A 57,671-nucleotide genomic window follows, 5' to 3' on the forward strand; every position below is an offset into this window, starting at 1 on the left:
TTTAATCACCGCTGACATAGGACCACATAATCCCGATGCCAAGGCAATATCTATAAATTAAAATATAAAAACATTCTAATATTAACACTAAAACAATAACAAGGTAAAAACATGACAAATATGTGGCACGATGGTTATGTCGCTGATATTGAATATACAACAGGTACATATGTCGAACAAACCCCCAGTCATATGGATATGGTATGCCAATTAAACGGTATTGAATTGCCAGTTCCTGCAGATGCAGATTATAATTATTGTGAGCTTGGCTGCGGGCGCGGAGAAACATCGCTTCTAATTGCCGCAGCGAATAAGAATGCTAATGTTTGGGCATTTGATTTTAACCCTGCCCATATTTTTGAAGCAAGGCGCATGGCTGAAAAAGCCAATTTAAATAATGTACATTTTGAAGAATGCTCTTTCCAGCAAATAGCCGAAGAGCCTTGTCCTGAAGGTATGCCTTTATTTGATTATATTACACTGCATGGCGTGTGGAGCTGGGTAAGCGCGCAAAACCGCCAATATATCGTACAATTTATAAAAAAATATCTAAAGCCAGGCGGCATTGTTTATGTGTCCTATAATACCCTTCCTGCTTGGTCCGAAGTGATCCCTTTTCAAAAATTACTGTTCCAACTGGCACTTGAAGAAACTGGACGCAGCGACCAGCGCGTATTAAAGGCAGCCCACAGAATAAAGGACCTCTTACCCGAAAATCTTCGCTTTATTCCTGAGCAATTTGTCCGCGAATTGCCGGATAACGGCACATATCTTTCACACGAATATTTAAATCAAGATTGGGCCCCCGCATTCCATGTCGATGTTGCCAAAGATCTTAGTGAAGCCAAACTAAAATATGTCGGCATTTGTACCTATATCGAGAATTTTGATGAATTTGCATTTTCATATAAACAAAGTAAGATTTTGACGGCGACTGCCCCACAAACAGTTGAAACGCTTAAAGATTATTTTATCAATCGTAAATTTCGTAAAGACCTATTTACTCGGGGCTCCGTTGCCTTACAGCCTAAAAAAGCGCTTGAACAATTAAAGAAATGTGTTTTACAACTTGCTGTCCCAAAAGAAAAAATTCTTTACTCTATCGCCTCTCATGTCGGTGATTTAAGTCTTAACAAAGACTTGTTCGGCCCAATTTTTGATGCTTTGGAAAAGAAACCAATGAGCCTTGGCGAATTGGTAACACTTCCCGGTATTCCAGAACTTAATCCCAATGCTAGACAAATTATCGGCCTTTTACTCGCGGCAAATTATGTTCATATCATCAAACCGATAGAGATGCAGAAATCACGTGAAGAGGTAAGAAACTTCAATAAACTTTATGTCAAAACCTGCCTTGAGCAGGAACGTAAATTGGGCATCCTTGCTTGCGCTGCAAGTGGCAATGGCTTAATGATGAACTTCCTTGACCTGATTGCTTTTGATGCCCTTGCTGATGGCAGCAAGCCAACCGTCAATGATCTTGCCAAGAAAATTTGGAAAAGAGCAATTGAGCGCAATGATTCCCTATCTTTTGAAGGGAATATCATTCCAACTGAAGCCGATGCTGTTCGTTTGTTAAAACCCGAACTTACCAAGGTCGTTGAACAATCACTACCTATCTGGCAAAATCTTGGAGTTTTATAATTAAACGCTGATTACAGTATTATGAACATAAAAGGCATGGTTGTTTAACCATGCCTTTTAATTTTTATGCACGTAATTTAGCCTAGATGAAAGTAAAAATAGTTTAATTATTTGTCACTTTTGCGGCTTTAGCAAGTGGCAAGTTCATAGTTTTTCTAAAATACCCTAGCACTATTTAGCATTTCCATGTAAACATGGCCACTCACACATTCATACATGTTTTAAAGCACTCACTTTAGAACTATCAACTTACTGGATAGAAAATGCCACGTGATAAAAAATTTGAAGGTGATATGACAGCCGTTGGAACCATGCGCGAGCCACCAGTTTGCCGTGTTGCCAATATTGATCGCCTTTTTGAAGATAGGGCTTTGCGCTTTGAGCGTCTTGCTCCAACTAACCCCGTTTCAAGCTATATCCAATTCTTAACCAATTTAACCAAAGCCCAGCACGAAACAGCACAAAAATTCAAAGACGGTTTTACGTCTTTGACTGATGAAAAAAGCCAAATAAGCTTTGGCATGCCAATTATTGACCGCACAGCATTATATAGAAATCCGCTTGCCAATAAAATTACCAAAGATCTTTTTGCCCGTATCGAAAAAATAACTATGCCAGAGGCTTCAATGAAAGCTCTTGCAGCGGTTAAAAAATCAAAAATGATGCAAAAAGAAATTGCTGAAAATCTTAATGACCGCAAATTGCAAGAAGATCAATTGCCAGAACATATTTTTATGTTGGCGAGCTTGCAAGTGCTTTATAGTTTGGCTGCATCACAAATTGACGCAAGCAATATCAAACCGCTTGAACAAAACCTATGCCCTGCTTGCGGCGGCACTCATTCAGCATCGCAAATTGTCAATTGGCCAAATGCTGAAGGCACACGCTTTTGTTCTTGCCTTTATTGCGGTACAATGTGGAATTACGTTCGCATAAAATGCACATTTTGCGGTGAAACCGGTGCTGTTGAATATGGTGAAGTTGCTGATGGGCCTGGTAGTATTTTAGTAGAAAGCTGTAGAGATTGCGGCAAATATTGCAAAATGACCGATGCGCAAAAAGATGTTAATCTAGATGTTTTTGCAGATGATATTGGGTCGCTAGCTCTTGATCTCTTGGTTAAACAAGAAGGACGCTTTGTTCGCGGAGCTTTTAATCCATTTTTATATGGATTTTGATAAAGGATAGTGGTCGTGTTTTCAAAGCTGCCTTCGGTTGATTTGTTACTTTCACACAATCTTTTGGCTAATGCATTAAAAAGCTTTGGCCATAAGGCGACAGTTGAAGCGATTAGATCAGTTATCGACAATGAACGCTCAGTGATAAAAGCTGGACGACCAGCGCGCGATACGGCACTTCTTGCGGGACTGGTTCTTGCAAGACTTGAAAGCGAATCCATATCGAAATTACGGCCAGTTTATAATCTTACGGGCACCATTTTGCATACCAATCTTGGCCGTGCAATTCTATCCGATGCGGCCATTGCAGCCGCAAGTGATGCTATGCGCCATCCAGTTGCGCTTGAATATAATTTAAAAAGTGGCAGCAGAGGGGAGCGAGATGACCATCTGCGCCAATTAATTTGCGAACTCACTGGCGCTGAAGATGCAACCCTAGTTAATAATAATGCTGCCGCTGTTTTTATTACCCTTAATATGCTAGGTGAATTAAAATCAGGACGCCGGCAAGTGATTTTATCACGCGGTGAATTGGTTGAAATTGGCGGCGCTTTCCGCATGCCAGACATCATGGAAAAGGCAGGTGTTACTTTACGTGAAATAGGCACGACCAACCGCACCCATCGCGCGGATTATATTAATGCAATTAGTGAAGAAACTGCAGCAATAGCCAAAGTCCATACCTCAAATTTTGTCATTCAAGGTTTTAGCAAAAGCGTTTCAACTCAAGAAGTCGCCAATATTGCTCATGATGCTGGACTGCCGCTTTATGAAGATCTTGGCTCGGGCAATATTATTGATCTTCGACAATTTGGCTTACAGGCAGAACCATGTATCCGCAAAGTGGTCGAAGCAGGTGCTGATCTTGTTAGTTTTTCAGGCGACAAATTATTGGGTGGCCCCCAAGCTGGATTTATTGTTGGCAAGGCTGAGCTTATTGCGCGCATTAATCGCAATCCATTAAAACGTATTTTACGCATGGATAAAATACGCCTTGCGGCCCTTGAAGCTACCTTGCATTGCTACAAGAATGAAAGCCTGATGCTAAAAAATATTCCAACCTTACGCTTTTTGGCAAGAAAGCGTCAGGACATTGCTGAAATGGCCGGATTGTTATTGCCAGACATACAAAATAGCCTTGGTGATTTTTTCAATGCCGAGATACTGCCATGCGAAAGCGAAGTCGGCTCTGGTGCAAGCCCAGCACAAACCTTGCCAAGCATTGCCATTGCAATCAAGAGCACTGGAAATGAAACCTTAAGCCTTAATCAATTGGCGCAAAAATTGCGCGAACTACCTGTGCCGGTCATTGGTCGTATGAAAGCCAATCGCCTTATGCTCGATTTACGCACATTGGAAGAACCACAGGCTTTTGCCGCCAATTTTGGATTGCTTGATTTATGATTATTGGAACCGCAGGCCATATTGATCACGGAAAAACTAGCCTTGTCAAAAAGCTTACTGGCATTGACACCGATCGCCTCTTGGAAGAAAAAAAACGCGGCATCACGATTGAGCTAGGCTTTGCCTATAAAACAGCTGAAAATGGCGAGCGTCTTGGCTTTGTAGATGTTCCAGGCCACGAAAAGCTAATTGCAACCATGGCAACTGGCGCGGCGAGCATCGATTTTGCTTTGCTGGTAATTGCTGCAAAAGATGGCATTATGCCACAAACCCGCGAGCATCTTGATATATTATCACTGATGGGGATTACCAAAGGCGCGGTTGCATTAACCCAAATTGATCTTGTTGATAGAGATCGACTCATCGCAGTTGAGCAAGACATACAAAACTTTACTCAAAATAGTTTTTTGCAAAATGCGCCAATATTCCCCGTCTCATCATTAACAGGACAAGGCATTAATGAGCTTTGGCAATTTTTAAGTGATGAGGCACAAGAATTTAAACATCGCCCAATTGCCGGGCGTTTTCGTCAAACCATTGATCGCGCCTTTAGCGTTAAAGGCGCAGGAACAGTTATTACTGGCAGCGTCTTATCGGGGAAAATCCATAAAAATGACGACATCATTGTAGCCCCACATCATTATAAAGGACGCATTCGCACGCTTCATGTGCAAAATGAAGAAAAGTCACAGGCGATTAGCGGCGACCGCGCAGCATTAAATCTTGTTGGCGATATGCTCACATTAGACCATATCAAACGCGGCGATATGGTGATTGATCCTTTTTTAGATCAACCAACCAACCGCTTTGATGTAAGGCTTCAAGTCTTAAACAATGAAAAAAAAAATTTGCAACAATGGTTTCCAGTGCGCTTTCACCATGGAGCGCGCGATATGGCTGCCCGACTTGTTTTTTTGGAAAGTGACGAAGGCAGGCCAAATAGCAAGCCATTAGTGCAAATAGTCAGTGAAGAACCAATTATTGCCGCCAGTTTTGACCATTTTATTATTCGTGATACATCGGCAAGCAGAACCATTGGCGGCGGTTTTATTATTGATCCCTTTGCCCCAGCACGCAAAAGACGCAGCCCTCAGCGCATGGCAATTCTTGACGCTTTAGAAAATCGCAATCATGCTGAGGCTTTAACCGCCCTCCTTGCAATTGAGCCATTTTTTGTCAATTGGCAAGAATTTTGCCGCGCCCGTAATTTAACCGATAAAGAAGCCGAAGATCTTTTAACCATTGTCAAAGTTAAAAAAATTGCCACCAATGATGGTACTGTCATTTTAAGTGATACTTATTTTGCAGCAATAAATGAAAAAGTCAGTGCTATTTTAACTGACTTTCATGCAATGGAGCCTGATTTGCAAGGCATCGGGCTAGAGCAATTGCGCCGTCAAACTGCGCCCGAGTTAAAAGCACCTTTTTTCCGTCTTTTGCTGCAAGAAGGCATTAAACAAAAACAATATCGAATTTTTGGCGCATGGGTTGGGCTTTTTGGTCATGAAGCACATTTATCCGCAGAAGATGAGGCAATTTTTCAAAAAATTTCCCCGATTTTAAACGGCGATTTGCGATTTAAACCACCGCGCACCCGTGATTTTGCCAATGATCTCACCATTGATGAAAGCCATATGCGCGCTATTTTGAAAGCATCTAGCCGCATGGGGCGCGTTTACGAAGTCGCGCAAGACTATTTTTTTCCAAAGCCAGTGCTAGCCCAAATTATCGACATCATGCGTGATATTGCCAGCCAAAAGGAAAAAGGCATTTTCGTTGCTGCGGATTTACGCGATCGCTTAGATAATGGCCGAAAAATAGCTATTTTGTTGCTTGAATTTTTTGACCGACATGGCGTTACCATTCGCCGTGGTGACGAGCGTCGCCTTAATCCTTATCGATTAGATCTATTTAGTGACACCATACTGTAAAGACTAATTATTCAGCTTTTTTTGCAAAGGCTACGCGTTTCCATCGGGTTTTAGTCAATAAATTAATACCCAATCCCCAAAGCCCCGTCTTGCTGCGCTTTACCAACCGGCATAATTCGCGTTTAATGGTTTGTGCTTTAGTGCGTTTAACTTTCTTGGCTGTGGTGATTTGACTTCTCTCACCTTGCAACGTGCTTGGTAATTGTGCTTGTATAGCAATGGCAGGATCAAGCTGATAGGCTTTCAATTTATCAATAATACCATAATCAAAATTAAATAACCAATGATCAAAAGGCGCACTTACATGCTGCATTTGCACTAATAATTTTTGCGCAGCCTGTTTTGAAATAATATAGGCAGCCGCCATGATATGAGTGGATTTTAATTCCGCAAGATAAAATTCTTGACCCTTAAAACAACCAATTTTTTGCCCCTCACCCAGCCAAACTTTTTTGCCAGATGTTTCAATTTTGATTATATCGCAGGGCGCATTACTTAGAGCGCATTTCGATCTGACTGGATCAGATCGGCGCTCTAATCCTTTGTTTACATCGCGTTTTTTGTCCGAAAACCGCTTCACACTTTTCGGAAAACGCTCTAAATTATTTTTGCTAAAATGATCAATAATCCATTGGTCATCTTGCAAAATATCTCGCGCACCCTCCCCTAGCTCGACATCATCCTCAAATATGGCGCCATATTCATCATCACCGTCAGCGATGAGCTGCAACGCGCGGGCATGACTTAAAAAACAAGCAATTTCACCCTTGGTTAAAGGCTCTAGCCATATATTATTTTTTTGTATTTCGTTTAGGTCATCATCATTTAAATTTTGCGCGTCAATTGCAGCAACCCGCGTCAACTCAAGCTGCAAGTCACCAAAAATTTCCTGCAAACGCTGTAAGCGCTCTGGTGTGCGATCAAGATTGATGACATAAAGCTTCATAAGATTTCCTAATTTTTTTTAATCTAGTCTATTTTTTATCTTTAGCAAACCGGCATTCAACAATTCCATTGTCAAAATGCATCACATTTCTTACTTTATAAATAATTACAACAATGGATGGCTTATTTGACAGAAATTAATATTCCTGCCCCTATAGATAAAATTGATCTTTTACCAGAAAAATTTAAAGATTGGTTTTTACAAAAAAACTGGCAGCCACGCCCCCACCAACTCGCCCCCATTGAAAAGGCTGAAAAAGGCCTATCAACTCTACTCATTGCGCCAACCGGTGCGGGTAAAACTTTGGCCGGCTTTTTACCTTCGCTCATTTCATTATTCAACCTATCGCGTACAAAAACAAAAAAGACTACGGGTATTCATACGCTTTATATTTCGCCCCTAAAAGCACTTGCCGTTGATATTCACCGCAATCTTACAATACCAATAGCAGAAATGGCGCTTGATATATCGATAGAGACGCGCACCGGTGATACACCGCAGCATAAACGCCAACGTCAAAAAATTACCCCGCCTGATATTTTATTGACCACGCCTGAGCAGCTCGCTTTATTGCTCACAGCAAATGATGCAAAACGCTTTTTTGAAGATTTGAAATTCGTCATATTTGATGAACTCCATGCCCTACACACATCAAAGCGCGGCCATCTTTTATCCTTAGGCTTGGCGCGATTGTTTAAACTCCAACCCAATTTACAAACCATCGGTCTTTCAGCAACGGTCAGTGATCCAGATGATTTACGTGGCTGGCTTGTGCCGCAAAATTGCGCATCGTTAAAAAATAACCTTGCCGAATTGGTCACTGTAAAAGGTGGCGTTCCCCCGCAAATCACCATTTTGAAATCTCATGCAAGATTGCCTTGGGCAGGTCATTCAGCCCGTTATGCGCTGCCAGATATTTATGATATCATCAAAACTGCAAAAACAACGCTTATATTTGTGAATACCCGATCACAGGCTGAAATGGTATTTCAAGAATTATGGCGCTTAAATGAAGACAATTTACCCATTGCCCTTCATCATGGCTCGCTAGATGTTGCCCGTCGGCGCAAGGTGGAAGAAGCAATGAGCCGCAATAGCCTTAAAGCAATTGTTGCAACCTCAACCCTTGATCTTGGTATTGACTGGGGCGATGTCGATCTTGTTGTCCATATTGGCGCACCCAAAGGGGCAAGCCGCCTTGCCCAGCGCATTGGTCGTTCTAACCACCGCCTTGATGAGGCAAGTAAAGCAATCCTTGTGCCAGCAAATTGCTTTGAAGTGCTAGAGTGTCAAGCAGCCCTTGATGCCAATTATATCGGCGCGCAAGATAGCCCCAACATTAGCAAGGGTGCTTTAGATGTTTTAGCCCAACATGCGCTTGGCATGGCCATTGCCGCGCCTTTTGATGCAGATGATTTTTATGATGAAGTTACCTCAAGCATTCATTACAAAAATCTATCCCGCATTGACTTTGACCGTATTTTGGATTTTGTCGCAACCGGTGGCTATGCTTTAAAAGCCTATGAGAACTTTGCCAAAATTCGCAAAAATAAGGATGGCCTTTGGCAGGTTAGCAATGCAAAAATCGCCCAGCAATATCGCTTGAACATCGGCACAATCATTGAAGCGGCTGAATTGCAAGTGCGCCTTATCAAAAAGGGCAGCCTGAAGCGCACGTCTTATGGTGGCAAGCAGCTTGGCAAAATCGAAGAAGGCTTTGTTGAATCCTTAGAAAATGGTGATACATTTCTTTTTGCAGGCTATGTTTTGCGCTTTGAAGGTATAAGGGATAATCAATGTTTTGTTTCGCTTTCACCAAAGCATGAGGCGCGCATTCCATCCTATGCTGGCGGTAAGTTTCCACTATCAACCTTTCTTGCGGCCCAAGTACGGGCCATGCTTGCCAAGCCGCAAAGCTGGCATAAATTGCCGGACGCTGTGCGGCATTGGCTAGAAATGCAACAACAAAAATCAATTTTGCCAGCACAAAACGAATTATTAATTGAAACATTTCAAGAAAAAAAGCAGCATTTCCTCGTCGCCTATCCCTTTGAAGGCCGTCTTGCTCATCAAACCCTTGGCATGTTGCTTACAAAGCGTCTAGACCGCATGGGGCTTAATCCACTTGGCTTTGTCGCAACCGATTATTCCATTGCTCTTTGGGGGCTTAATGATTTAAATCAAGCTATTGCATCAAGGCAGTTAGATTTAAGCGAATTATTGAGTGAAGACATGTTGGGCGATGACCTTGAGGCATGGCTTGAAGACAGCCATTTATTGAAACGGTCTTTTCGCAATTGCGCGATTATTTCAGGGCTTATTAATCGCCGTCATTTTGGTACGATGAAAACTGGTCGGCAAGTCACCATTTCAACTGATCTTGTTTATGACGTTTTACGCAATCATCAAAAAGACCACATTTTATTAAAAGCAACCCGTCAAGATGCCGCCCATGGCCTTTTAGATATAGCACGCCTTGGTGATATGCTGGCGCGGATTAAAAATCATATTCACCATCACCACTGCACCCATATATCACCGCTTGCGCTACCAGTTATTATGGAGATCGGCCGCGAAATGATTCCGGGTAGCGGTCGAAACCTTATCTTGGAAGAACTCGCGCAAGAATATGCTAATTTTGATTTTGGTTGATATACAAGTGCCAATCATTTTATTATTCATATTTACACGGTTTAAATGGTATAATACGCGCAATAAAACTGCATTTTATGCGTAAACATGAAAATGAGCATGGCGTTTTAAATACCTCACGACCCAAAAGGCTAAAGAAATTAAGCGGATAATACAATGTTACGTGAAAACATCCATGATCTTTTGTTGTTTTTTGTTGTTGCAAGAGAAAAAAGCTTTACACGGGCGGCAAGCCAACTTGGCCTTACTCAATCCGCGCTTAGCCACGCCATACGTGGGCTTGAAGCGCGATTGAATTTAAGGCTTTTAACTCGTACAACCCGAAGCGTTGAAGTAACGCCAGCTGGTGAGCAACTTATTCAAGATGTTTTTCCCTTGTTGCAAGAAGTTGAAGAAAAACTTGAAACCATCACCCAATTAAGCGGCCAACCATCTGGAACTATTCGCCTAACAACGGTTGATCTTGCGGCACAATATGTTCTCTGGCCTAAATTAAAAATATTTTTAGAAAAATATCCCAATATAAATATCGAAATCAGCAGTGATTACGGTCTTGTTGATATTGTAAGCAGCCGCTTTGATGCGGGTATCCGTCTAGGTGAGCATCTTGCCAAGGATATGATTGGCGTTTGTATAGGGCCCAATATGCATATGGCGGTCGTTGCAACGCCTTCTTATTTTAAACATTTTCCAAAACCAAAAAATCTTGAAGATTTAGATCAGCAAAATTGTATCAATTTGCGGTTGCCCACATCAGGCGGACTTTATCCTTGGGAATTTGATGTGGACGAAAAAACCGTTAAAATACGAGTCAAAGGGCAACTTACCTTCAATACCTACCCGCAAATATTAACTGCAGCACTTGACGGCTTCGGTCTTGCTTACATTCCGCATGACATAGTTAAAAACTATATCACATCGGGCCACTTAATCAGCGTTCTTGAAGAATTTTGTCAGCCATTTCCAGGTTATTATTTATATTATCCAAGCCGCCGACATCATACAGCCGCCTTTAACCTTCTCGTACAGGCTTTGCGCTATCACCATTAATGAATGGCATTCATAAGTTCAATGATTGTAATACGACTAGTTATTTTTCAAAATCAAGATATTTAATCATTCATCACGCACATCCCGCAGGAATGATAAAAATGCAAGACACATCTTTAATAGTTGAAAATAAACCAGCCTATTTTGTCGCCGAGTTTTGGTTAAATGATTTAGAACCTATGCAAACTTATTCATCGCAAGTTCTGGCAACTTTAATACCTTTTAACGGCAAACTGATTGTACGCAATAATCAAACAATTCCATTGGAAGGAGAGTCAATAGCAAATGCAGCTATTGTAATCTTAGAATTTCCGTCAATGCAGCATGCAAAAAATTGGTATTACTCTAAGGCCTATCAAAAAATTATACCGTTACGCCATAAAGCAGGAAAAACCAACGCCTATCTGGTTGAAGGGCTTACACTACCATCTTCTTAAACCAATTTCTGTGTTCGCCAATTTTTTTCAATCTAAACAATATAATTTAAGGAATATCACATCATGAAGATTGCAATCGTTTATCATAGTGGCTTTGGCCATACAGAAAAACTTGCCCAATATGTAGCAAAAGGTGCGAAAGAAGTGCAAGGCGCCGAAGTCTTTGAAATTAAACTTAGTGATGAGGCAACACCTTGGCCGTTATTGGAAGAAGCCGATGCAATTATTTTCGGCTCCCCTACATATAACGGAACAATTAGCGCACGTTTTAAGCAATTTATGGAAGAGTCAACCCGCCCTGCTTTTATCAAACAAGCTTGGCAAAACAAACTTGCAGCAGGCTTTACAACATCTGGTGCTTTACATGGCGATAAACTTAATAGCCTTATGACAATGAGTCTTTTTGCTGCTCAACAAGGGATGATATGGGTAAATCTAGGTCTGATGGCAGGAACTGCTGATACTGATTTAAACCCAATTGGCAGCTGGTTAGGTGCGATGGCACAATCAAGTGATGCATCACCAGAAATCACCCCTAAAATGAATGATTTACTCACCGCTCAATATCTTGGCAAACATGTTAGCGAAATAGCAGCAAAATTATCTCGATAATTATCCTAAATGTCTCATAAAACACTTTGTAAGTAATTTTATTTAGCATTTTATAAAAAGTAAAAAAGCGGGTTAAGGCTATAATACTAGTCTTAACTCGTAATTTTTCGCCTAAAATGTTTGATAATAATAACTAAGCTTTCAATCAAAGTTATGCCCAATGCGCCACACATAAGACCAGCAAGGCCAGTTATACTTTCAGGTGATAATATTGCTCCTTGTTCAATTAAATCAAACTTATTTAAAAGATGTAGTGAAATATGGGTGACCGTTGGCGTCATATAAACGGCACAGATAGCCCCACCAATCCATTCACTTAATCGTTTCAACCAACTTTGTTTTGGGCCAGTTATTTGCCGTAAAACAGCACCAAGACTGCCGGCAAGCCCCGTCCAAAAAAGCCCAAATAGCGTTAGATACCAATCAGGCGGAATATTTCTCTCAGGCATTTTATATCTTTCTACAGTTTAAAAAAACAGGTTTTACTTCCTGTCAGAACGCTGACGGCTCATGTGAGATTGGCGTCAGGGGAATCATGCTAAATAAGTTTTCATCAAACAAAATCTTAAACCAACTCAATTATGGAGATGAAAAATGTCAGTTAAAACGTTACGAGCCCTTGTTGTTACCTCTGCAATAGCTGCAATTGGTGTTGCTGGTTTAGCGTCCGCTTCTTATGCACAAAATGCGCCCTATCCTGCACAAACAAGTGCCCGCATCAGTACTTCACAGCTTGCCAGTAAAATTGAACAAGCAGGCTATCAAATTCGTGATATTGACCAAAAATATTACGGCTGGGAAGTTGAGGTGACAGACAGAAACAACCAGCGCCTTGAGCTTCGCGTTGACAATCAAGGCAATATTACCGGCCAAGAATATGATGATTAATCACATCATGTAGGAATATTTAAAAAGATGCTTTTTAGATCGCCGATCTGATTGGATCAGATCGGCGATCTAATCCATTGTTTACACCGCGTTTTTTGTCCGAAAACCGCTTCACACTTTTCAGAAAAACACTCTAACAAGGGCATCTTTTTTCCTTTACTTCCAACAGCCTTGCTTTTGGCCAAAGCGATTGGTTACCACAAGCCATTTGCTAAGTTGCGGCTCTTTCAAAACCAATTGGGCTGGCTCATTTATTTTCGGCGGTGCTGTCCACCCTGCGCAAGAGAGCCTCGCATGGATCATTTTTTGGGAAGGGCTTTGACACCCCATTAAGGGCAAGGCACAAAGCATAATCGCTATATAGATCAACTTCATTTTGAATTTTACTCGCTAATTGGTAAGCTTTAACCGCTGATTTAAGCGCAGCCTCGCGCTCAAAACTGCGCCCATAAAAAAAGCCGCTTGATGCGGCGGCAAATAGACAAACAGCAATGATGCCAATTTTATAGGGCCAAATCATTTAAGTATTTTCCTTTTTGATACGGCGGATAAAATAAGCTGCACCAATAAAGGCAGCCACCACCATAACAATAGCTAAAGCCCATTGAAAAGGTCCCCCGCCACTAGCAAAGCCGGTTAATCCTGATGCAGCTCCCAATATGGGGGCAATCACTTCTGGCTTGGTCAAAGGATTATCCTTAATTGGCTGCGGTTTGATATAATTAGACGAAACAAATTCACCCTTTGCCCATAAACCACCCTCGGCAGATCTTCGATTAACTAGCCCTTGCAAGCGTTTACCGCCCGCATTAACCCATTTCATCAATTCCACCGGCACCCCATCATAATCGCCCTTGTTCAATTTTTTAAGCAAAGAGGATTTTTTAAAAGCTCCAACCCCAACATTATAGGCAAATGAAACAAGAGCTGCAAATTGGCTGTCGTTCAATTTAACTTTGACTGCATGCTCAACCGCTTGTTCAAATTGCCTTAAATCACGCATTAAAATATGAGTGGCCTCAATATCGGTAATTACCATACCCGGCCTTACATAAGGATCACCTGCCATACTGGTATGACCGTAGCCAATTGTCCAAACATTCGCACTATCTTGATAAGCGTTAAGGCGTAAACCTTCCCAACGTTTGATGTGATCCAACCCTTGTTGATTGATTTTTCTAGTCACGAAATCACCTTTCTAGGATAAAAATCTATCCCCAATTATATGTTGGAAAATTCCTGCCAAGCTTCATTAAAACTATCCCAGTCAAGCGCCAAACCACTCACAATATGCTGAACTAAGAAATGCTCATGGTCAAAACTCAAACCATAATCCCACTCTATTTGCGCATCTTCTTTTTTAGGCGATGGCAGAGTGTTGATCACGCCTTGCACAAGGGGCAATTTATCAAGCTTGCGTAATAACAAACGGATTTGCCGCGCAGTTAAAACAGGATAGACTTTTTCTTGCCCAACTTTCTGTTGATCTATTTTTGGCGGTTGGCGCAAAAGTCCAATTTCGGCAGGGTTACCCAAGGTAGTAATTTCCACCTTGGTGCCATTGCTATCAAACCAAACGTCACCGCGATAATCTGCAATAATTTGCCATTTATCTTGTTCAGGCAAAAAAACAACATTTTGATTTTTTTTAAATTTTGGCGGTGACTGCAAGGTTGAAAAGGCGGGAAACAACCAAACACCCTCCTCCATTGGCGAGCGATCTGCAAAAGTTGTCCCTAAATATTCAAAACTATTTGGATGATAATTATAAATTTTTGGTGCGTTCATAATTTTTAACCTTAATAACGAATACAAGCTAATAAAGCGATATTGCGTGGGCGATTTTCATCTGCGGTGGGTACAACGCTTGACGCATCAAATGTAAGTATACTGCCCGGTGTTGGAACGGATGGATTAATAAAACGAAAGCCTGACGGATTATTAAGCGAAAAGGCGCCGCTCGCAGCTTGCCATGGCACAGCGCTAGAAGACCCCAATCTTGCAGTAATATTACGTATCGCGTCCCCCTGCGCAGTGCCAATTCCACGCCCGGTGTCGATGCCGCGCCCGTCATCAAAACTACGCAAAAACTCACCACGCAAATCGGGAATTCGAAACATCGACACTTCGCCCGTGCCGTAAGAAAAGCACCCTTGGGCACCTGCCTGCCAGTCACTCTCACTAACAACAGCACCTGTTTCCGTGGCAAAAGCCCAAAGGTCAGGGTATGATATTCTTGATATCAATGCGCCATTGGCCTTCAACCAACCAGATGGTGGGTTATTAGCAGGAAAAAAGGCAATCTGGCCAATTAAACTGCGCTGTGCAGCTAAAATAGCAACAATTGCACGCCGTTCAGTTGTACGTAAAAATAGATTGCGGCTCCCTTCATTAAGGTTATCAGCGTCATAAATATCTGCTGCCACATTATTGGGATCATAGACCGATTTGGTCATATCTCCACCACCTGATCCACCACCCGATCCACTTGCAGTAATTGTAGCCCAACTCCCATCACCGCGTAAAAAGCTCGCGCTATTGGCAGTTCCACTTGCAGTAATGTCGGCAACAACAATCTTGCTTTTACTGGCTAATGCGCCAAGATCGGCAGGCTGGACAGATGTTTGCGCCTTAGCTATCGCGGCAATACTTGTCGCATTAAGTGACAATTCAATCTTGCTCGCACTCAAAGTACCGCCACCGGTTAGACCAGTGCCAGAGGAAATTTGAACCGTTTTAGCTGCCGCATTATCCAATAATGCCTTATCACTTGTAGTAAAAATTTTATTGGTTGTGCCAGCAACCATATTATCCATATTAAATGCATCAGCATTTTTACCGGCAGGATCATAGACCGATTTGGTCATATCGCCACCACCTGATCCACCACCCGATCCACTTGCGGTAATTGTGGCCCAACTCCCATCACCGCGTAAAAAGCTCGCATTATTGGCAGTCCCACTTGCAGTAATATCAGCAACAACGATTTTACTTTTGCTGGCCAATGCGCCAAGATCAGCAGGCTGGACAGATGTTTGTGCCTTAGCTATCGCAGCGAGACTGGAAGAATTTAATGAAAATTCAATACTGCGATCACTTAAGGTACCACCGCCTGTCAAACCGCGTCCAGGGGATAGAATTAAAAATCTAGAAGCGGCATCATTTGCTTTATCCAAAGCATTTAAAGTTGCTTCTGATAGATTAAGGGTTCTATCCTCACTAAAATCACCACCACCTTGCAAACCATTGCCAGCAATAATTTTACGATCTGGATTAACCGCCCGATCAGCTTTTAAGCCCTGTTCAGATGTTGCAAAAGCCGAAACATCTTCTACTGCAGCACTGCCAAGGCTAGCTGGCACTACAACTTTATCAACTGCAATTCCTGCCACCACCTCTTGTTTGGTTGCGGCTGGCAATTCAAAATTATGGGTGTGATAGGGAACAGCCATAGGTTAACTCCATAAAAAAAACCGCTTAAAGCGGCAAATAAATTATAATGACGATTTTAAAACCAACGGCCCATGGCCATTCTTTGCGGCGGCTTCATATTACTGGTTAACTCATTGGCATTACGACTAAACAGTACTTTTGCTCTGTCAATCTCACTAATAAGCACAGAACTATTATTTTGCACTGCCAATGGCGTAATTGTCACAACTGGTGTTGACACGAAAGCAGCTGGAAAAATCCATTCAGCAAAGGATTGATTATCGCTACGCCTTACTGACGATACAGAATTTGCCCAGCAAAGCTGCGTACCATCAGCAAATCGCACAAAGTCCCCATTTTCATTGCTGCCACTTGTTATACCAGCTTTTAAAACCGCATTAAGTGGCGCATGCACCATTTCATTATTGGCATAGATAATAACGCGAATTTTTTCCGGCTCTTTAATGCCCGAAATTGCAAAAGGTGTTTGACTTGCACTCATTTTACACCTTTATCGCATATAAAATACCAAGATTAATTGGGCGTGCTTCATTACCACCATCAGAATTAATGGTATGATTATGATCGCCATTAGTTGTTGTGGTGCGTGTTTCTTCACGCACACCAGGAACAAACGCGTTATACCCAAAGTTGCCAGCAGCAATAACGTCTATATATCTATAGGTAAAATTATGATTATGGTTACCATTAGTACTTGTCACCCCACCATGATTATGGGCACGATTTTGGCTATCTTGAAACGTTGCAAAAGCACGACCACTATCAATACCACGCCCATGGTCCCAACCGCGTAAAAACACCCCACGAAAATCAGGTAGATTGAAACTGGTTTGCCCATCACCCCACCCCCAAGTGCCACCAATGGCATTAAACAAAGCAGGATAAACAGCACGTGAAACTGCAGCGCCGTTACATTCAAGCCAGCCAGTTGGCGCAAACGCCATAGCAAAAGGTGCAATCATACCAGTAGGAATGGCTTGGCTCGGTGTTGGCGCTGCTAAAAACCAGCCCCCACCACCATTATTCAAACTTTGTTGGTAAACCGCCTCATAAATACCACCAATTTTAATTTCACCACCTACTAAAGCAGTTACACCATTAAAATTAGATTGAAATATTGGACGTGCACCAAGACCATTCAAATTTAAGGTCGCATTACCATTATTATTGCCAACGGCTCGAAACCGCACCAAAATACCATCAAAAAGGCTGGTTATCGTTGCATTGCTGCGTAATTCCACACTATTTGCACTTCCGCCAGCGATAAGTGTGCCGCCAATATCGGCAATATATTCGCGAATACGCTGCATCATTGCCCGCGCCGAATTATTTACCGAACTTGGTGGCTGCCCTTCCGACCAATTGATAATATCATCGGCATTAGCATTATTTGCCGCATTGAGCGACCAATCATAAATTGTGCTCATCACCATCTCCAAATTATTAAGGGAAAAATTAAAGCCTTTTTAGGCCAGTTTAGAGCGCATTTCGATCTGATTGGATCAGATCGCCGCTCTAATCCATTGTTTACACCGCGTTTTTTGTCCGAAAACCGCTTCACACTTTTCGGAAAACGCTCTAATGGACTAATTCCATAGCAAAGCCGATCTCACTATAGTCAACACAATAAAGACCATCACTTTCATCAATCAATACCGCTTGCGGTTTAATCGATAAAACATCTTGCGCCATCACGCCGCGATAACGTTGTGGCTGCCCACAATAATTAAACTCATAAAACGGATAGCCGTTGCGATTTCCAATTTGAACAATGTTCTCTTTGGAGCGGATATCAGACTTGCCGATCAAACCACCAACAGTTTTCGCCGTATCCAACAGGCTTGGCTTTTTGGTTGTCTGGCTTTGGCTCGAACCACTGCTTGTGCCATAATTGCCCGAAAAACCAGTTGCCGCATTTTGCAAAAGATTAAGCCTACTCCAATCACGATTATCATCTTCAAGCCATTTTTGCCAATCGGCATCAACTTGCGCCTGCGCGTTGTCATCAAGCGTCTGGCCACCATTTAATGCATTGCGCCAAGCATTGCTTTCATTACCTAAATAATTGGCAGTACCTGCCACTTGCCCTTGATTAGCACTGTCAATCTGACTATTGGCAGTTAGCATATTTTTTACATCTTGATTATATTGATTGGACAAAGCGGAGGTTGCAACTTGGCCTAGATTATTGGCAAGAACTCCCGAATGCGCACCCGAGCCATATCGCCCAGCACCTGCCATCTGGCTATTAATGGTAGTGGCAGTATTATTCAACGTATTTTGTAATGCTTCGTTAAAAGCACTATTATTGCCAATTAAATCACCTGATGCCATTTTTGTTAAATTACTAGCACTTGAGGTAGGATTATTCATCAATTGGCGAAGATAATCATTATCGAAATTATTAGCACTATTTGCTAAACCATCAATGGCAGATTTTGTTGTATCACTTAAATCTGCAACGCGCTGCCCTTGATAAACATTACCGCCTTGTCCATTTTGATAGGCCGAAAGAGCATCACTTGCCCCTTGCTGAAACAAAGCTTGCGACCAAGCTGGCGGCGCATTGGTCTGGCTTTCCGTTTGTTTTTGTTCGCTCTTACTGTTTTTACTTGTGCTACCACCCATATTAAAGCTCCTTATAATAGCGGACAAATTTTGCCGCATATCCATGTTTTGCTAAAGCTTTGCGCCAACCTAATCGCCCAATCGGGCAAATTTCATCAAAGCCATTATTTCGCGCCCAAACTTCAATTGTCTCAATCAAATCGGCTATAAATGGTCCGCCCTCACCCGCCAATTCTAATAAAAGCAAACGCTTACGCCCGGTTTCAGTCACCTCTTTCTGGCTTGTGACAAAAGCAACAAACTCCTTTTTTTCATCCAAAATGAGCCATAGCTGCTCAACCCCCTCGGCAATGTTGCGGGCAAGATTGGCAATGCTAATATCGTCTGGAAAACGCTGCTCCAGTTTTTTCATGGCTTCGCCTATTGCCTTGCTATATGGCGCAATTTCATCAAAGCTCCACTCACTGGTTAAATAGATTGATAGGCTCATCGCATCCCCGCAAAATTAAAATCAACATCAAAACCCTTTACATGTTTCCAAACTTCACCGGCTGGAACACGCAACCTAAATTTATGGAAACGCCCGCGCGCGCGCATGTGATAACGGCCACTATTATAAGAAGGCAATTTTTCCACCCCCCATCGAATTGGGTCATAAAGGTTACGTCGAAATCGTGTTCCAACACTTAAAAATGCCTGATCGGTATCAATGGCCGCAAACACTGAGCTAATTCGTTGCACACTACCCGCGGTTGAGCCAATCTCTTGCGATGAAACAATCGCCTCCATCCCAGTGCCGGAAAATGCACCAAGGCGATAATCTGCCGAAAACGCTCCTAAAATCGGAGCGCCGCCCTGCCAAGCCTTGCTGTCTAATGAAAATGGAAGGGTTTCAAGACTCATTGATACACGGTCTAAACCATCAAGCGTATAGCCAGCATTATAAATCGGTAAAATGCCGCAAGTCTCAACATTGACCAAAGACCAACGTTGCAAGCCCCAATCATAAATCAGCATTTCTCTAAAAATACCAGTTCCCAAATAATCGGTAATCCAGTAAACACGGCTATAAAATGGATCAATGGCACCAAACATGCTGGAAATATCAACGGCATTTAATTTAGAAAAAACACTGCGATCGACTTTTTCAAAGCCAATCGGATTAATTGTGCCATCCATACTTATTTGAAAAAAGCCACCCTCATCAGCATAAAAAGCATAAGAACCCCGACATGCAATCGAAGCGGCTGACTTCGCACCACGTTTATCGTGAATTTTTTGAAAACTAAAAATAATGTCAGAACCGGGCACGAAGGTGGCACGATAAATAGCAGTTTGCAAAAATACAATTGGATTTGTTGTTTCACTAGAGCCTTGAACATTGCCACCATCGGGAAAATTTTGATAATCACAATTTTTTTGACCCACCGTCCACCATTCAGCGTCATTAAGCCCCGACCAATGAACACGGTTTGGAAAATCAGGCAATTGCATAAGACAAACAAAATCACCCCAAACCCGCACTAAACCTGCTCGCGGCGGATCACCACCAAGATTACGAAAACGACTTGCTTGCCCAATGATAAAGACTTGCGGTGCATCGTTTTTATTCACCGCAATAACATAATTGCCAAATGCCGCGAAACTCCAACGCGCATCTTCATTAGCTGAATAGCTAAAATTCTCTTTACCAATATTTTTCCAGGTTAAATCAGTATTATCTAGCATATAAAGACCAGTGTCAGTACCGCAAAATATAAGCGTTGTGCCATCAACAGCGCGCACAGCAATGCCACCTAAGGGCTTTGCCATCAAATTACCGGTAAAAACTTCAAAAGAAGGCATTGGTATATAAGAGCCATCGGCAGGAATAACATTGCGAATATCATCGGTAAATTGACCATTTATATCAGCAACATCTGGGCGATATTCAGCAATAGGAAAAAAAGCCATCGACTTTTCCTTTCAAAAGGCAATTTGCAGAAACATTTTATTGCGGAAAAGCAGAGTTTTCTTTTCCTAAAAATGCTAAATATTTAAAAATTTGTCGGATAGATGCGGCCTCGGCCATTGCGGCGCGAGGTCTCGGCTCTTAATGCGGCTAATTGCTCATAAAAATCATTCAAGGCACTTGCAGCAATATCGCCATCTTTTAAAATGTCCTTATAAAGCTCATATTTCGCCCTCGCGCGAATTAAATCAAAAGCCTCATAAAACCAAGGATTTGGCTCACTCGCCGAAGTAATATTGCGAAATCGCACCGGCGATAATTGCAATCTTATTTGATAGGCTGTGTCAGGAATAGGATAAAACCGTAATTTTTGCCCAAAATAACTATAATAGATAGGTTCGCCGCACATATTGCTTTGGTTGGTTTCCATAAACTCCGGCGGTTTTGCTGTTAAAGACACATAGTGATTATTATCCCTTTGGCAATAAACCTGAGAAAGACCAGCTAGAGTCGCAATCGCCTCATTATCATTGGCTGAATAAAATTCCTGATCTTGTTTGGTAAAAAAACTCACCTCACGACTTTCATTAAAATAAAAAGGCTCACGCTCACAAAATCTAATAGCTGAAAAGATTGCTTCTTGGATCTGCGCCAAATATTCATTATTGGTGTCATCAAGATCATCAGAAATACTATTGATCAAATCAGTAAACGTTTTAATTTGCGGTGCTAAAACCGTGGGTATGCCTGAAATCGGGCCACCCGTTGTTACGATAACTGCCATTTATCCCTCGCATAGGTCATCATTCAATCAAATGACAAAACGCATTTGAAAGTAATAAAAAATATTTTGGATTGGAAATTAACAATCGACAGCTAATCTGTCGTCGTTTCGTCTAAATGCCATATAGTGTCATGGAAAATCGGGATATTGAATAAGCATTTATGAAATGTCAAAACTTTGTCATGTAGCCGCATTGCACAATGATTAAGTGGTCTGCCTTTTTCTTCGCGCAAAAACAAACTATCATCTGCAATATACCATTCTTCCCAGCCATCACTCGCACCGTCTATCATCCAACGACCATCAGGCATTAATGCATAGGCGAATTCTATGCGTGTTAAAAATTCTGCACCAAAACACAGACTGGTTTTAATCTTAAAACTTGAAGTTTTTTCACTCCACATCTCGAAACATTTGCCTGCAACATCTGCCTTGTGCAACTTTTCTATGCGCGTCTCTGCCTGCACTATGGATGGTATAAAAGCCATCGACAAGGAGCTAAAAATTATAATTAAAAATTTCATCAGGTGGTGCTTTTTCTTGGCTATTTTTCTTTCAGATCTTCATTTTGTTCCTGTCGCCACCTGCCACTTAATACGTTGTTATCATTGTCACATGGACCCAGAACTAAAATCTCTTTTTCAAGTTTAAATGCGCAATGCCCTAAGGCACCAACTCGGCTATCTTTAAAAAACAATTTGTTACCGTTGACATACCAATCACTCCAAACGAAAGAAAGATCTGTCATTTCAACATGGCCATCAGGCCGCATAAAACCAACATCATAATAATAAGTAAAAACATGTTCTTTAAAACAAAGTGGATTTAAATATACTTTATCTGAATCTTCTTTTTGTAATTCCTTAAAGCATTTACCAACTAAAGAGGCAGCGCTAATCACATCATTAGAAAAGCTTGGCTTAGTAAAAAAACCGACCCCAGCAATATTAATTAAAATAAATACTAATCTAAAATATTTCAAAAAACTTCCCCCTTAAATCAGATTTCAAATAGAATACTTTAATATTTTTTTCAATCTTATTTTAATTGCCAAAAATTATCGCTTAATCTTGAAAAATCATCCTTACATTGATTTATTTTTAAATAATTATTATTCCATTCGATGGAACAACTCACCAATAAACTTTGGGAATCTTTACGGAAGAATATTTTACCATCTTTTACATCCCAGTAGTCCCATCCATCGCGAAAACCTTCAGTAATTGGCTTGCCATTTAAAAGATATGTAAATTCCAAAACGATATAATCTATATGATCCTTATTAAAACAAATTGTTCTTTCTACGTCCGGACGTAATTTCAAAGATGAATTTTTAAAACACTTATTTAAAATATCTGCTTTACTCACCCCATTATTACTCTGCGCGGCAATATTTGTTATTGACGTTAAAAAGAACAAAATGCACAAAAAATATTTCATACTTACCGCCCGCCACAAATGCTTATTTAAATATTATGTATTTGGCAAAATAAGGGCAAGATAAACCTGCCCTTATTTCAAGCTTAAATAGTATAAATTTTATGCAGGTGCGGCATAGGTGGAAATAACGATGGAACCAAAGTCTTCATTATTGAACACTGTTTTCTTAAAACCAAAAACAGTTTTTGCAGCAACACCTAATTCGCGTTGATAATCAAACAACTCTTCAACCAACTTATATTTTTCAGCAGAGCGATCCTTACCAAAAGCAATAACACCGGCTTGCCCACCAAGTAAAACCGCACGGCGCACATTCGGCAATTCAACACCAGTATCGCTAAGGCCAGGCATAATATGTTCAGCTTCGCGCAAGATAACGCCATTATACATACCCAGTGAACCATCAAAAATTGGATTTTTTGCCCGTGACCCCATATAAGCAGCCTTTTGAATATCAAGCCACTGACCTGCGGATGTATTGGTGCGCAATGATGTAACCTGTGTTGGGTGCAAATAAAGCACATAAACATTTTCACCATTCATACGCACTGGACGAATTTTAGGATTAGCAAGTTTTGCCTTTTCGACAGCGCGATCAATCAAAGAAAGGTTAAAGCTATCTGCCACCGCAAGTGCTGCTTCATTGGCTTTGTTATTGGCACGGAAAACGCGGTTAACCGTCGGCGCTGTTGGTTGGTTAAAACCATAATGAACCGATGATAGGGTTAGCGAATTCCCTTCAAAATTAAGTGTTTTGCCAGTATAACCGCAAAGATGCAAAAATGCTGTCATTGACAAGCGGTCGGCATACCAATCAACGAGACCAGCATTGGCTTCTTCACGCAAGTTAAACGGCACGCGCTGCGCATCAATTGTACCATCATTTTTCACCCGTACGGCATGGGCAAGTTCGTTAAGCATCAAACTGTCACTATAAGTGCTCAAGGCTTCTTCACGCCCCTCAAGCTCGGTGCCTTCAGTTACACCATCACCAATTAATTGGCGGCGCAGCCCAAAAGTCACCTTATCGCCCGCTCCTTTGGTAGTCTCATCCTTTAATTGGATAATACTGCTAGATGATGTGCCAATCAGCGGCGCAATCGCTGTCGCTTTTGAAATTTCTGCCGCAAGCTGACGCGACCAGGTTTTAACCGCCAAAGGATTATTGACATCAATATTGGTTACAGCCATGTGCTGTTTCTCCTAAAAATGAATTGGAAAAAATAAACACCCAACAAATGAGGCCCATGCCCAATTATGGGCAAAACTGCCTTTTAAACTTTTAAATTTTGATGGGTGATTGCTTAACGCAGCAATAAGCGCAGCTTTAATCAAGCTTTATAAAGTCCTGCTTTTGCAAGCATAAGATCACAAAAACAAATTGCAAAAATACGTCTTTTGCGAAACGAAAGCCTTTAAAAAACAAATCTCACGGCTATCTTAGATTTGCAAAGAAAAAATGCACTGGCTTTCACCAGCGCATTTTTTCTTTAACAATCGATAATTACAATATTGTCTAATCTAAATATTGATCGAAAAAGCTTGCAATATCTGAAAAATGCTGTTGAGTTTCAAGCCCCAAACTCATCATATCATGAATATGTGAAAGCCCTTCAAAAACAATTAAATCGGTTTCAACACCTGCTTCAATTAATTTGCGATGCACACGCACCGTGTTACTTAAAAATAAATCACGTGTCCCAGACGTTAATAAGGTTGGTGGAAAACCATGAAAATCGCCATAAACAGGCGATAATTGTGGATCTTTCATATCATGACCATTCGCATATAACTTAGCAGCCTCGCCAAGCCAGCCATCATAGCGCACAAGTACATTATCAACGCCTTCATTAACAAAATAGCTATCACCTGTTTTAGTCAAATCAGACCACGGCGTGCTCGGTGCAATAGCTGCCGGAGTTACAATGTTCTCACCAATCGCACGCAACACTAAAGCAAGCGTCATACCACCACCGGTGGACGCTCCAAAAACACCAATTTTCTTTGGATCATGCTGTTTAACCAAACCACTATAAACCGCAAAAGCATCATCCATTGCAGCAGGATAAGGATGATCTGGTGCCATACGATAATCTACTGAAATCACTTTAAAACCGCCAAACCCTGCCATTAAAATAGCTTCGGACAAGCCCGATTCATGAGGATAAAGCACATAGCCACCACCATGCAAATTTAACAAAATTCGTGTTTCATTTTCTTTAGCAATTTTTGCTGGTAAAACATGAAAAATGGGCACGCCGCCTATTTCGTCCTTGTCAATAGTTACATTAAGCACATCACATAATTGCCCAATATTATCAGTGACAAGATCAGCATTTTTTTGAACCCAACTACGCCATTCATCATCTGTTTGTGGTTTTTGTAATAAAAGGGGTTCTGTTTCACTGCCAATAAGAATACGTGCAGCAGCACTCACTGTAGATGGTATTGGTAAAGTTCGAGCAACAACGTCTTGTAATTTTAATTTATCCTGTCCACTTAAAGAAGAAACATCACCTACAAGACTATTTTTATTCAAATATTTGCTTTGTTTTTTCATAACCATCTCCCAAGATTTTCCAGATGATTAATCTAAATATGAGAATAGGATATTTGCAATCATTATCTTCAATCAAGCCCGTTAATGTCTTTTATTTACAAACAACCTTATAAAAAATCGAATTTGGATGAGCTCCATAATAAAACTTTGATTATATGGCTCACACAAGCCATATAACCTATTCAAGCATTCTCTCAAGGTAGCGCTAAATATCAGCCACCAAACATTTTGCGGAAATTATCGCGATTATTATCATACCATTTGGCAAACTCCGCTTCTGAAAGTCCAGCAAGTGTTTCTAACAACATTGGATCACCTGCATCGCGGCCATTGGTTGCTGCAAGAGTTCGCGCGGCATTTTGCGCTTCACCCAAAGCCTTAAAACGCGCACCATTTTGTCCCCCATAGCCATAGCCTTTGGCCACTTCATATAAGGCTTTGGCTGGATTTTCACCTTGCTTTAAGCTTGCAGCAACAATATCGCGCAGTTCATTGCGCATTTGGTTTGTTCTAAAACCAGCATCATTAAACCGTCCATCAATACCAGCTAATGCTTTTAATTGATTATCCCGCGCTTGCCCTAAAAAATTCAAAGCTGTATCTAAATCACCAATCTCGCTGCGTGATTGGCTAAGCGCATTATTCCATTCTCCCCATAAAGCGTTTTCGGTTTCAACTTGTTGTCGTGCATCATTTTCGCGTTGTTTTTCAGCTGCCATATCCTCACGCAACCGTTTAATTTCATTAGCTTGCCAACGGGTAAAACCAATAAAATCCTTTTCTGGATCAGGCGGAACATCACTCTCATTATTGAGTGATTTTTTTTGCGATGTTGTATCTAATAAAGACTTTAGTAATTCTGCCTCTTCACGTAATTCACTTAACAAAGCCCTCGTTTTTTTATGCTCCTCCCGCTCGGCATGCAAAGCTGCATGAGGTACCGTTTTTTGCATAATAGGTTCTTTGGAAGTCTTGTCATTCAGCGCACTATTATCCAACTCCCCCACATCTATTGCGCTTTCATCTCGCTCCCCACTTTCATTTACTAATCCGGTGGCGCCACGGCTTTCAAAATAGGCCTGTTCAACATCATTTAAAACTACATCTGCTTCTTGCATTTTGACATCCTTATTCATTGCAGCAAAGGGCTACATGTCATCAAAGAGGAATTTTCAATTAAAAGTTGACGCTGCTATTTAAGAATTGGCGCGTTGGTTATTTACTCGCTGACGAGCAATAGCATTTCTTTCCTGCGCAACAGCAAGGCTCTGCGCGTCACTTGCCGCTTTTAAAGCAAGATCACGTGCTTTTGCTTCTGCTTCCAATTGCTTCATGTAAAGATCAATGCTTTTTGCCTCAACTTCAAGGCGTTGTTTGGCAGTTTTCCCAGCAATATCGGCTTGCAAACCCTGCAATTTTATATCTGCTTCAGAAGGAGCCGTATTTTGCTCTGGCATTGCCTCTTTTTGTGCTGCCGACAAACGTTGCCAACGGTCAATTAGCGACGCTGGCAGCGGCGAATAGCGCAATATTTCCATACCAATTTCTGGCGTAATATAATCGCGTAAAATCGGCAACATTTGCTGAATAATTGCAAAGGTACGTTCTTTTTCATTAGGGCTAGTCGGCGCATCATCAACAATAATATCATAACTTCTATTGGCAATGGTCTCGCGCGTTAACGGCACATATTGGCTTTTATCTTCACCAATAATACGCACAAGCCGCCCATCCGATAGGTAATTTTGCAAAAGATAAAGAACAATGGTTCCTTGGCGTTTGCGGTAGCGGCGCAACGAATTAAACAAAGACGCCAAAAGGTTTAAAGATGATTGACGTCTTTGTGCTTCCAAAACCCCCGGTTGGTTCACTTCTCGCGTACCAATAAATTCTGGCGACAAGCCAGTCACCTGCGTCAAAGCTTCCTTACTTTCATTAAACAAAGTAAAAAAGCCGGATGGAAATTGCGCCACTGGCTTTGGTTGGATACGCGCAGCATTACCAGATAAAGCCCCATTGCGCATCCAGGTCACTTGGTCGGCACGCGCCAAACTATCTTCCGCTTGACGATCATCCTCAAATGCACCGCGCTCAGCCATAATACCGCCCTTAGCTTGGCTGTTTAGCAAATACATCACTTGGCTAAAAAATTTATTTGACCAGCGTTGCGGATCCTTTGCCGGACGGACAACCCCATAGAATTGCCGCTTCATACGATCATAATAGCCGGTAATACATTCCCAGCCAAACATGCCTTTGGGGGCCAAAGGACTATCGGGCGGAGCCAGTAAAGTGCGTCCTAAAAATGCGCGTTTCACCACTTTGCGACTTTGTTTAATAAAGGGAAAGTCCTTAAATCGCTTTAAAATTTCATCAAGTTCCAATTGGCTATATTCACGCGGATCCCCCGTTAATAAATCGGGGCCACGATAAAAATTCTCACGCTCAACATAGCGGCACTCCACCAAAGTGCACATTTTATGGCCCCTATCATCTTTTGAAAAATCATTATTGTCATTATAAGCAGAACCAGATTGATGAATATGCGCGCCTTGTGGATCATGAGCCAAAGTCTTAGCCCAGTCAGCATGAAGAAGCTCACTATCAATATCAGGAAACATCGCTTTAACATCTTCAAGCGGCTTTTCATCAACATACCAAAGCCGACGCGCATCACCCAAATTTGCTTTTACAGCACCGCAATCCCAAACCATTTTTAAAGGATCCAAACGCTGGACTAATGGATCACCATCGGGATTATTTTCAAAATCAAGCCGCGTATCCGTCCACCCCATGCCACAAATTACTGTATCGGCAAAAGCATCAGAATCTTCGTCTTCCGCGCCCGATTGATCGCGGAACCACTCACCAGCACCGGTTAATAATTCATTGGCAATACTATCACCAATTTCGCGAGGGATATAACGCACTTGCCGGCGATTATTAATTTCCGAGCCAATCACCGCATTAACCAGTGGTGCAACGCGGTTAAACGTCATTACAGGTCGGCGCTGTTCACGCAAAACCGCCATATCTTCAGCCGCCCATTGCTCACCATTATAAAAAGCATAATCTTCACGGGCATGAACACGCCATGCAGCACAATGGGCAATGTCTTCTTGAAACCAGCCAATGAGTTTTTGAGTTAATGCTTCATTGGCAAGCTCTTGGTCAGTATCTTTAGGCGCAGCAATATCATGCACGCTAAAGTCAGCATGTTCATTTCTATCCATCTTACAATCCTTGAAAATTTTTATCGCAGCGCCAAAAATAAATTGGCTCAACTCTTTTAGCCGGCCATCCATGATGATGAATTATATCGACCATTTTGATAGCGTTGGCTTATCTGTTTGTCATTCGGCGCTTCATAAGCCACGCACATTAAGCCAAAAGCATCAGCGCCATGGCTCGACCAATCATGCTCTGGCCCAAGACCAATTTGGCGGTTATCATCACGCTTTTCATGATACCAGCCAAGGGCATCAATCCCCGCTTTTGTTGTTTCTTCATGAAACCAAATAGCATTAAATAAACGCCGCACCGCTTCAATACGCAATCGCGCCGCCCCTACTCCTTGATTGGGAACAATATCAACAAAAAAGCCTGCGTCACGCAGGCTACCGGCAAAACTAACATCATGGACCCGATCACGGGTTACCCCATCATGGGGCAAAACCATCTGCGCATCACCGTAAGAGTTTTGCCGCAACCAATCAATATGGGCAGATAGTGGCTGACCTTGCGCTTCATAATAATTTAAAACCCTAATTTCACGCCCAATAAATTGCGCTATCCAAATGGCCGTTGCATCAGCACGCGCGCCCGTGCCGCCAATATCCCAAAAAGCTTTGACACTCATTAAAGGATCGCGCGCTACATGGCCAATGCGCCCTTCTTCACGAGCCGTCAACAAAGATTTAGCAAAATAAGCGCCTTCCGCCGCCCCAATAAAATCACCCTCCCAAATATGGGCATATTGCTCTGGTCGCTTTTGCTTGTCTTCCAAGCGTTCCAAATTTAAAACTTCAGGAAACCACGGATTGTCGCGCCAATTCAATTCAACAATTTTTGCGCCGCTTGGAGGATGTTCACGAAAACGGCAATGGGTTGCACTTGTTTTTCGTTCAGGGTTCCAAGTCACCCATATTTCAGAACTTTCTTCGCGCACACTAGGAATAGCTTTACTCCAAGCTCTTTCGGATAATTTTTCCGCTTCATCTACCCATAAAAGATGGATCCGCGCCTTAGATTTTATCGAATCTAGATGATGTTTTAACCCAACAAAAGCAAAAGAAATCCGACCATCCTTGGTTCTAATATATTTTTCACCCACATCATAATGACGTGCAAGCCAATCCAGCGATAAAATAGCCGCTTTTACTTCAGCAAAAGACGATTCTTCCAAGGAATTCATATATTCACGACCAATAATGATAAGCCCTTCCTCACCAGCACAAGAAAGTTGATAACCTTTCACTGCCGCCATTTTTGCAAAAGACCTTGTCTTGCCAGAACCACGCCCACCATATGCGCCGCGATAACGCGCATTACCTGCAAAAACCGCAACAAGCTTTTGCGGCAACTCAATTTGCGCAATAGATTTTTGATTTTTGGGTGACTTTACCCTTTTTGGCTGTATCATATTACCTCAACATGTCATCACACCTTATCTTCACTTAAATCCAACGTTCCAATAGCGTTTTGGACAACGTCTTCAAGTTGCGGTGCAATAATTTCAATATGGGTTATTTTAGCGCCCTCGCTTAATTTATCCTCAGCAAGCACCTTGCCAAGCAAAGTCAAAAAAGGACTAGGCGTCGCAATCGCTTGTGCCTCTAAATAAGAAACAAGCCCCTTATCGCCAAATTGTTTGCCTGCAGCTTCTGCAGCACTCAAAACTGCTTTGCAAAGTTTTTCACGCTCAATATTATTGCCATGCGTATTGGCACGGCGGCGCGGCGCACTCCGTTTTACCATAAATCACCTTTTTATAAGAAATTTGCAGTTAAACTTTTTTCAAATAATTGCGCAGTTGCGCAAGCACCCCAAAGCGCTCAAGCCCTATCAACAACACCCAACATAGGATGATTACACAAAGATAGGACAACATCGGCCAAGCAATATTATCGATGAAAAAGCCAAATGATAAAATAAATGGACGCATCGGCAATAAAGAGCCAAGCAAACAGGCAATAATCGCCCAGCCCAAAAATACACTAAATTTCAGACGTCCAGTCATAAAAACCGAAATTGCTAACAAACCGCCAAAAATACAACCAGCTTGTACATAGGCAATCCAAATATTGCGCCATAAATAGCCAATTGGCGGATAACCAATAAAAATGGCGAGCAAGCTTTGATTGGCAAAATGCAAAATAATCGGCGCAACAAGCATCATCACAGCAAATATAAAACTAGCGGCGATAACCGACCCGAGAATGCTTTGCCCTTCATAAAGCCAAATATTTTGCCCTAAACCGTCACCTTGCCTCTTACCGATAATGCCAAGCAAATAGAAAACCACTAAACTTAATATGCCAGTCAAAAATGCAAGCCATATAAAGACCCAAATATAAAAACTGCTTAAATCACCTCTCACCTCACTTGGTAAAGCAATTAAGCGCAGCAATAAAAGAACAGCACAAACCACCCACGGCAAAACCAATATCGCCAAAGGGGTAAGTCGGCCAAAACGCCGCATAAGGCTGGCAATAGCAAAGGCCAGCAACGCCGCTATTAAATAAGCAGTCGTTTCAACTTGCACCTGTTTAATCGGGCCAGAAGCAATGGCAGCAATTGCACTACCAAAGGCAAGCTTTACAGTGATCAATAAATATAAAACCGGCGTAAAAATACCATAGGTTAAAGCCGCCCAAAAAGCAGCGATAAGATTTGGGCGCTCATCAATTTGATAGCGATCATAAAACCCAGAAAGCACTAAAAGCCAATAATAAAGCGCGCCGCTAGCAGCAAAAGCAACCAACCAACCAAAATTAAATTCGCCGCCAAAACCTGTATCATTCATCCATTGCGGCCAAAAATACTGCAAAACTGCCGTTATTATCATAATAATAAAGGCACAGATAAAACTGGTTAAAATTGCAAATAAAAGACTTATGCTCCCCCATGTGCTACTGCGAAAAGCTAAAACCAAACCAATAAACAAAGCGGTTAGTAAACTTTTAGGATAAGGTATTAAAGTCAATGCTAAAATTTGCGAAAAAGATAGCTCAAAACCAGAAAAAACACCCGTGATATTTAAATAAATAAAAGCCCATAGCGGCGGCATAAAAACAAGACAACCGACGAATATAAACAAGGCCTGCACCAATCGCGCATACCAAAATGTTGAATCTTTTGAAAACTCCACCACGTCAATTGCATCCTTAAAGCCAATTTCGCTAACTCAAACATCTCGTCTTTAATAAATGGGGCAAGAATGTTTTAACTTTTTATATCATCGGCAGGACGCGCCAATTTTAACTTGCGCGCAAGCGACCAACAAATAAAGCCAGCAACAATGCCTTGCACAACCGCAATCAATAAAAGCATAGGGATAAAAGCTGTATGATTTACAAGCACAACAATGACTTGGGTAATTAGCTCAATAACAACGCCTGTAACCACCAAAGAGGTGATTGCAGTTCCAAGGCTCAAAGCCCTACCCTGCGCTGCTCCATAAGCACACCAAAGACCTGCAAAAACAGCCTGTGCCATAAAGAGTGAATAAGAACTCATCAATCGAGGGACAAAATTCTGTTTAAAAACATTCGTAATTTCAATTAGTAGGTCTGAACCACCAATCCAAGCATGATCAAAAAACACCAATACCAACATTTGCAAGGGTGGCGATATAACCAAATAAATAGACAAAACCAAAATACCACGCCAAGGATGGCTAAAAACCTCGTTAGGATTTGAATTATTTGTCATATTACTCATTAAACCACACCTGATAATCGCTCACATAATCAATCATAGCTTACATAAAATTATCTGCTCGCTACTAATATGTTATTAATCATCAATAGCACAAAAAAATAGCTTTTTCTTTAATAAGCCGATTTATTCTTTTTCAAATTTATGAATTGATCAATTTTTAATAGGCGTATAATTAGCCAACAAATGGAAGCTGCAAATATCGCTTGTAATAAGGTGACAAATAATAACAAACCATCAAAAGCCATATCCCGAAAGTAGAATGTTATAATTTCAATCAAAAATTCTGTCGCAAGCTCCAATACACTCAAAGCTATAACTGCTTGCCACCATGAAAGAGCCTGTCCTCTAGCAACGAAGAATGCACAATAAAGCCCAGCTAAAACCGCTTGCGCAACAAAAAATGAATAAGAAATTTTTACATTTGGTAAAAAATAAATATTAAAAATATCAACTATTTCTACAAGCAATTTGGTATCACTACCCCACTCATATTGACAATAAGCAAATAGAAGTAATTCCATTGGCGGTGCAACTATCAAAAAGATAAGCACGACAACAATACCGCGCCATGGATGACCAAAAAACACATCCTCATCAGCATTTTGGCTGATTTTATTTACCACTATATTTTATCCAATTCATTGATTATAAGAATAACAATATTCTTTACCCTTTGATAAACCACTTAAAGTCAACACTATAGTTTATCAATTTTTATAATGGTTTTTATCCGTATATTACAACCAACGCAACTAAGTAGTTTTTACCATATTGATAAAACCAATATTAATCATACTAAAAACGCACATTTTATTTTCGATCAATACGCTTTAAATTAATTAACTTTTCAAAAATGACCATGAAATTAAAGCCCTTGGTCAATTGGTTCAAATACAGCTTTACACAGAAGACCAAAGGTCTCAATGATGGAAGTTATACTTATAGAATATCTACTGCATAACTTCCAAAAAATCAGTATTTAAAATACACTTAAAACCGGATGCGGCTTATAAGCTTGTTCAACAAACTCAATTTCATCATCATTAAGGGTAATATCAAGGGCTTTTACCGCTTCAACAATATGATGGGGTGATGTTGTTCCGATAATGGGTGAAGTGATAAACCGTTTGCTTAACATCCAAGCAAGGCTAAGCTGCGCCATGGAAATGCCGCGTTTTTTTGCCAAGGTCTCAACATTATCAACAATCACTTTATCCAAATCTTCACTATTACCCCAAACCATCGGCGATACATTATCAATCTTTGAACGATCGGTTGCGGTTTGCCACGGACGGGTTAATCGGCCACCCGCTAAAGGGCTCCACGGGATCATCGCCACTTTGCGATCAACACAAAGCGGGATCATTTCCCGTTCTTCCTCGCGATGAATTAGCGAATAGTGATTTTGCATGGAAACAAATTTGGTCCAATTATTCTTTTCAGCAATATTCTGCAATCGCTCAAATTCCCATGCATGCATGGAAGATGCACCAAGATAGCGAACTTTGCCACTTTTTACTACGTCATGTAATGCTTCCATGGTTTCTTCATAAGGGGTGGAATGATCTAAGCGATGAATTTGATAGACATCAAGATAATCCAATTGCAACCGCTTTAAACTATGATCAATCTCGGTCATAATATTTTTGCGTGATAGACCACCACCATTAGGACGGTTAGGGCGCATCGGAAAATTAACCTTCGATGCCACAACAATTTCATCACGATTAAGATTAAATGCCTTAATATACTGGCCAGTAATCTCTTCGCTGCTTCCCATTTGGTAAACATTGGCGGTGTCAAAAAAATTAATACCAAGTTCAACCGCTTTTTTAAACGTCTCTTTACCCGCGTCAAAATCTTTAGCCCACGGAAATAGTCCGTTTTGTTCGCCCGGTTGGCCAAAACTCATCATACCAAGACAAATTTTTGATACATCTAAGCCAGTGGCCCCAAATTTTACATATTTCATAACAGCTCCTAATTAGCGGCAATGATGCAGCGCAATGATCTGCCCATTTTAAGAATTATTCACAAATTGCAGTAACATCAAATTGCATCAAATTTGATTTCACCCATCAATAACCATTAAATAATTTATTGAGAATGCTATAAAAAGTAATTAGAGTTATTAGTAGAACTAATTAATAAGTAAAAATTTATCCATTAGCCACCAAACTTTGTTCACTTGACGCAGCTCATTAAACATAGGCAGCGATGAATCACTAATCTCCATTGAACGCTCTCATGAGATCGCTTTATACATTTTCGCATGAAGCTCACAATAATGTAATCACCTAATTGGTGTTGTATTAGTGACATATCATGACAAACCAAGTATAGTTTTCCAATATCGGGAAAATGCGGCATAAAAATTGGGCATAAATCCTTTCCCAAAACAGGAAATATAAATGGGATTTTCTAGTCTCAAGCCTAATAATTTTCATCGCATTACAACCCTATTTGCAAGCATGCATTTCAACAAAACATAGCATAAATTATTTCTATTATATTGTTTTTGGCCAATTTTAATTCGTGCCAATAAATTAGAAATAACTTCAATAAAGAGGTTTGAATATGAATATTAGTAGACGAAAACTAATTTTGGGCGGTGCAGCTATTTGTGCTGTTGGGGTCGGTACTGGCGTTCTCACCCCCATGCTACAGCGCGAAGGCAGATTGGTTCCCGGAAAGCCACGGGTTGGTTTTGTTGACGGCTCAACAGGACCTCTTCCGCAAAGCGCTGATGCAGTTATTATCGGTGGCGGCATATTAGGATTGATGACCGCCATCAATCTTACTGAAAAAGGTTTAGCGGTTGTTGTCGTTGAAAAGGGCAATATTGCCGGCGAGCAATCATCGCGCTTTTATGGGCAGCTCATCACTTATAAAATGGAAGGCGCAACATTCATGCTCCACCATTTAGGTAAAAAACATTGGCGCGACATGAATGCAAAACTTGGCGTTGATACAAGCTACCGAACTCAAGGGCGTGTTGAAGTTCCATTTAATGAAGAAGATTTGGAAAATGTAAAAAAATGGATAGCGCAAGCCAAGGAAGAAGCTGGTACAGAAATTCCACTTCAAACTCGTATTATCGAAGGAAGTGAATTAAACGACCGTTTAAAAGGCGCGACTTCCGATTGGAAAATTGCGGGATTTGAAGAAGATTCAGGCAGCCTCGACCCTGAAATTACAACATTTAAAGTGGCAGAATATGCCAAAAAAATCGGGGTAAAAATTTACACTCAATGCGCAGCTCGCGGAATTGAAAAACAAGCAGGCGCGGTATCAGAAGTAGTAACCGAAAATGGCTCAATCAAAACATCGCGTGTTGTCCTTTGCGGTGGTGCATGGTCTCGTCTCTTCATGCAAAATCTCGGTGTCGATTTAGAAACTCTACCAGCCTATCAATCACAACAATTAATTACCGGCGGCAAGGGACTTCCTGGTGCAAATGTTGCATTACCGGGAAATATATTTTTCCGCGAGCAGGCCGATGGCACTTATGCAACGTCACCGCGCATTGAAGTTATTCCAATCGTCAAAGATTCATTTGGCTATGGTTATAAATATCTTCCGCTCCTTTCTGCACCTGACGCTGCCATTCACATCTCAATCAATAAACAATTGCTTGATTCCTTCACTCAAAAAACCAGTTGGAAATTGGACGAAAAATCGCCATTTGAAAGCAATCGCGATATGGTCGCCGTCCCCGATATCAAAGACTTGGATGCGTCATTAATTGCCCTTAAAAAAGAGTTTCCAGCCTTTAATGATTCAAAAATTATCGATCGCTGGAGCGGCGCTATGGCAGTTGCCCCCGATGAATCGCCAATCATTTCTTTGGTCAATGAATGTCCAGGTCTCGTCGTCAATACAGCAACAAGCTGGGGCATGACAGAAAGCCCAGTATCTGCATCAATTGCCGCGGACCTATTATTGGGCGCAACACCAGTGATTGATCCAAAAGCCTTTAGCATTTATCGTTTTTAAAATAGCGATCAATTAAAGTATAAAGACAAACCTACCGCACATTTACAAAAATCTATTAAGAAATGTAAATGTGCGGTAGATAATTCCCTTTTCGCACTTTATGGCTTAGCATCCCTCAAAACATAATTACCAGCGCTGCAAGTTTTGCAACGTGGCATCAATTTTTTGACAAATGCAATCATAAAGCTCAAACTACCCATTTTAAATATCATCTGCATCATTTCAAAATTGGAACGTAACAAAATTGGAACGTAAAATGAGTAACCATCAAGCAAATGATCTTATTGTTGGCTTTTCTATTTCCAACACGCATCTATATCCGGGCTGCCAACTAAAACAGCAAGACGAATTGCCAGACTGCGGCACATTCCCAACCCCGATTAGCGTTGAATTTAGTGACGGCACTATTGTTGTTGCTCATATTCACCAAAATGCACAAGATTTGGATAATGAAAATCAACTTATCTTAACAATGCCAGCCTATAAAACAGCAGCCAAAACCAATATTAATGCTAAAAATTGGCTTATTTCCAAGGAAACCAAAACCGACTGGAATACAGTTAAATTATTAGCTGAATGATACAAACCAAGCCAATTAAAATCTATCCCAATATGTCATTCAACCAAGTATCACATAAATCATCAATAAAGCAGCTGATTTGCCATTGCTTGGTCGTTGGATACAATTTTGCATTTTGAAGATATATGTCATATATTCACCTTTTGTTCTCATTGCAAGAAAAAAATGCAAATCACTGTTAAAAAAATCAAAAACACACAAATAAACCTAACAATACGCAACCAATATATTGATTTTAAATATTATTTTTTAAAAATTAGAGTTGGAAAAGCAAAAATATAATTGGTCATTCTAATCTATTTTCTGTCATTTAATGTCATTAATACCGCTAAATTAAGCATTACTTATATTAAATTATCAACGATTCGATCTTTTTTAAATAAAGCAATCATTGAACTTAAACTCGCATTATAATATCACTGATTGGGTTAAAGAAGCTAAAAGCATAAATACTTGCAGGGATGGGTAAATGGAAAACCGCAAATATTTTCTAACCACCCATTGGGGCATTTATCAACATGATCATGCAACCCTTTTCCCCTTCTATAAAGATATCCAGCCGGCAAGCTTCGGCACTGATTACCCACAATACAGCCTTGCACCTTGCCGCATTTTAAAACCAGCCATTCGCAAATCCTATCTTGAATATGGACCAGAAGCAAAAATTGGCACACGCGGCCAAGATGAATTTATTGAAGTGGAGATGGATTTTGCTCTGGATCTTGCAGCTCAAGAAATTGCCCGTATTAAACAAATCTATGGCAATCAGGCAATTTATAGCGGCTCCTATGGTTGGTCAAGCGCCGGACGCTTTCACCATGCCCAAAGCCAATTAAAACGCTTTTTCAATCTTGCCGGCGGTTCGGTTCGCTCAATCCAAACTTATAGCTATGGCGCTGGCGAAACAATTCTACCCCATATTATCGGTGGTCTTAGTGGCTTAGTCGCCAATCATACCAGTTATGACGATATTTTAGATGAAGCCGAACTTGTTTTAATGTTTGGCGGTACACCCATTCGCAATGCACAGGTTAACTCTGGTGGACTGTTTAGTCATAACACCCATAGCCATTTGCAAAAACTATGCCAGAAGGGCATTGACCTTATTTCTATTTCGCCCGTTAAAAGCGATAGCAATATTCAAACCCAATGGCTTTCTTTGCGTCCTAATAGCGACACGGCTTTACTATTGGCTTTATGCCATCACGTCCTCGTCAATCATCGAGTTGATTATAATTTCATCAATCAATACACGACTGGCTTTGATCATTTTGTTGATTATCTTCATGGCAAAAATGACGGCATCATTAAAGATCATTTTTGGGCAGCGGGCATCACTGACATTAATGCCGATATAATTTTTTCCTTGGGCAAACAGATAATTGACAAAAAAACATTCATCATGGTCGCATGGTCGTTGCAACGTGCCGATCATGGCGAGCAAGTCTATTGGGCAACAATTGCCCTTAGTGCTATGCTAGGCAATATCGGAAAAAAAGGACAAGGCTTTGGCTTTGGCTATTCTTCAGCCGGCAATATCGGCATGTCTGGCCCCAAAGTCGCTCTACCATCATTACCACAAGGGGTAAATCCGATCAAAGATGCAATCCCCGTTGCCCGCATTGCCGATATGTTGCTAAATCCCAATGCTAATTATCAATTTAACGGCCAAACCAAAAATTATCCTGATATAAAACTCATCTATTGGATTGGCGGCAATCCCTTCCACCATCATCAAGATTTAAATCGTCTAGTTGAAGCTTGGCAAAGGCCACAAACAATCATCACCCATGAACATTGGTGGAATGCCCATGCCCGCCATGCCGATATCGTATTTCCAGCCGCCACATTTCTAGAGCGTGATGATATAGCAAGTGCCAGCAATGATAGTTTCCTAACTTATGCCAAAGCTCTAAGCGAGCCACCGCAAGGCGTCACAACTGATCATGAAATATTAAAGCAAATTGCTCAACGATTAGGTTTTGAAGAACAATTTACCGCTAAACGTAGCGAAGCGGATTGGCTATGTTGGCTATATCAGCAAAGCTGCCAAATTTTTCAGCATCAACATATTGATTTGCCCAATTATCGCACATTTCAAGACATGGGCTATCTTGAACTTCCTAAAAGGCAAATAAGGCCGCTATTCAGCGAATTTCGTCAATCCCCTGATGAAAACCGTTTATGGACACTATCAGGACGCATAGAAATTTATTCAAAAACCATTGCAGCTTTTAACTATCAAGACTGCCCACCTCATCCAACCTGGCTGCCACCAAGTGAATGGCTCGGATCAGATAAAACAAAGAGTTTTCCGCTTCACCTACTTACCTGCCAACCTAGCGACAAACTCCACAGCCAGTGGGATCATGCAGCACAACCACAAGCGACCAAACAGCATGGCCGCCAGCCAATCCTCATCCATGAAGATGATGCAAAACAGCGAAATATAAAAGAAAATGATCTGGTGCGCGTTTTTAACGAGCGCGGTGCCTGCCTTGCAATAGCAAAACTTAGCCAAGATATAAAACAAGGCGTCACACAAATGGCAACAGGGGCTTGGTTTAATCCATGGCAAGATGAAAACGGTAACAAGCTTGAGCTTAATGGCAATCCCAATGTCTTGACACAAGATCAAGGAACATCAACCCTCACCCAAGCCACCAGTGCCAATTCCTGCCTTGTCGAGGTCGAAAAATATCACGGCATAGCACCTAAGACCAATATTTATGAACCACCTCAATTCGGCTAAATACATTACCTAATATAATTGGTGTTTAATTCTTAGCTTAACACAAATAGGCATCAATCAAAATTTAGCAAGCGTTCAAGATATTGGCGTTCCATTTCTGGAGTAAGATTGCCAAGGCGTTTCCTAATTTCATCCAAGATGCGTCGGGCTTTTTGAATATCGCTTTCACTTGGAATTGCATTATCACCATGCTGATTTTGCTCGCCGCCCATCTCACGCCCCAATGGATCAATCTTGCGATCATCATTGGGTGTGCCTTCACCTTTTTCCTTCAAGGCTTCGCGCATCTCAGCCATCATTTCCTGCGCGCCATTGCGCATTGCATCAAGGGCATCGGCTTGGCTTTGGGTTGACGATTCGCCATCTTCATTATCTAGCGCTTCTTGCGATTGTTCCATCGCTTGCCCTGCATCATCAAGACCTTCGCCTTGTTTCATGCCTTGCTTTTTTAAATCCTCTTGCAGATTTTTTAAATCACTGGATAATTCTTGTTGGCGTTTTTTTAAATCATCAAGATCTTTAGCAAAATCCTCATCAGATTTTTCACCACGCTGATGTTCGCCAGTCATCTTATTAGTATCATTAAGCATTTCTTGTTGGCGGCGCATTAAATCCGATAATTTATCGATATTTTTCTGCATTTCTTGCTTTGCGCTATCTTTATTCTCGCCCTTACCACTACCGCTGCCCCCCTCACTTTGGGTGACTTGCATATTATCCATCATTTTTTCAAGTTCAGATAATAATTGCTCTGCCGCAGCACGATTTCCAATTTTGGCAAGGTCTTCAAGCTCCTTTAACTTCTTTTGCAATTCATCTTCACTCAAGTCCTGCATTTGCTGGCCGGGCTGTTGTTGCAATTTTTGGCCACTTTGCGCAAGCTCATCCATATAAGCGGACATGGCGTTTTTCAACTCAGCCATTAAACGCTCAATCTCGTCTTGACTTGCGCCATTACGCAAAGCATCGCGCAAGGCTTGCTGTGCAGCTTTTAGTCTTTGTGCTGCTGCACTTAAGCTGCCACCTTCAACTCCAACGGCAATATCCCATAAATAGTCGGCAATATTGCGAAATTCTTCATCATTATTAGCACCGGCAAGGCGGCGCTTAACACTCGCAAGGGTTATCACCGTTGTGGCATTCTTAATTGTATCTTTTGGACGAATTTGCACGGCATAAAGCATATCAAGAATATGATCTTTATTGGCTGTATCTGCAATCAATAAGCCACGCTGCTCAATCAAAGCGCGGGCAAGTGGATTGCCAAAACTACGTTGTGGCAAAACCAACTCTTTAGGCTCACTTGATGCAAGATTACCGGCTGCATCTTGTGCATGCAAGGTCATATAAACCTTAGCACCGGCCCAAGGATTTGCGGCAAAATCTTTGGATGTGCGAGTAATTCCCTTACCATTGCGTGGCAATGTTAAAGTAATATCAGGCACTGGAAAAAGCTGGTGCCCTTTTGATAATGGGATCTCGCCATCATCATCCTTTGCGAGTTCCATCGTTGCCCAAGCTTTAACCGCACCATAATCATCATCAATTTTATAGCTTAAATCAAGCAAACCATTAATTGCCCTTTTGGGATCACCTTCCCAGCTAATGCGCGGGGATTGGTCAGCAATTGCATTAAAATTCCAGCTTAAATCCTTATGCGGGCCAGTCAAGGAAAGCGTAACCGCTTTGGTTAATTTGACATCATAAGCCATAACATCGCTATTATCATCGGCCTTAGCTGCAATGTCTTCACTTTTAAGCGTATTGTCACCATCATGCCAATTGGCAGTAAGTTTTAAGCGCGTATCAGCACTGCTAATACGCAAATTAACAATACTACTGACTGGCACATCAAACTGTCCGTCCGTTTTGGAAGATGTATTATTTTCAATTAAATAAATCGGAGCGCGCCCTGTATATTCAGGCGGCGCAACCCACGCATCAACGCGCATATTGGACCAGTCGGCATGTTTGCCAAAATAAAATGCATCATCAATGCGCCCTGAGGATGGACTAAAACTATAGGCAAAAGCAATAGCAAAACTTAAAATAACAATCGAGCGCAAACCATAGGGATCTTGGCGCGGAATATTGGGCGATGGGTAGCCACTTTGTAAATTATTTAAGGATTTAACCAAGCGTTGGCGATGTGCTTGCCACAATATTTTAGCAACTTCATCACTGGTTGGCGGTAGCGCATCATATTGCGCAAGAATTGGCTGAAACTTTAGGCTACTTGCTTTTTCAATTCGGTTATCAACATCACTACGAGTGGGTGATCTAAAATCCAACAATTTCAGCAAACACCAAAACAGTAAACACGCAAAAACCAATAGCAAGCCAATTTGCGTTAAACCGGAAGCCATTTTAAAAATGCCAAACCATGAAAGCGCAAAAAAGCTCAAAACCACTAAAATAACCGGCAAGACCAACGGCCATAAACGCTCGAAAATCAAAATAGCAAAGGTCAGCCGACGCACACGCGCCAGTTTTGCTTGCCAATTCTGATTTTCAACTTCTATGGTCATAATTCCATCCGTTTGGCATTATTTTGCCATGCAATATAGCAAAGAGGTGTCATAATCAGTCTTTATACAAGTTTTTGTCTTAAGTTTGATTTAAAAAGACAAACATCCTGCTTTTATTTTTTAAAGCATTTTTCCTGTTACCAATAATATCTTTATCAATCATGCATATTGATAGAAAAGCGACAATTTAACAACCACAATATTCGATGCATGCCGTATGCAAGAAACCAATTTTTCGTCTAGAAACAAAAAAAGCGCTGGCCTAAAATGTTAGACCAGCGCTTTATATTTTCATAAACTTTCAGCTTAAAAAGTAAAACGGCCGCTTAAAAAAAATGTTCGACCAGCCTCCGGATAACCAGCTTCAACTTCATAATTTTCATCGCTAATATTTCTCACCCCTGCGAGCAAGCTTGCATTATCAGTAAAGCTATATTCGGCAGAAATATTGCCGATAACATAACCATCAGCTTTGCGATAAATATTTTGGATTGCGCTGCGTGAATAACGCCAAGAAGCAATTTCGATGCTAGGTGAAATGGTGAGCTTTTCAATCGGCGTCCATTTACCATAAATGAAAGCTTGATGTTGCGGCTTACCCGTCACCAATGTTTCGCTTTCATTCGGCGATGTGATCTTGCCCTTCAAATAGCTATAATTTCCACCAAAAAGTAGGTTTTCATTAATTTGCCATTCAGCCTTTAATTCAATGCCGTAATATCGAGCTTTACCAACATTGCGACTTTGCGCCATTTCACGGCCATCGCTGTTCATAACGCCAAGATAGACAGAATCAATCATATCCTCAACATTATTGTAAAACACTGCAGTGCTTACCTCAAGATCAGAGGTTACAAAGTCTGACCAGCCAATTTCATAATTTGTTGCGCGTTCCGCCTTCACCCACGGATTTGGAACAGCCGCGCCAAAGCGACTTGAAAAACGTTCTTTAATAGTTGGAAAGCGTGTGCGGCTAGAAACGCTGGCATGCCACTCTGCAGTAGTGGTTGGGCGATAAATTGCTGCCATTTGCCAGTTTATTGCATCATCATCAGAAAGTTCAAAATGCCCAATATCACGAGTCCCTTTAATGAGATATTCAGCATTTTTTAAATCACGATAATCATAGCTAATACCACCAACTAAGTCGAGCTTATCCGTGGCATGAAAAGTATTTTCAACCGCGATTGAAAAAATATTTTCATCTTGCCCCGTTACCGGATCATATATAGCGGTTGGCTTAGAAGGCTGGTTGATATTATGCTCTTCATGCTCATCACGGCGAAAATGGAAAGCAGCTTTTAAATCATTGCGTTCAAATAGCTTGGTACCAGCTTCCATGCTCATACCATAGCTTTTGTCATGATAGGTTGAGCGAAAAGCCTTACCCTTAAACTGGCTATTAAAGTGATAGTCATCATAAGCTGCAATGGTATTGTCAAATTCAGCATAGAAAAACCGCGTATTAAGATAAGTATGCTCGCCAAATTCAGTGTGGCTTGACAATGATATGGTTTCAACATCCCATTGCGGCCAATTCCAATTGGCTTGGTAACCAAGACCTTTAGGCGGTTTGGTTGTTAAACCATCAACAGGCGCAAAAATTGAATAAGGCGAATCCTTGTGGCCTTCTTGCTTGGTATAATTAATCGTATATTCATCGGTTTCATTTGGCGTAAAGCCAATTTTCAAATTACCGCGCCAATCTCTTGATGATGAAAAATCACGACGGCCACCATTTTCAATAATACTATTGCCAATAACCACTGGATCAAAATGGCGGGAGAGAAAAAAGCCATCATTATCGCTATAAACACCACTTGCTTGGACATAATAAGTGTCTTGCTTACTGCCAACATAACCATAGGTGGTATAATTGGCAACCCTACCTGTATTGCCAAATTCAACAGTTGGACGAAATTCAACTTCCAAGGCTTTTTCTGGACGGCGGGTCACCAGATTGACAGCACCGCCCATGCCACCAGGGCCATTCAGTACCGATACATAGCCCTTTTGCACCTGTATTTGTGATAAATCAGGTGTCAAAAATCGATTAATATCAAGGCCATTATCATAGGGCAGATAAATTTGGACGCCGTCAACCATCAACGGCGCCTGATTCATATCAAAACCACGAATATAATAGCGGTTTTCATTGCGCCGCCCGCCAGAACTATGAACTATAACACCAGGTGTCACTTTGAGTGCATCGCCCAAAGTGTTGCGGTTATAAACGCGAATATCTTCTGATGTAACAGTGCTTTCAGAAACCGATAAACCGCTCGTAGCAGCATTGGCTCTTGCGCCAAAAACTGTAATTGTACCAAGGGTGAAGACACCTGCATTATTATCATCATTACGGGTTTGATTTTCTAAACTGCTTGATGACGATGACGCATTTTGGTCTTGCCCTTCAACTGGCGCGGAAAATGCGGCTTGCGATAAGGTCAAAAACGATACGGCGGCAAAAAGCATAGCCTTTATGGGGCTATGCAGTGTTTTTTGGTTGTCTTTCATTTCCAAGACCCCTCAAGGAAAAATATGATTAAGAAATATACGATTAAAGTGCACAATGCGCCAAAAAAGTTTGCAAAAAACCACCCCTTGCACGCCAGTATATTAGACATGAACAAAGGTGATATTTTTTCTATTTAACCTTAATGGCTACTTGAATTATAAATCGTTATGTAGTTTACCTATATACCGTAATGTTTTTTAGAGCTAGTGTAAATAGTATTTTTTTCTAATGCATAAAGTTTTGCAAAAAACTCTGTTCAAAAAAACGAGCTCATAGTGGAAATAAAGGTCTGTGCAATGGTCTTACTGCGTTATTTACTTATAATCTTAATATTAGTTCCAAGCTTTGCAAAAGCGTCTGAAATAATTGATGCAACAGGCACAGTTGTAAAAATACCAGACCAAATCGCCAAGATCGCCCCCGCAGGGCCGCCAGCCAGTGTTTTCCTTTATACGCTTGCACCAGATTTAATGATGGGTTGGCCAAGCGAAATTGGTGAAAAGCGCCGCGAATTTTTAGGGCAACGAGCCGTTGACATGCCGGTCATTGGCTCTCTTGGTGGACGGGTTGGCAGTGAAGCCAATATTGAACGTTTTTTATTGGCAAAACCTGATGTCATTATTGATTTAGGAAATGTTGGCACGGTTGACCTTGAACTTGCCCAAATGGTGCGTAAACGCACTAATATTCCCTATATCCTGTTTGATGGCAGTTTAGACAATTTCCCTAAAGCCTATCGAGAGATTGGAAAAGCAATCAATAAACCAGATGAAGGTGAAAAACGCGCACTGTGGCTCGAAAACCATATGAAAGCGGTAAAAACCGCAATAGATCAGATCCCGCAGGATAAGCGTCCGCGTATTTATTATGCCCGCGGTGTCGATGGCAAAGAAACGGGGCGTAGCGGCTCTATCCATGCAGAAGTGATTGAACGCGCTGGCGCGATCAATGCAGTTGATGCTAATATTGGTAGCCAAGGCATATTACAATTATCCATGGATCACATTTTGGCTCTTGATCCTGATATTATCATTGCTTCAAATCCAAAATTTATGGAAACCATCGCCAGCGATCCCTTATGGCAGCACTTGCGTGCGGTTAAAAACAACAAGGTTTATCTTGCCCCATCCATGCCTTATAGTTGGATTGATGTTCCCCCTTCAGTCAATCGCGCCATTGGCGTCATTTGGCTCACCCATATTCTTTATCCAGAAACCTATGATGTGGATATCAAAGCCACCGCTGGTGAATTTTATGACCTATTTTATCATATCACGCTTGATGATAAGGCATTTGATGACCTCATGATTAGCACTCAAACGCAAAAAACTGGTTCTCAATGAAAATCAAACTTTTGCAATGGATAGGGCTGCCGCTATTTTTAATTGCTGTTATTCTCATCAATTTAAAAATTGGCGCCTATCCAATATCAGCATCAACATTTTTACAATGGTTAGAATGGCGTATTTTTGGCGGTGAGCGACCCAATGATACGATCATCAGTATCATTGAAAATATTAGAGCGCCGCGAATTTTTGCCGCGATTTTGATTGGCGGCGCATTTTCTTGTGCCGGTGCTGCCTATCAAAGCATTTTTCGCAATCCCCTTGTTTCACCAGATATATTGGCCGTTTCTTCAGGCGCAGCTTTTGGCGCATGTTTAGCCATTGTTGCCTCGTTAAGCCTATTTGCCATTCAGGTCGGTGCTTTTTTGGGCGGCATTGGTGCTGTTGCTATCGTTCTTCTCATTGCTCGACTTGTACCACGGCGCGATGTCACTTTGGTGCTCGTTTTGGCTGGTATTGTTGTTGGCGGCCTGTTTGGTGCAGGCGTATCGCTTTTAAAAATTATTGGTGACCCTTATGAAAAACTACCGATTATCACCTTTTGGTTGTTAGGAAGTTTAAGCCGGGTAGAGCTTGATAATATTTTGCTATTAGCACCATTTTTTATCATTGGTATTACTATATTAATTGCCATGCGTTTTCGCATTGATGTCATGACCCTTGGTGAAGAAGAGGCTAAAACAATCGGCATTAACACAGGACAAATCCGCCTTACCACTATTCTTTGCGCGACTTTCCTCACCTCAATTGCCGTTTCAATTGCTGGTATTATTGGCTGGGTTGGGCTTGTTGTTCCCCATATTAGCCGCATGATTGTTGGCCCAAGTTTTGGGCGTGTTGGTCCAACATCAGCTATTATTGGTGCAATATTTTTACTCTTTGTTGATAGCTGCGCCCGCTCACTTGCCGCAACTGAAATTCCGCTTGGCATTTTAACCGCCATTATTGGTGCGCCAATTTTCATTTGGCTGTTAATCAAAGGAAAATAAATGCAAACTTTGATCAGCGTTCAAAACCTTACTATTGGTTATCATCGCAAAATGATCTGCCAAAATATTGATTTTTCAATCAAGCAAGGCAGCGTCCTTTGTATTCTTGGTGCTAATGGCGAGGGTAAAAGCACTTTACTCAAAACCTTACTTGGCCTATTGCCTCCCTTATCAGGGAAAATTTTCCTTAACTCTTGCCCAATTAGCAGCTTAAATTTGCAAGAACGCGCCAAAGTCCTTTCCTATGTGCCGCAAAATATGCAAATCGGCTTTGCTTTTAGCGTATTGCAAATGGTAACCATGGGAAAAGCTGGGCAAATGAGCGTTTTTGCCCACCCCAACCAGAGGGATGAGCAACAAGCCCGCACTATTCTTGATCAATTAAATATCTTGCATCTTGCCAACCAAGATTATGCCAGCTTGAGCGGTGGGCAACGACAACTTGTTTTAATCGCCCGCGCATTAATGCAAAATGCCCAAGCAATCATATTGGACGAGCCAACCGCAAGTCTTGATTTTTACAATCAATCCCATGTCATTCAGCTACTTGGCGCGTTAAAACACCAAGGGCGCACGATCATTTTTACAACCCATCATCCAGACCAAGCCTTTGACATTGCCGATGATGTTTTAATGATCAAGGATAATAATATGCTGTGTTGCGGTAAAACCCATGATGTCATGAACGAAACAATGCTAACCAATCTTTATAAAGCACCTATCGGCATTATTGAAGTTGAAGGTAAAAAAATAAGCTTTATCAAAAATAACCATCAAATAAACCAACGATAAAACTTTGAAACCTCATCTTAAACGAAACGCTTATATTTAAAGTTTTTTAAAATCGCAGAAATCGCGGCTCTCCTTCATCAATTAAGTTGAAATTCTCTTTAATTATTTTACCGTTATAAATAAGCTATACCACCGCTTCCATAAATTAAATCGAACTTAGTTTAAATTTTTATAATGTTTTACGACTAATAAAAGGGGAGAAAAGAAAGATGCAATTTCAATTTCCAGAATTTAAATTAGAAATTGATACCCTTGAAAATCAATTAAAACAGCATGATGAAAAATTGTGGAAAATATCATATTTAGATCCATGGTGGGATTACCAACAAGTTATTATAAATATTGTACTATATAATAAAATTGATGTTTATAAATGTTATGATAAATTTTACGAGCTATATTTAAAACATGATGGACTTAATAAATTTATTAAACTAAATTTAAATTTTTGGGTCAAAAATCAAAATGATTATTACCAATTTCGTTTTTTATCATTGAAACGCTTTTTAAATAAAGAAACGTTAGAGGGACCATTGGACAGTAATCTTTATGAAATAATTCCCAATAATGAAATGCCAAAACTTTACTAAAGGACAAAGCCCTAATAGGATAAGATATGTTTAGTTTTATTAAAAATATATTTCAAGGATCAAAGGCGGATGATAAGCACATTCAATTAGTCGATAAGACAGCCGCTATTTTGCATGAACACTGGAATAATATTGGCAAAATGGATGATGGCATTGTGTCATTAATCGTACAGGGCGAACCTTGGCCAACAGTTGTGCAAAGTTTTGCTTTTGTGCGCCGCACCAACAGCATTATTGTTGCCAGTAATGGGCTATCATGGCCGCAATCAAGTAAGGCGAAAACGAGCGGTTTCGGCTTTGAAGTGTTTTTGGAGACCAATTCCATCGCCCCTGAATATCTTAGCCATGATGGCACTAAAAATGGTTTGCAATATAGTTTTGCCTATAGTGTTGTTGTTAGCACCGCCGATGTTGCTGCACAAAATCCAAACCTTGCTGATATGGTTGAGCAATATGGTGCGGTTTCTATTGAATATCCAGACTTTCAAAGCGCTGAAGTTGCAAACCAAGTCCCATCACGCTTTGTCTTGGATAATGGTAATCTTGGTATTCTTATCGGTGCACCGCAGCCTGACTTTTCAACCACACTCGCTATGCCCTGCGGCCCTATTCGCTTGTTAGCAATCACATTGCTTACCGCTAAGGAATTGGCCTATATTCAAGAACACGGCGTAAATGGCCGCCTTGCTATTCTTGAAAACCTTACTGCCTTACCTTATGAGCAACGCATCAGCCTTGATCGTCCAGATGTTACGCCACAATAAAACTATTATGAGATTATATTAGAAGATTTTAACCCATTATCCCAAAATACCAAGCATTTACGATGATGGGTTAAACAACGTTGGCTATATCATATTGATAATAATCATTGCCCGCGTTTTTATTCTTCGTTTCCTAATCTAATCGCTGTCCCCACTTTCTTTCATCAAATAGATCCGTTTTTGGATCATAATGCGAAAAATAATTTTTATTTAAGCGGTCAAATTTTTGCGGCTTTTTAGCGCCCAGATAATCAACGACATCAAAATTAAAATAGAAATTATCGCAGCTTATAAGCTGTTGAGCACCATCAAGAGCGGTAAAAATAAACTCGGGTATAGGGCGAAACTCGTTTTGAAGATTAATTTTTAAAAAATCACTATTGGTGTTGAAACTCCACTCGACCGAACAATTGGAATAACAATAATCATTTGAAAAAAACTCGCAAATATGATGCTTTTGAAAATCATCACTAATTGCTAAAAGCAGATTAGTTGAACACCACTCATATATTTTAATGCGCAAAATCTGATTAGGCCAACGTTCACGCAAATAGCCCATGATGGTTTGCGCTGTATGATTATCAATTTCCATCATAAAATTCCGATATTTAAAACAATTTACTAACTACACGCTCGCCGGGCTTTAAATTCTCACGTTCATAATAAAAAACCATATAGGGATTAAAATCTAAGCTTTTCCCAATAAACCTAAAGAGAATACCGCAATCTGAGAGTATTTCTAAACGTATAAAATGCTGTTTATTTTTTTGAAATTTGAAGATGCGTAAATAATCCAGATTAAAGTCCGTTGACCACATAGCTTCGCAATGAATCAATTCAACACCGTCCATAATAAATTCGCAATTATGATAATAGCAAAAATCACTACTGATGGCGATTATTAGCTTATTTTCAGCATATTCATAAATATCAAAAAAAAGCGGAAATCCTAATGAAATAATTTCAAAAATCTTAGCTTTATATTTTTCCTCAAGTTCATAATCGCGAATTTCCATAGCTCACCTTTCCTAGACAAATATAAGCGAAGTTTATGAAAAAAATCAAACTATGCTGATAATACTTTATCAAAAAAGACAAATAATGGTTCATTAAAATAAATACAGAACCTAGAGCATCGTAATAAAAAAGCATTTTTAGTTGAAATCTTATTGGTGCCATCAAGTTTTAGCATATTTTACTTTATTTTTTTCACAAAAAAAAATGAATAGAAGTTTTAAGGCATTACAATGGTAGATTTTATCGCTTATAAGGGACCAAATATCCTTATAAATATGCAGATTGACGGCTCTTACGCTTTTGTTGATAATGGCGATCATTATACGCTGCACACCCATAAAGATCCTAAACATTGGTCTTTAATCTATTATCCTCAAAGCCCCGATTTAAAAAAAATTAAAGATATTTATCCGCAAGACAATATGTTTAATGAAATAAAATGCGCCTTTGAAAGCAGAAAATTTGCACCTGTGCCGCAAAATCCACAACATTCAACTTTGTCTGAAATAAATTTTTTTCGGGATTTGAATTTTAGTTACATAGAGGGAGCAAACAGAGCTATAGAAGACAATTCATGCCTAAGAAAATTACATACCTATGTAATTTTTGAGCTAAGATTGGGATCAAGTTTACGATATAGATTTACAGAGAACTAATATTAAACAATATTTTTGAGGCGAAACTGTTGTTACGCCTCAAAAAAATTTCATTTTTATATTTATAAAATGTCAGTTTTAAATCAGGTCGCTTTGTTAGCGCCACCCCAATTCCGGTGCAATTTTTGTCAAAATATTTTCAATAATTTTAAGGTTAAATTCAAGACCAATGCTATTTTCAACCGGAATAAAAATAGTATCCGCTTCAGAAATTGCGGCATCATTTTTGAGCTTAGCAATTATATCTTTAGGGCGCCCACAATAGGTGCTGTGAAAAACATCACGCGCTTTCTTATTATTGGGCCATAATTCCACCAATTCATTATTGATTTGTTGCAACCAAGCGTCTTCTTTTTCATCACAAAGCGGTACGATCTCGCGAATAATTGCAGCGCGTGGTGCATAATTATGCTTAGCTTTATCCCAGGCTTTTTTATGGGCAGTTAAAAACTCGACTTGCTCTGAAAACATAAATTGACCGGTATCAGGATTGCGATGGGTGGCACATTGAATATGCATGCCATGTTCAGCTGCCCAGATGGCCGATTCCATCGTGCCAGATCCCCACCAAATACGCTTGTGTAACGTGTCACTATAGGGTTCCACTCTTGCAATGCGGCGCGTTTCACCAGCGTCGGCAAAATTATATTCAAGTTCAAATGTTTTTTCGCCGCGTAATTGGTCAAGAAAAAACAAAGCGCGTTGCTGGGCAAGTTCTCTTTGGCTCAATTCCTTATTCATGCTTGGTGCAAAAAATTCACTACCATTAATGGATGCAAACGGCGCGCCGCGGCCAATACCAAATTGTATTCTTTGGTCAGCAATCATATCTGCAGAGGCGATATTTTCGAGCATGGAAAGCGGATTTTCATAACGAAGATCAACCACACTAGTGCCAATTTCAATATGTTTGGTTTGCATTGCGATAGCTGCGAGCAAAGGATAAGGCGCACCCAATTGTTCGGTAAAATGATGAACACGAAAATAAGCGCCATCAGCACCCATTTCCTCCGCTCGAACTGCCATTTCAATTGCTTGCTTATAGGATGCCTGCGGTGTCGTTGTTTTGGAAAGTTCATGTTGTTTCCAACGTCCAAAAGAAAGAAAGGCAATCTTTTTCATCATCTTTTCCTTTAATGCGCTATCAATTTTATAATAGCTTTCACAACAATTTTACACCCGTTATATATAAAATCTATATAACGATATGTAAATTAATGCAAGAATTTTGCAAAACAAAATACTACGGTTAGATGAACAGCTTAAAATAAAGATAAGCGCCTTTATGTAACTTAAGAATAATGTAGCCCTATATGACAAATTTTAAGATCAGCGATTAATAATCCGTTGACAACATCATAAGGATTCCAAACAGCAGGCACAATTGCAGTTAGCCGAGAATTAACCAACGGATAGGCCTTGTCATATTTTTCCGCCCAATCAAGTAGGGCAATATTATAATTAACCATAGCCTGCCCACCAAAACGCTGATATAAATCGTCAAATGATTGATTTAACAAATCAAAATCACAGCAGGTCTCTTCCACGGGATTATCTCCAAGTCGAAAATGGAATGAATAAATCATCGCATAAACACCACAACCGAATTTTTCTTTGGTAACTTCAATGGCTTTGCGAGCAAAATCGTCAACATCTTGCATAGATGAGCCGAACCAACGCGGCAATAGCCGAAAACCATGATCAATATAATGGGTAAGATTATCAGGATCTAAAGCAATAAGTGTACAAAACAACTCATTAAGATATTCAATTCCAGCACCACCATCGCTATATAATTTATAATGAGCTAAGTTCCATAAAAGGCAGTTGTCAGACCCTGCAACGCTGTCTTTGAGGACATCCCACATTTTGCTCAAACAACCTTGATAGCTATTCAAACCAGTCTTACCGACATCTTGGATATATCCGCCGCCGCGCGCAATCCAACCGGTATGATAAAGACATAATGCATAAAGCCCACCAGCAAATGAGCTTTTCTCTTTTTCCCACCAATTTTCCAAATGCGAAATTTTCTCTAATGCTGCATCAAAGCTACAGTCTTTAAATATATTTTCAAGCCCATCAAAGACAAGTCCGCTTTTCAAAAAGCCATTGGCAAGAAGCTCATCATTGCGGCGCAATTGCTCGAACCCTTGCCGAAATGCGTCAAAATGATTTTGTAAAAAATGGTCTGTAACTTTTTTAACTTCAAGCCCAGCAGCGCCATATTCTTCAAAACGATCAATAATGTAGTTAAAATTTCGCTTTTTTAAATAACGCCTATTTTTAAATCTAAAAATAGGCATATAGATTTTTAAAAATAAATTTTGTAACATGTTGTTCCCCGGCTTATGCTATAATCCACGTTTTAAACTGCGATATTTACCTAAAAAATCAAAGATTAGCTAATATTTGTTTCAATAAATTCTTGTGCAGACATGACCATTGCATGTCTTGGAAAATGCTTTTTAATTAAAATATCATGCATTTCAAGATCACCATCGGTACAAGCATCTTCAATGACCGTTAAACCATAATCAAGATCAAATGCTTGGTTGAAGGTAGATAAGACAACATGCGAGGTTGCAACCCCAGCAAGCACCAATTCTTCAATATTATTAGCGCGCAAAATCATATCAAAATCACTGCCAGAAAATGCACTAATGCGATGTTTGCCAACAATTGGCTCATCACTTTGCGGCGCAAGTGGCGCATAGATTTTCATCTCGTCACTGCCGGGAATAACCCGCTTATTGGCCTTAATATCACCAAACATGACATTGCGTGAATTAATTTCAGGATAGCCTTGGCGAAAACTAACATTCACATGGATAACCAAAACACCTGCTTGGCGCGCCCATTGAAGTAGCTTTGCAGCATTTTGCGTCACATGTGTCGCTTGCTCTAGTGAAATAAAATTCTCCAAAATAAAATTTTGAAAATCCATCAAGATTAAAGCGGTCTTTTTAGGATCAATAACTTTGTTTTCCATAGCTGCCTTCTTCATCTTCTATATAAAAATAATACAAAATTTTAAGCTACTGCATTTTTTCAAGCGCGCTATCAAGCCCTTTAATAAGCGCATCAATGCCACCATTATCGGTAAAGACTTTCGTCACCAACTCATTGGTGCCGCCCTTGGTAGAATGGTCAATTTCTAGTTGTTTATAATCAATTTTTGGTCGCGATTGCGCTTCATGGGCAAGGCTTGCAAATAATTTGCTGATAAATTTGGTTGAAATATTTTCATCAATGCCATGGTCAATCAACCATTGATTGGCACTGCCTGCAAAACGATAATAGCTGCCCATAAGTGAGCCTGCAATCATGAAAATTTTCAATTCTTCTTCATTGGCAAGACTAAGTGCGCCGCCAATCTTGGCAAAAATTCCTTCAACGTCCTCATCTTTTGGAAAAACCGGCGTGGTGCTTTGATGATCCAACACAAATGGTAGCGGCACCGCGCGAAGAATGTCCCCCTTGTGCCCACTCCAAGCGGCAAGATCATCAATTGATGCGGTTGCAATAAAACTAACAAGTTTTTGCTGCGGTTTAAATGCTAATTGTTTAAGCAAGTCTTGCGCGTCTTGTACTCGCAAAGCGATAAAGACAATATCCGATTGGTCGACCACCGCTTGATTATCACATGCCACATGCACAAGGTTTGGAAAATCTGTGGCAAGCCTAGCTGAAATAGATTGTGAGCGCGGTGATACAATGATTGATTTAACCGCCCCTTTTGATTTATCAAGGCTTGATTTGGTAATATCCGATTTAGCAAGACCACGAATAATAGCATCAGAAATTGTGCCAGTGCCTAAAAAACCAATATTCATCTGTCGCTTCCACCTTAAAAACTCAATATGATTAAGCCAATATTATGAATATAAGCTTATATCCATGAACTGGCAAAACTGCCAATAATGTATTTTTAACATCAAAAACAAAAGGGGCAAAATTGCCCCTTTTTTAAATATGTTTAAATGTCAAATAAGCTGGCGTGCGATTTTCGCGTATCGCCTTTGCTTCATAGCGCGTGCCCGGCCATGCCTCATAGGGCGTGTGCCAATCACTGGCATTATCCGCTACCCATTCAAAACCACCATGCTCACGGCAATGCAATAATGTCCAGTTAATATAGGTATCGATATCACTAGCAAAACGAAACAATGCCCCCTTTTTTAAAACACGGGCGAAACGCTGCAAATTTTTCTCATTCACAAAGCGCCGCTTCCAATGTTTTTTCTTGGGCCATGGATCTGGATAGAATAGATCAATACCATCAAGCGATTGATCAGGCAGCCAATCAAGCAGTGCAGTTGCATCATCATTATAAAGACGCAATGAGGATTGCAAATCAGGCAATTCATCAAGACCAGCTAATAGCTTTGCCATGCCGTTAACAAAAGGCTCAACCCCAATGAAACCGGTATTTGGGAAACGACCAGCCTCATGCAATAAATGCTCACCGCCGCCAAAACCAATTTCAAGGCGTACAGCTTCAACGGGTTTTGCAAATAATTCTTTTAGCGATTGCGGCGCTGGCTGTTTGAGGTCAACCAACACCTGCGGCAAAAGATCTGTTTGCCGTTTTATTTGGTTATCCCGTAAGGGCTTGCCTTGACGTCGGCCATAAAAAGCCTCGCTCATACGGGTTCTATGTGGTGTTTTATCCGATTGCATTACTGAATTGCTGCCTTTAACGCACTGCCAAGGTCGGTTTTTTCCCAAGAAAATGAACCATCGCGGCCAGGTTTACGACCAAAATGTCCATAGGCTGACGTTTTGGCATAAATGGGTCGATTAAGATCAAGATGTTTACGAATACCGGTTGGGCTAAGATCCATCACTGCGCGAATAGCGGCTTCAACCTGCGCCTCTGAAACCTTGCCCGTTTCATGAAGGTCAACATAAATTGAAAGCGGTTGGGCAACGCCAATCGCATAGGAAATCTGGATGGTGCAACGCTCAGATAGGCCAGCAGCAACAACATTTTTAGCTAGATAGCGTGCGGCATAGGCAGCGGAACGGTCAACTTTAGTGGTATCCTTACCAGAAAAAGCACCGCCACCATGCGGCGCGGCCCCACCATAAGTATCAACAATAATCTTACGACCGGTAAGCCCCGCATCACCATCAGGCCCACCAATAACGAATTTTCCAGTTGGGTTAATATACCAATTGCAATTTTCTGAGATTTCAATGTCATGTAAAGCATTGCGAATATAGGGTTCAACCACTTCGCGCACTTTTTTCGAATCCCAATTGGCATCAAGATGCTGAGTCGATAGGACGATTGACACCACCTCTGTTGGTTTGCCATCAATATAGCGCACCGTTACCTGACTTTTAGCATCTGGTCCCAATAAACGAGCCTCGCCATCACCTTTATGACGAGCGACAGCAATTTCTTCCAAAATTTTATGGGCATAATAAATGGGCGCTGGCATTAAATCTTCAGTTTCACGGCAAGCATAACCAAACATAATACCTTGATCGCCAGCACCTTCTTCGCCTTGGCGGTCAGCAGCATTGTCAACACCTTGGGCAATATCGGCTGATTGTGAATGAAGCAGCACATCAATACGGCAGGTTTTCCAATGGAAACCCTCTTGTTCATAGCCAATTTCTTTAATAGCACGGCGCGCTGCCGCACGAAAACGCGATGGATTAATTTGCGGATTGCCCTGCTCGTCAACAACCAAATTGCCCTGCTTATCTTTTTTCAAGAATGTATCAGGTACACGAACTTCGCCTGCAATGATAACACGATTTGTTGTTGCCATTGTTTCACATGCAATACGCACACTCCATGGATCAGTACTGGTTTTTCGCGCTTCCTTATAAATCATATCAACAATTTCATCAGAAATACGGTCACAAACCTTATCGGGATGACCTTCTGAAACGGATTCACTAGTAAAAAGATAAGAATGACGGTGCACGGGAAACCCCTCTAGAAAGATAATATTTGCAATTCAATCCTAAACTTTGCAATGACACTGGTGGTGACACTTAATGGTGACTAGTGCTAGTGACAATGGATAGTTTAGTAAAAACTTAAACATTTAATAGCATATGCCGCATTTTTTGCCACATATTTTTGCTATTTGCTGTTTGTGCCAACAATATTTAGTGTCGTCAATGTTGTTTTCCAATATCCCAACAAATTCTATGTGATTTTAAACCTATTACAATCAGGAAACTGCAAAAGGATAAGATGCAATATGTTCAAATGGAATCTATAAATCACTATAAATTATAACAAGACATAGCATCTTTTGTTAAGCTAAAATCTCAAATAATAGTCAAAATGATACAATCTTCAATTAATGCATGGATTGACTTAATGTGGTTTAATCAAATCACTAATTGGTGCAGTTAGGTGATAGCTAAAACCATTTGGTGCATAATCAAGTTTTGCTTCACCGTTCAAGCTTGCAGGCAATAAGCGTTCCACCAATTTTGCCCCAAAACCCTTGCGGGTTGGTTGTTTAGTAATTTCAGGCCCACCAATTTCATGCCATGCAAAATGAAATTTTCCATCATCAAAATCCCATGTAATGTCCACCCGCCCTTGTTCATTCGATAAAGCGCCATATTTTACTGCATTGGTTGCAAATTCATGCAATGCCAGAGACATGGAAAGCGCCGCCTCACTATCAAGCGCAGCTTTTGGGCCATTACAGGTAAAGCGATTGGT

At 40.8% G+C, this 57,671-nt stretch carries 55 protein-coding genes (2 of these 55 only partly in view); 19 read left to right on the forward strand and 36 right to left on the reverse strand.

Going from position 1 to position 57,671, the window contains the following annotated elements; genetic code table 11:
• The 5 genes from N6B01_RS11635 to selB form a co-directional block, all read left to right on the forward strand.
• Positions 1–15, forward strand: partial view of an enoyl-CoA hydratase gene (locus N6B01_RS11635; RefSeq protein WP_262078878.1) — the final stretch only. It extends 816 nt beyond the left edge of the window; the window shows 15 of its 831 coding nt (coding positions 817–831); its start codon lies off the left edge, out of view; its stop codon occupies positions 13–15.
• A 96-nt stretch (positions 16–111) separates the two neighbouring features.
• Positions 112–1,644 (forward strand): class I SAM-dependent methyltransferase, encoded by a 1,533-nt coding sequence (locus N6B01_RS11640; protein WP_262078880.1) that lies wholly within the window; start codon positions 112–114, stop codon positions 1,642–1,644.
• A gap of 263 nt (positions 1,645–1,907) precedes the next feature.
• Positions 1,908–2,822 (forward strand): formate dehydrogenase accessory protein FdhE, encoded by a 915-nt coding sequence (gene fdhE, locus N6B01_RS11645; protein WP_262078881.1) that lies wholly within the window; start codon positions 1,908–1,910, stop codon positions 2,820–2,822.
• Positions 2,823–2,837: 15 nt separating this feature from the next.
• Positions 2,838–4,226, forward strand: coding sequence for an L-seryl-tRNA(Sec) selenium transferase (selA, locus tag N6B01_RS11650; RefSeq protein ID WP_315973315.1), 1,389 nt, complete (start codon positions 2,838–2,840; stop codon positions 4,224–4,226).
• The gene (gene selB / locus N6B01_RS11655) at positions 4,223–6,157 is read left to right on the forward strand and encodes a selenocysteine-specific translation elongation factor (protein ID WP_262078882.1); all 1,935 of its coding nucleotides are present in this window, start codon (positions 4,223–4,225) and stop codon (positions 6,155–6,157) included. Before selA ends, selB begins: the two co-directional genes overlap by 4 nt.
• A gap of 7 nt (positions 6,158–6,164) precedes the next feature.
• Here the strand turns inward: selB and N6B01_RS11660 are convergent, their stop codons facing one another.
• A complete protein-coding gene (locus N6B01_RS11660) occupies positions 6,165–7,103 on the reverse strand; it encodes a glycosyltransferase family 25 protein (RefSeq protein ID WP_262078883.1) in 939 nt (312 codons plus the stop codon).
• A gap of 117 nt (positions 7,104–7,220) precedes the next feature.
• On the opposite strand from N6B01_RS11660, the gene N6B01_RS11665 reads away from it, so the two are divergent.
• The 4 genes from N6B01_RS11665 (at position 7,221) to N6B01_RS11680 (ending at position 11,854) form a co-directional block, all read left to right on the forward strand.
• Complete coding sequence (locus tag N6B01_RS11665) at positions 7,221–9,755, forward strand: ligase-associated DNA damage response DEXH box helicase (protein WP_262078885.1); 2,535 nt, start codon at positions 7,221–7,223, stop codon at positions 9,753–9,755.
• A gap of 156 nt (positions 9,756–9,911) precedes the next feature.
• Positions 9,912–10,805: a LysR family transcriptional regulator gene (locus N6B01_RS11670; protein WP_262078886.1), complete on the forward strand. Its 894-nt coding sequence runs from the start codon at positions 9,912–9,914 to the stop codon at positions 10,803–10,805.
• Positions 10,805–11,242 carry a DUF1330 domain-containing protein gene (locus N6B01_RS11675; RefSeq protein ID WP_262078888.1) on the forward strand — a complete coding sequence of 146 codons (438 nt, stop codon included), beginning with the start codon at positions 10,805–10,807 and terminating at the stop codon, positions 11,240–11,242. The genes N6B01_RS11670 and N6B01_RS11675 overlap by 1 nt, the downstream gene beginning before the upstream one ends.
• Positions 11,243–11,305: 63 nt before the next feature.
• Positions 11,306–11,854, forward strand: coding sequence for a flavodoxin family protein (locus N6B01_RS11680; protein WP_182417933.1), 549 nt, complete (start codon positions 11,306–11,308; stop codon positions 11,852–11,854).
• A gap of 92 nt (positions 11,855–11,946) precedes the next feature.
• Here the strand turns inward: N6B01_RS11680 and N6B01_RS11685 are convergent, their stop codons facing one another.
• Positions 11,947–12,303 (reverse strand): hypothetical protein, encoded by a 357-nt coding sequence (locus N6B01_RS11685; RefSeq protein WP_182417934.1) that lies wholly within the window; start codon positions 12,301–12,303, stop codon positions 11,947–11,949.
• A 145-nt stretch (positions 12,304–12,448) separates the two neighbouring features.
• Here N6B01_RS11685 and N6B01_RS11690 point away from each other — a divergent pair, with 145 nt between their 5' ends.
• The gene (locus N6B01_RS11690; protein ID WP_182417935.1) at positions 12,449–12,742 is read left to right on the forward strand and encodes a PepSY domain-containing protein; all 294 of its coding nucleotides are present in this window, start codon (positions 12,449–12,451) and stop codon (positions 12,740–12,742) included.
• Between the two features lie 247 nt (positions 12,743–12,989).
• Here N6B01_RS11690 and N6B01_RS11695 read toward each other — a convergent pair whose 3' ends face one another.
• The 23 genes from N6B01_RS11695 to N6B01_RS11805 form a co-directional block, all read right to left on the reverse strand.
• A complete protein-coding gene (locus N6B01_RS11695; RefSeq protein ID WP_262078891.1) occupies positions 12,990–13,262 on the reverse strand; it encodes a hypothetical protein in 273 nt (90 codons plus the stop codon).
• Positions 13,263–13,928, reverse strand: coding sequence for a gene transfer agent endolysin BgtA (locus N6B01_RS11700; RefSeq protein ID WP_262078892.1), 666 nt, complete (start codon positions 13,926–13,928; stop codon positions 13,263–13,265). It lies immediately after the preceding gene.
• Positions 13,929–13,963: 35 nt separating this feature from the next.
• Complete coding sequence (locus N6B01_RS11705; RefSeq protein ID WP_262078893.1) at positions 13,964–14,530, reverse strand: hypothetical protein; 567 nt, start codon at positions 14,528–14,530, stop codon at positions 13,964–13,966.
• A gap of 11 nt (positions 14,531–14,541) precedes the next feature.
• The gene (locus N6B01_RS11710; RefSeq protein WP_262078894.1) at positions 14,542–16,194 is read right to left on the reverse strand and encodes a phage tail protein; all 1,653 of its coding nucleotides are present in this window, start codon (positions 16,192–16,194) and stop codon (positions 14,542–14,544) included.
• Positions 16,195–16,250: 56 nt separating this feature from the next.
• The gene (locus N6B01_RS11715) at positions 16,251–16,676 is read right to left on the reverse strand and encodes a hypothetical protein (protein ID WP_262078895.1); all 426 of its coding nucleotides are present in this window, start codon (positions 16,674–16,676) and stop codon (positions 16,251–16,253) included.
• Between the two features lies 1 nt (position 16,677).
• Positions 16,678–17,622, reverse strand: coding sequence for a gene transfer agent tail collar protein BgtC (locus N6B01_RS11720; RefSeq protein WP_262078896.1), 945 nt, complete (start codon positions 17,620–17,622; stop codon positions 16,678–16,680).
• A gap of 151 nt (positions 17,623–17,773) precedes the next feature.
• Complete coding sequence (locus N6B01_RS11725; protein ID WP_262078897.1) at positions 17,774–18,823, reverse strand: BaGTA-type gene transfer agent maturation protease BgtD; 1,050 nt, start codon at positions 18,821–18,823, stop codon at positions 17,774–17,776.
• A gap of 1 nt (position 18,824) precedes the next feature.
• Positions 18,825–19,253 (reverse strand): hypothetical protein, encoded by a 429-nt coding sequence (locus N6B01_RS11730; RefSeq protein ID WP_262078899.1) that lies wholly within the window; start codon positions 19,251–19,253, stop codon positions 18,825–18,827.
• Positions 19,250–20,716, reverse strand: a complete 1,467-nt coding sequence (locus N6B01_RS11735; RefSeq protein WP_262078900.1) for a gene transfer agent protein BgtE — start codon at positions 20,714–20,716, stop codon at positions 19,250–19,252. The genes N6B01_RS11730 and N6B01_RS11735 overlap by 4 nt, the downstream gene beginning before the upstream one ends.
• Positions 20,717–20,799: 83 nt before the next feature.
• Positions 20,800–21,498, reverse strand: coding sequence for a phage adaptor protein (locus N6B01_RS11740; RefSeq protein WP_182417944.1), 699 nt, complete (start codon positions 21,496–21,498; stop codon positions 20,800–20,802).
• Positions 21,499–21,590: 92 nt separating this feature from the next.
• The gene (locus N6B01_RS11745) at positions 21,591–21,986 is read right to left on the reverse strand and encodes a hypothetical protein (protein WP_262078902.1); all 396 of its coding nucleotides are present in this window, start codon (positions 21,984–21,986) and stop codon (positions 21,591–21,593) included.
• 56 nt (positions 21,987–22,042) lie between these two features.
• Positions 22,043–22,480: a hypothetical protein gene (locus tag N6B01_RS11750; protein ID WP_262078903.1), complete on the reverse strand. Its 438-nt coding sequence runs from the start codon at positions 22,478–22,480 to the stop codon at positions 22,043–22,045.
• 56 nt (positions 22,481–22,536) lie between these two features.
• Positions 22,537–22,938, reverse strand: a complete 402-nt coding sequence (locus tag N6B01_RS11755) for a hypothetical protein (RefSeq protein ID WP_262078904.1) — start codon at positions 22,936–22,938, stop codon at positions 22,537–22,539.
• Positions 22,939–23,037: 99 nt separating this feature from the next.
• Positions 23,038–24,129: a BaGTA-type gene transfer agent major capsid protein gene (locus N6B01_RS11760; RefSeq protein WP_262078905.1), complete on the reverse strand. Its 1,092-nt coding sequence runs from the start codon at positions 24,127–24,129 to the stop codon at positions 23,038–23,040.
• A 325-nt stretch (positions 24,130–24,454) separates the two neighbouring features.
• Complete coding sequence (locus tag N6B01_RS11765; protein WP_262078906.1) at positions 24,455–25,498, reverse strand: alpha/beta hydrolase; 1,044 nt, start codon at positions 25,496–25,498, stop codon at positions 24,455–24,457.
• Between the two features lie 212 nt (positions 25,499–25,710).
• Complete coding sequence (locus N6B01_RS11770) at positions 25,711–26,616, reverse strand: hypothetical protein (RefSeq protein ID WP_262078907.1); 906 nt, start codon at positions 26,614–26,616, stop codon at positions 25,711–25,713.
• Between the two features lie 78 nt (positions 26,617–26,694).
• A complete protein-coding gene (locus N6B01_RS11775; protein WP_262078908.1) occupies positions 26,695–28,731 on the reverse strand; it encodes a BaGTA-type gene transfer agent portal protein BgtI in 2,037 nt (678 codons plus the stop codon).
• A 56-nt stretch (positions 28,732–28,787) separates the two neighbouring features.
• On the reverse strand, positions 28,788–30,140 hold the full coding sequence (locus tag N6B01_RS11780; protein WP_262078910.1) for a PBSX family phage terminase large subunit: 1,353 nt from the start codon (positions 30,138–30,140) through the stop codon (positions 28,788–28,790).
• 17 nt (positions 30,141–30,157) lie between these two features.
• Positions 30,158–30,475, reverse strand: a complete 318-nt coding sequence (locus N6B01_RS11785; protein ID WP_262078911.1) for a hypothetical protein — start codon at positions 30,473–30,475, stop codon at positions 30,158–30,160.
• Positions 30,476–30,503: 28 nt separating this feature from the next.
• Positions 30,504–31,871: a hypothetical protein gene (locus N6B01_RS11790; protein WP_262078913.1), complete on the reverse strand. Its 1,368-nt coding sequence runs from the start codon at positions 31,869–31,871 to the stop codon at positions 30,504–30,506.
• A gap of 71 nt (positions 31,872–31,942) precedes the next feature.
• Positions 31,943–32,440: a hypothetical protein gene (locus N6B01_RS11795; RefSeq protein ID WP_182417953.1), complete on the reverse strand. Its 498-nt coding sequence runs from the start codon at positions 32,438–32,440 to the stop codon at positions 31,943–31,945.
• A gap of 110 nt (positions 32,441–32,550) precedes the next feature.
• On the reverse strand, positions 32,551–33,063 hold the full coding sequence (locus N6B01_RS11800) for a hypothetical protein (RefSeq protein ID WP_262078914.1): 513 nt from the start codon (positions 33,061–33,063) through the stop codon (positions 32,551–32,553).
• A 356-nt stretch (positions 33,064–33,419) separates the two neighbouring features.
• Positions 33,420–34,412 carry an aldo/keto reductase gene (locus N6B01_RS11805; protein ID WP_262078915.1) on the reverse strand — a complete coding sequence of 331 codons (993 nt, stop codon included), beginning with the start codon at positions 34,410–34,412 and terminating at the stop codon, positions 33,420–33,422.
• Positions 34,413–35,017: 605 nt separating this feature from the next.
• Between N6B01_RS11805 and N6B01_RS11810 the strand changes: the two genes are divergently transcribed.
• The 3 genes from N6B01_RS11810 (at position 35,018) to N6B01_RS11820 (ending at position 39,768) form a co-directional block, all read left to right on the forward strand.
• A complete protein-coding gene (locus N6B01_RS11810; RefSeq protein ID WP_262078916.1) occupies positions 35,018–36,436 on the forward strand; it encodes an NAD(P)/FAD-dependent oxidoreductase in 1,419 nt (472 codons plus the stop codon).
• 256 nt (positions 36,437–36,692) lie between these two features.
• Positions 36,693–37,016: a hypothetical protein gene (locus N6B01_RS11815; RefSeq protein WP_262078917.1), complete on the forward strand. Its 324-nt coding sequence runs from the start codon at positions 36,693–36,695 to the stop codon at positions 37,014–37,016.
• Between the two features lie 469 nt (positions 37,017–37,485).
• Complete coding sequence (locus tag N6B01_RS11820) at positions 37,486–39,768, forward strand: molybdopterin-dependent oxidoreductase (protein WP_262078918.1); 2,283 nt, start codon at positions 37,486–37,488, stop codon at positions 39,766–39,768.
• Between the two features lie 53 nt (positions 39,769–39,821).
• On the opposite strand, the gene N6B01_RS11825 is transcribed toward N6B01_RS11820, so the two are convergent.
• Together N6B01_RS11825 and N6B01_RS11830 are read right to left on the reverse strand one after the other, a co-directional pair.
• Complete coding sequence (locus N6B01_RS11825; protein WP_262078919.1) at positions 39,822–42,296, reverse strand: TIGR02302 family protein; 2,475 nt, start codon at positions 42,294–42,296, stop codon at positions 39,822–39,824.
• 306 nt (positions 42,297–42,602) lie between these two features.
• Entirely contained in the window at positions 42,603–44,813 is a 2,211-nt protein-coding gene (locus N6B01_RS11830; RefSeq protein WP_262078920.1) for a TonB-dependent receptor plug domain-containing protein, read from the reverse strand.
• Between the two features lie 297 nt (positions 44,814–45,110).
• On the opposite strand from N6B01_RS11830, the gene N6B01_RS11835 reads away from it, so the two are divergent.
• From N6B01_RS11835 to N6B01_RS11855, 5 genes are all read left to right on the forward strand, one after another.
• Positions 45,111–46,157 (forward strand): ABC transporter substrate-binding protein, encoded by a 1,047-nt coding sequence (locus N6B01_RS11835; protein ID WP_262078921.1) that lies wholly within the window; start codon positions 45,111–45,113, stop codon positions 46,155–46,157.
• Positions 46,154–47,149 (forward strand): FecCD family ABC transporter permease, encoded by a 996-nt coding sequence (locus N6B01_RS11840; protein ID WP_262078922.1) that lies wholly within the window; start codon positions 46,154–46,156, stop codon positions 47,147–47,149. The genes N6B01_RS11835 and N6B01_RS11840 overlap by 4 nt, the downstream gene beginning before the upstream one ends.
• Complete coding sequence (locus N6B01_RS11845) at positions 47,150–47,941, forward strand: ABC transporter ATP-binding protein (protein WP_262078923.1); 792 nt, start codon at positions 47,150–47,152, stop codon at positions 47,939–47,941. It abuts the gene before it with no gap.
• 209 nt (positions 47,942–48,150) lie between these two features.
• Positions 48,151–48,531 (forward strand): hypothetical protein, encoded by a 381-nt coding sequence (locus N6B01_RS11850; RefSeq protein ID WP_262078924.1) that lies wholly within the window; start codon positions 48,151–48,153, stop codon positions 48,529–48,531.
• 26 nt (positions 48,532–48,557) lie between these two features.
• The gene (locus tag N6B01_RS11855) at positions 48,558–49,295 is read left to right on the forward strand and encodes a hypothetical protein (RefSeq protein ID WP_262078925.1); all 738 of its coding nucleotides are present in this window, start codon (positions 48,558–48,560) and stop codon (positions 49,293–49,295) included.
• Between the two features lie 133 nt (positions 49,296–49,428).
• Here N6B01_RS11855 and N6B01_RS11860 read toward each other — a convergent pair whose 3' ends face one another.
• Together N6B01_RS11860 and N6B01_RS11865 are read right to left on the reverse strand one after the other, a co-directional pair.
• The gene (locus N6B01_RS11860; RefSeq protein ID WP_262078926.1) at positions 49,429–49,890 is read right to left on the reverse strand and encodes a hypothetical protein; all 462 of its coding nucleotides are present in this window, start codon (positions 49,888–49,890) and stop codon (positions 49,429–49,431) included.
• A 13-nt stretch (positions 49,891–49,903) separates the two neighbouring features.
• Positions 49,904–50,311, reverse strand: coding sequence for a hypothetical protein (locus N6B01_RS11865; RefSeq protein WP_262078927.1), 408 nt, complete (start codon positions 50,309–50,311; stop codon positions 49,904–49,906).
• A gap of 231 nt (positions 50,312–50,542) precedes the next feature.
• Between N6B01_RS11865 and N6B01_RS11870 the strand changes: the two genes are divergently transcribed.
• Positions 50,543–50,968 carry a hypothetical protein gene (locus tag N6B01_RS11870; RefSeq protein ID WP_262078928.1) on the forward strand — a complete coding sequence of 142 codons (426 nt, stop codon included), beginning with the start codon at positions 50,543–50,545 and terminating at the stop codon, positions 50,966–50,968.
• Between the two features lie 96 nt (positions 50,969–51,064).
• Here the strand turns inward: N6B01_RS11870 and N6B01_RS11875 are convergent, their stop codons facing one another.
• The 7 genes from N6B01_RS11875 to N6B01_RS11905 all read right to left on the reverse strand — a co-directional run.
• A complete protein-coding gene (locus tag N6B01_RS11875; RefSeq protein WP_262078929.1) occupies positions 51,065–52,090 on the reverse strand; it encodes an LLM class flavin-dependent oxidoreductase in 1,026 nt (341 codons plus the stop codon).
• Between the two features lie 170 nt (positions 52,091–52,260).
• The gene (locus N6B01_RS11880; protein ID WP_262078930.1) at positions 52,261–53,304 is read right to left on the reverse strand and encodes a hypothetical protein; all 1,044 of its coding nucleotides are present in this window, start codon (positions 53,302–53,304) and stop codon (positions 52,261–52,263) included.
• Between the two features lie 65 nt (positions 53,305–53,369).
• A complete protein-coding gene (locus N6B01_RS11885) occupies positions 53,370–53,960 on the reverse strand; it encodes a cysteine hydrolase family protein (protein ID WP_262078931.1) in 591 nt (196 codons plus the stop codon).
• A gap of 46 nt (positions 53,961–54,006) precedes the next feature.
• Positions 54,007–54,804, reverse strand: a complete 798-nt coding sequence (locus tag N6B01_RS11890) for a pyrroline-5-carboxylate reductase (protein ID WP_262078932.1) — start codon at positions 54,802–54,804, stop codon at positions 54,007–54,009.
• A gap of 133 nt (positions 54,805–54,937) precedes the next feature.
• Entirely contained in the window at positions 54,938–55,651 is a 714-nt protein-coding gene (locus tag N6B01_RS11895) for a tRNA (guanine(46)-N(7))-methyltransferase TrmB (protein WP_262078933.1), read from the reverse strand.
• Complete coding sequence (metK, locus tag N6B01_RS11900; RefSeq protein ID WP_262078934.1) at positions 55,651–56,913, reverse strand: methionine adenosyltransferase; 1,263 nt, start codon at positions 56,911–56,913, stop codon at positions 55,651–55,653. Before metK ends, N6B01_RS11895 begins: the two co-directional genes overlap by 1 nt.
• A 401-nt stretch (positions 56,914–57,314) precedes the next feature.
• Positions 57,315–57,671 carry the end of a sensor histidine kinase gene (locus N6B01_RS11905; RefSeq protein WP_262078935.1) on the reverse strand. The gene runs 1,014 nt beyond the window's last position, so only the last 357 of its 1,371 coding nucleotides appear in the window; its start codon lies beyond the right edge, outside the window; its stop codon occupies positions 57,315–57,317.

It is taken from the genome of Bartonella sp. HY406 (assembly GCF_025449315.1).
Classification (GTDB): domain Bacteria; phylum Pseudomonadota; class Alphaproteobacteria; order Rhizobiales; family Rhizobiaceae; genus HY038.

Bases quoted from the DNA above. Each gene is read 5' to 3' on its own strand.
- N6B01_RS11745 (WP_262078902.1), bottom strand. From the start codon at position 21,986: ATGGCTTTTATACCATCCATAGTGCAGGCAGAGACGCGCATAGAAAAG.
- N6B01_RS11885 (WP_262078931.1), bottom strand. From the start codon at position 53,960: ATGGAAAACAAAGTTATTGATCCTAAAAAGACCGCTTTAATCTTGATG.
- fdhE (WP_262078881.1), top strand. From the start codon at position 1,908: ATGCCACGTGATAAAAAATTTGAAGGTGATATGACAGCCGTTGGAACC.
- N6B01_RS11770 (WP_262078907.1), bottom strand. From the start codon at position 26,616: ATGCAAGAAGCAGATGTAGTTTTAAATGATGTTGAACAGGCCTATTTT.
- N6B01_RS11665 (WP_262078885.1), top strand. From the start codon at position 7,221: ATGGCTTATTTGACAGAAATTAATATTCCTGCCCCTATAGATAAAATT.
- N6B01_RS11820 (WP_262078918.1), top strand. From the start codon at position 37,486: ATGGAAAACCGCAAATATTTTCTAACCACCCATTGGGGCATTTATCAA.
- selB (WP_262078882.1), top strand. From the start codon at position 4,223: ATGATTATTGGAACCGCAGGCCATATTGATCACGGAAAAACTAGCCTT.
- N6B01_RS11830 (WP_262078920.1), bottom strand. From the start codon at position 44,813: ATGAAAGACAACCAAAAAACACTGCATAGCCCCATAAAGGCTATGCTT.
- N6B01_RS11825 (WP_262078919.1), bottom strand. From the start codon at position 42,296: ATGACCATAGAAGTTGAAAATCAGAATTGGCAAGCAAAACTGGCGCGT.
- N6B01_RS11835 (WP_262078921.1), top strand. From the start codon at position 45,111: ATGGTCTTACTGCGTTATTTACTTATAATCTTAATATTAGTTCCAAGC.
- N6B01_RS11710 (WP_262078894.1), bottom strand. From the start codon at position 16,194: ATGGCTGTTCCCTATCACACCCATAATTTTGAATTGCCAGCCGCAACC.
- N6B01_RS11660 (WP_262078883.1), bottom strand. From the start codon at position 7,103: ATGAAGCTTTATGTCATCAATCTTGATCGCACACCAGAGCGCTTACAG.
- N6B01_RS11685 (WP_182417934.1), bottom strand. From the start codon at position 12,303: ATGCCTGAGAGAAATATTCCGCCTGATTGGTATCTAACGCTATTTGGG.
- N6B01_RS11740 (WP_182417944.1), bottom strand. From the start codon at position 21,498: ATGGCAGTTATCGTAACAACGGGTGGCCCGATTTCAGGCATACCCACG.
- N6B01_RS11760 (WP_262078905.1), bottom strand. From the start codon at position 24,129: ATGGCTGTAACCAATATTGATGTCAATAATCCTTTGGCGGTTAAAACC.
- N6B01_RS11690 (WP_182417935.1), top strand. From the start codon at position 12,449: ATGTCAGTTAAAACGTTACGAGCCCTTGTTGTTACCTCTGCAATAGCT.
- N6B01_RS11640 (WP_262078880.1), top strand. From the start codon at position 112: ATGACAAATATGTGGCACGATGGTTATGTCGCTGATATTGAATATACA.
- N6B01_RS11785 (WP_262078911.1), bottom strand. From the start codon at position 30,475: ATGGTAAAACGGAGTGCGCCGCGCCGCCGTGCCAATACGCATGGCAAT.
- N6B01_RS11765 (WP_262078906.1), bottom strand. From the start codon at position 25,498: ATGAAAAAACAAAGCAAATATTTGAATAAAAATAGTCTTGTAGGTGAT.
- N6B01_RS11720 (WP_262078896.1), bottom strand. From the start codon at position 17,622: ATGAGCACAATTTATGATTGGTCGCTCAATGCGGCAAATAATGCTAAT.
- N6B01_RS11730 (WP_262078899.1), bottom strand. From the start codon at position 19,253: ATGAGCCTATCAATCTATTTAACCAGTGAGTGGAGCTTTGATGAAATT.
- N6B01_RS11680 (WP_182417933.1), top strand. From the start codon at position 11,306: ATGAAGATTGCAATCGTTTATCATAGTGGCTTTGGCCATACAGAAAAA.
- N6B01_RS11735 (WP_262078900.1), bottom strand. From the start codon at position 20,716: ATGGCTTTTTTTCCTATTGCTGAATATCGCCCAGATGTTGCTGATATA.
- N6B01_RS11890 (WP_262078932.1), bottom strand. From the start codon at position 54,804: ATGAATATTGGTTTTTTAGGCACTGGCACAATTTCTGATGCTATTATT.
- N6B01_RS11895 (WP_262078933.1), bottom strand. From the start codon at position 55,651: ATGCAATCGGATAAAACACCACATAGAACCCGTATGAGCGAGGCTTTT.
- N6B01_RS11860 (WP_262078926.1), bottom strand. From the start codon at position 49,890: ATGATGGAAATTGATAATCATACAGCGCAAACCATCATGGGCTATTTG.
- N6B01_RS11815 (WP_262078917.1), top strand. From the start codon at position 36,693: ATGAGTAACCATCAAGCAAATGATCTTATTGTTGGCTTTTCTATTTCC.
- N6B01_RS11755 (WP_262078904.1), bottom strand. From the start codon at position 22,938: ATGAAATATTTTTTGTGCATTTTGTTCTTTTTAACGTCAATAACAAAT.
- N6B01_RS11780 (WP_262078910.1), bottom strand. From the start codon at position 30,140: ATGATACAGCCAAAAAGGGTAAAGTCACCCAAAAATCAAAAATCTATT.
- N6B01_RS11840 (WP_262078922.1), top strand. From the start codon at position 46,154: ATGAAAATCAAACTTTTGCAATGGATAGGGCTGCCGCTATTTTTAATT.
- N6B01_RS11855 (WP_262078925.1), top strand. From the start codon at position 48,558: ATGTTTAGTTTTATTAAAAATATATTTCAAGGATCAAAGGCGGATGAT.
- N6B01_RS11875 (WP_262078929.1), bottom strand. From the start codon at position 52,090: ATGAAAAAGATTGCCTTTCTTTCTTTTGGACGTTGGAAACAACATGAA.
- N6B01_RS11775 (WP_262078908.1), bottom strand. From the start codon at position 28,731: ATGGATAGAAATGAACATGCTGACTTTAGCGTGCATGATATTGCTGCG.
- N6B01_RS11795 (WP_182417953.1), bottom strand. From the start codon at position 32,440: ATGAGTAATATGACAAATAATTCAAATCCTAACGAGGTTTTTAGCCAT.
- N6B01_RS11675 (WP_262078888.1), top strand. From the start codon at position 10,805: ATGAATGGCATTCATAAGTTCAATGATTGTAATACGACTAGTTATTTT.
- N6B01_RS11695 (WP_262078891.1), bottom strand. From the start codon at position 13,262: ATGATTTGGCCCTATAAAATTGGCATCATTGCTGTTTGTCTATTTGCC.
- N6B01_RS11850 (WP_262078924.1), top strand. From the start codon at position 48,151: ATGCAATTTCAATTTCCAGAATTTAAATTAGAAATTGATACCCTTGAA.
- N6B01_RS11880 (WP_262078930.1), bottom strand. From the start codon at position 53,304: ATGTTACAAAATTTATTTTTAAAAATCTATATGCCTATTTTTAGATTT.
- N6B01_RS11845 (WP_262078923.1), top strand. From the start codon at position 47,150: ATGCAAACTTTGATCAGCGTTCAAAACCTTACTATTGGTTATCATCGC.
- N6B01_RS11870 (WP_262078928.1), top strand. From the start codon at position 50,543: ATGGTAGATTTTATCGCTTATAAGGGACCAAATATCCTTATAAATATG.
- N6B01_RS11715 (WP_262078895.1), bottom strand. From the start codon at position 16,676: ATGAGTGCAAGTCAAACACCTTTTGCAATTTCGGGCATTAAAGAGCCG.
- N6B01_RS11670 (WP_262078886.1), top strand. From the start codon at position 9,912: ATGTTACGTGAAAACATCCATGATCTTTTGTTGTTTTTTGTTGTTGCA.
- N6B01_RS11810 (WP_262078916.1), top strand. From the start codon at position 35,018: ATGAATATTAGTAGACGAAAACTAATTTTGGGCGGTGCAGCTATTTGT.
- N6B01_RS11705 (WP_262078893.1), bottom strand. From the start codon at position 14,530: ATGAACGCACCAAAAATTTATAATTATCATCCAAATAGTTTTGAATAT.
- N6B01_RS11865 (WP_262078927.1), bottom strand. From the start codon at position 50,311: ATGGAAATTCGCGATTATGAACTTGAGGAAAAATATAAAGCTAAGATT.
- N6B01_RS11725 (WP_262078897.1), bottom strand. From the start codon at position 18,823: ATGGGTGGTAGCACAAGTAAAAACAGTAAGAGCGAACAAAAACAAACG.
- N6B01_RS11805 (WP_262078915.1), bottom strand. From the start codon at position 34,412: ATGAAATATGTAAAATTTGGGGCCACTGGCTTAGATGTATCAAAAATT.